The sequence below is a fragment of the Sphingobium sp. B2D3C genome (genome assembly GCF_025961835.1).
Lineage (GTDB): Bacteria > Pseudomonadota > Alphaproteobacteria > Sphingomonadales > Sphingomonadaceae > Sphingobium.
The window spans coordinates 2,104,844-2,161,676 of sequence record NZ_JAOQOK010000001.1 but is presented as its reverse complement, the minus strand read 5'-3'; the positions used below and the strand labels follow the sequence as shown (position 1 = coordinate 2,161,676).

51 protein-coding genes and 1 tRNA gene (2 of these 52 cut by a window edge) are annotated in these 56,833 nt (G+C 67.0%); 23 read left to right on the top strand and 29 right to left on the bottom strand.

All coding sequences use genetic code 11. From position 1 onward, the window contains the following. From M2339_RS10040 to M2339_RS10010, 7 genes are all read right to left on the bottom strand, one after another. A protein-coding gene (locus M2339_RS10040) for a demethoxyubiquinone hydroxylase family protein (protein WP_264576392.1) crosses the window boundary here: on the bottom strand, positions 1–70 show its start. Its footprint begins 482 nt before the window's first position; 70 of the gene's 552 nt are visible here — the first part of the coding sequence; the start codon lies at positions 68–70; its stop codon lies off the left edge, out of view. After that, a complete protein-coding gene (locus M2339_RS10035) occupies positions 67–558 on the bottom strand; it encodes a disulfide bond formation protein B (RefSeq protein ID WP_264586719.1) in 492 nt (163 codons plus the stop codon). Before M2339_RS10035 ends, M2339_RS10040 begins: the two co-directional genes overlap by 4 nt. An 8-nt stretch (positions 559–566) precedes the next feature. Further along, positions 567–1,916 (bottom strand): S41 family peptidase, encoded by a 1,350-nt coding sequence (locus M2339_RS10030; protein ID WP_264569636.1) that lies wholly within the window; start codon positions 1,914–1,916, stop codon positions 567–569. A gap of 108 nt (positions 1,917–2,024) precedes the next feature. After that, positions 2,025–3,242, bottom strand: coding sequence for a murein hydrolase activator EnvC family protein (locus M2339_RS10025; RefSeq protein ID WP_264606322.1), 1,218 nt, complete (start codon positions 3,240–3,242; stop codon positions 2,025–2,027). Positions 3,243–3,308: 66 nt separating this feature from the next. Then, a complete protein-coding gene (locus M2339_RS10020) occupies positions 3,309–3,734 on the bottom strand; it encodes a 23S rRNA (pseudouridine(1915)-N(3))-methyltransferase RlmH (protein WP_264584431.1) in 426 nt (141 codons plus the stop codon). Positions 3,735–3,762: 28 nt separating this feature from the next. Next, entirely contained in the window at positions 3,763–4,164 is a 402-nt protein-coding gene (gene rsfS, locus M2339_RS10015; protein ID WP_181561330.1) for a ribosome silencing factor, read from the bottom strand. 20 nt (positions 4,165–4,184) lie between these two features. Continuing rightward, entirely contained in the window at positions 4,185–4,835 is a 651-nt protein-coding gene (locus M2339_RS10010; RefSeq protein WP_264586721.1) for a nicotinate-nucleotide adenylyltransferase, read from the bottom strand. Positions 4,836–5,056: 221 nt separating this feature from the next. Here M2339_RS10010 and M2339_RS10005 point away from each other — a divergent pair, with 221 nt between their 5' ends. The 5 genes from M2339_RS10005 (at position 5,057) to M2339_RS09985 (ending at position 11,060) form a co-directional block, all read left to right on the top strand. Continuing rightward, on the top strand, positions 5,057–6,454 hold the full coding sequence (locus M2339_RS10005; RefSeq protein WP_264586722.1) for a glycosyl transferase family protein: 1,398 nt from the start codon (positions 5,057–5,059) through the stop codon (positions 6,452–6,454). Further along, positions 6,451–7,542: a hypothetical protein gene (locus tag M2339_RS10000; RefSeq protein WP_264606321.1), complete on the top strand. Its 1,092-nt coding sequence runs from the start codon at positions 6,451–6,453 to the stop codon at positions 7,540–7,542. The genes M2339_RS10005 and M2339_RS10000 overlap by 4 nt, the downstream gene beginning before the upstream one ends. Before the next feature lie 55 nt (positions 7,543–7,597). Further along, positions 7,598–8,512 (top strand): sulfite exporter TauE/SafE family protein, encoded by a 915-nt coding sequence (locus M2339_RS09995; protein ID WP_181558917.1) that lies wholly within the window; start codon positions 7,598–7,600, stop codon positions 8,510–8,512. After that, entirely contained in the window at positions 8,509–9,294 is a 786-nt protein-coding gene (locus M2339_RS09990) for a TIGR02186 family protein (protein WP_413714798.1), read from the top strand. Before M2339_RS09995 ends, M2339_RS09990 begins: the two co-directional genes overlap by 4 nt. A 239-nt stretch (positions 9,295–9,533) precedes the next feature. Next, on the top strand, positions 9,534–11,060 hold the full coding sequence (locus M2339_RS09985) for an ATP-binding protein (protein ID WP_264572205.1): 1,527 nt from the start codon (positions 9,534–9,536) through the stop codon (positions 11,058–11,060). A gap of 249 nt (positions 11,061–11,309) precedes the next feature. On the opposite strand, the gene M2339_RS09980 is transcribed toward M2339_RS09985, so the two are convergent. The 8 genes from M2339_RS09980 to M2339_RS09945 all read right to left on the bottom strand — a co-directional run bounded on the left by M2339_RS09980 (position 11,310) and on the right by M2339_RS09945 (position 20,829). Then, positions 11,310–11,714, bottom strand: a complete 405-nt coding sequence (locus M2339_RS09980; protein WP_264586724.1) for a metallopeptidase family protein — start codon at positions 11,712–11,714, stop codon at positions 11,310–11,312. Then, a complete protein-coding gene (htpX, locus tag M2339_RS09975) occupies positions 11,707–12,585 on the bottom strand; it encodes a zinc metalloprotease HtpX (RefSeq protein WP_413714900.1) in 879 nt (292 codons plus the stop codon). The genes M2339_RS09980 and htpX overlap by 8 nt, the downstream gene beginning before the upstream one ends. 106 nt (positions 12,586–12,691) lie before the next feature. Next, on the bottom strand, positions 12,692–13,444 hold the full coding sequence (locus M2339_RS09970) for an SDR family oxidoreductase (protein ID WP_264586726.1): 753 nt from the start codon (positions 13,442–13,444) through the stop codon (positions 12,692–12,694). A gap of 10 nt (positions 13,445–13,454) precedes the next feature. Then, a complete protein-coding gene (locus M2339_RS09965; RefSeq protein WP_264586727.1) occupies positions 13,455–14,957 on the bottom strand; it encodes an MATE family efflux transporter in 1,503 nt (500 codons plus the stop codon). 18 nt (positions 14,958–14,975) lie between these two features. After that, a complete protein-coding gene (locus M2339_RS09960; RefSeq protein WP_264586728.1) occupies positions 14,976–17,810 on the bottom strand; it encodes a valine--tRNA ligase in 2,835 nt (944 codons plus the stop codon). Between the two features lie 291 nt (positions 17,811–18,101). Further along, positions 18,102–18,692, bottom strand: a complete 591-nt coding sequence (locus tag M2339_RS09955) for a DUF2497 domain-containing protein (RefSeq protein ID WP_264606320.1) — start codon at positions 18,690–18,692, stop codon at positions 18,102–18,104. A 14-nt stretch (positions 18,693–18,706) separates the two neighbouring features. Then, positions 18,707–20,155 (bottom strand): TolC family outer membrane protein, encoded by a 1,449-nt coding sequence (locus M2339_RS09950; RefSeq protein ID WP_264586730.1) that lies wholly within the window; start codon positions 20,153–20,155, stop codon positions 18,707–18,709. A 20-nt stretch (positions 20,156–20,175) separates the two neighbouring features. Next, positions 20,176–20,829 (bottom strand): protein-L-isoaspartate O-methyltransferase family protein, encoded by a 654-nt coding sequence (locus M2339_RS09945; protein ID WP_264586731.1) that lies wholly within the window; start codon positions 20,827–20,829, stop codon positions 20,176–20,178. Between the two features lie 200 nt (positions 20,830–21,029). Here M2339_RS09945 and M2339_RS09940 point away from each other — a divergent pair. Then, positions 21,030–21,103 (top strand) — tRNA-Cys (locus M2339_RS09940). Between the two features lie 31 nt (positions 21,104–21,134). Here the strand turns inward: M2339_RS09940 and M2339_RS09935 are convergent. Genes M2339_RS09935 through M2339_RS09925 form a run of 3 tightly spaced genes read right to left on the bottom strand, consistent with a single transcriptional unit; the run spans position 21,135 to position 26,600 of the window. After that, positions 21,135–24,374 (bottom strand): error-prone DNA polymerase, encoded by a 3,240-nt coding sequence (locus tag M2339_RS09935; RefSeq protein ID WP_264586732.1) that lies wholly within the window; start codon positions 24,372–24,374, stop codon positions 21,135–21,137. Beyond that, positions 24,371–25,945: a Y-family DNA polymerase gene (locus M2339_RS09930; RefSeq protein WP_264586733.1), complete on the bottom strand. Its 1,575-nt coding sequence runs from the start codon at positions 25,943–25,945 to the stop codon at positions 24,371–24,373. Before M2339_RS09930 ends, M2339_RS09935 begins: the two co-directional genes overlap by 4 nt. Next, entirely contained in the window at positions 25,827–26,600 is a 774-nt protein-coding gene (locus tag M2339_RS09925) for an ImuA family protein (protein ID WP_181558926.1), read from the bottom strand. The genes M2339_RS09930 and M2339_RS09925 overlap by 119 nt, the downstream gene beginning before the upstream one ends. 251 nt (positions 26,601–26,851) lie before the next feature. On the opposite strand from M2339_RS09925, the gene M2339_RS09920 reads away from it, so the two are divergent. Genes M2339_RS09920 through M2339_RS09910 form a run of 3 tightly spaced genes read left to right on the top strand, consistent with a single transcriptional unit; the run spans position 26,852 to position 29,283 of the window. Beyond that, positions 26,852–27,340, top strand: a complete 489-nt coding sequence (locus M2339_RS09920) for a nuclear transport factor 2 family protein (protein WP_181558927.1) — start codon at positions 26,852–26,854, stop codon at positions 27,338–27,340. Continuing rightward, positions 27,337–28,320: a hypothetical protein gene (locus M2339_RS09915; protein WP_264586734.1), complete on the top strand. Its 984-nt coding sequence runs from the start codon at positions 27,337–27,339 to the stop codon at positions 28,318–28,320. Before M2339_RS09920 ends, M2339_RS09915 begins: the two co-directional genes overlap by 4 nt. A 3-nt stretch (positions 28,321–28,323) precedes the next feature. Beyond that, the gene (locus M2339_RS09910) at positions 28,324–29,283 is read left to right on the top strand and encodes a hypothetical protein (protein ID WP_264586735.1); all 960 of its coding nucleotides are present in this window, start codon (positions 28,324–28,326) and stop codon (positions 29,281–29,283) included. Between the two features lie 47 nt (positions 29,284–29,330). Here M2339_RS09910 and M2339_RS09905 read toward each other — a convergent pair whose 3' ends face one another. Beyond that, a complete protein-coding gene (locus tag M2339_RS09905; protein ID WP_264586736.1) occupies positions 29,331–30,791 on the bottom strand; it encodes a sulfatase in 1,461 nt (486 codons plus the stop codon). A gap of 103 nt (positions 30,792–30,894) precedes the next feature. Here M2339_RS09905 and M2339_RS09900 point away from each other — a divergent pair, with 103 nt between their 5' ends. Further along, positions 30,895–31,836, top strand: coding sequence for a LysR family transcriptional regulator (locus M2339_RS09900; protein ID WP_264606319.1), 942 nt, complete (start codon positions 30,895–30,897; stop codon positions 31,834–31,836). A gap of 66 nt (positions 31,837–31,902) precedes the next feature. Here M2339_RS09900 and M2339_RS09895 read toward each other — a convergent pair whose 3' ends face one another. Beyond that, on the bottom strand, positions 31,903–32,601 hold the full coding sequence (locus M2339_RS09895; RefSeq protein ID WP_181561336.1) for a pirin family protein: 699 nt from the start codon (positions 32,599–32,601) through the stop codon (positions 31,903–31,905). A 125-nt stretch (positions 32,602–32,726) separates the two neighbouring features. On the opposite strand from M2339_RS09895, the gene M2339_RS09890 reads away from it, so the two are divergent. The 3 genes from M2339_RS09890 (at position 32,727) to M2339_RS09880 (ending at position 35,443) form a co-directional block, all read left to right on the top strand. Further along, complete coding sequence (locus M2339_RS09890) at positions 32,727–33,656, top strand: LysR family transcriptional regulator (protein WP_264569661.1); 930 nt, start codon at positions 32,727–32,729, stop codon at positions 33,654–33,656. Positions 33,657–33,777: 121 nt separating this feature from the next. Next, the gene (locus tag M2339_RS09885) at positions 33,778–34,665 is read left to right on the top strand and encodes a hypothetical protein (protein WP_264574638.1); all 888 of its coding nucleotides are present in this window, start codon (positions 33,778–33,780) and stop codon (positions 34,663–34,665) included. A gap of 157 nt (positions 34,666–34,822) precedes the next feature. Further along, on the top strand, positions 34,823–35,443 hold the full coding sequence (locus tag M2339_RS09880; protein WP_264586738.1) for a nuclear transport factor 2 family protein: 621 nt from the start codon (positions 34,823–34,825) through the stop codon (positions 35,441–35,443). Between the two features lie 36 nt (positions 35,444–35,479). On the opposite strand, the gene M2339_RS09875 is transcribed toward M2339_RS09880, so the two are convergent. The 3 genes from M2339_RS09875 to M2339_RS09865 all read right to left on the bottom strand — a co-directional run bounded on the left by M2339_RS09875 (position 35,480) and on the right by M2339_RS09865 (position 38,386). Then, positions 35,480–35,950, bottom strand: a complete 471-nt coding sequence (locus M2339_RS09875; protein WP_264586739.1) for a nuclear transport factor 2 family protein — start codon at positions 35,948–35,950, stop codon at positions 35,480–35,482. A 30-nt stretch (positions 35,951–35,980) separates the two neighbouring features. Beyond that, a complete protein-coding gene (locus M2339_RS09870) occupies positions 35,981–37,315 on the bottom strand; it encodes an MFS transporter (protein ID WP_264586740.1) in 1,335 nt (444 codons plus the stop codon). Between the two features lie 150 nt (positions 37,316–37,465). Next, a complete protein-coding gene (locus M2339_RS09865; RefSeq protein WP_264586741.1) occupies positions 37,466–38,386 on the bottom strand; it encodes a helix-turn-helix domain-containing protein in 921 nt (306 codons plus the stop codon). 215 nt (positions 38,387–38,601) lie between these two features. Between M2339_RS09865 and M2339_RS09860 the strand changes: the two genes are divergently transcribed. From M2339_RS09860 to M2339_RS09845, 4 genes are read left to right on the top strand one after another with little or no spacing between them, the layout of a single operon-like run. Beyond that, complete coding sequence (locus M2339_RS09860; RefSeq protein ID WP_264586742.1) at positions 38,602–40,095, top strand: aldehyde dehydrogenase family protein; 1,494 nt, start codon at positions 38,602–38,604, stop codon at positions 40,093–40,095. Then, positions 40,088–40,519: a DUF3237 domain-containing protein gene (locus M2339_RS09855; protein WP_264586743.1), complete on the top strand. Its 432-nt coding sequence runs from the start codon at positions 40,088–40,090 to the stop codon at positions 40,517–40,519. The genes M2339_RS09860 and M2339_RS09855 overlap by 8 nt, the downstream gene beginning before the upstream one ends. Positions 40,520–40,521: 2 nt before the next feature. Beyond that, positions 40,522–40,974, top strand: a complete 453-nt coding sequence (locus M2339_RS09850; protein WP_264586744.1) for a DUF3237 domain-containing protein — start codon at positions 40,522–40,524, stop codon at positions 40,972–40,974. 2 nt (positions 40,975–40,976) lie between these two features. After that, on the top strand, positions 40,977–42,578 hold the full coding sequence (locus tag M2339_RS09845; RefSeq protein ID WP_264586745.1) for a GMC family oxidoreductase: 1,602 nt from the start codon (positions 40,977–40,979) through the stop codon (positions 42,576–42,578). A 12-nt stretch (positions 42,579–42,590) separates the two neighbouring features. On the opposite strand, the gene M2339_RS09840 is transcribed toward M2339_RS09845, so the two are convergent. Further along, the gene (locus M2339_RS09840) at positions 42,591–44,264 is read right to left on the bottom strand and encodes an FAD-dependent oxidoreductase (protein WP_264586746.1); all 1,674 of its coding nucleotides are present in this window, start codon (positions 44,262–44,264) and stop codon (positions 42,591–42,593) included. 93 nt (positions 44,265–44,357) lie between these two features. Beyond that, positions 44,358–46,445 (bottom strand): TonB-dependent receptor plug domain-containing protein, encoded by a 2,088-nt coding sequence (locus tag M2339_RS09835; RefSeq protein WP_264586747.1) that lies wholly within the window; start codon positions 46,443–46,445, stop codon positions 44,358–44,360. An 85-nt stretch (positions 46,446–46,530) separates the two neighbouring features. Here M2339_RS09835 and M2339_RS09830 point away from each other — a divergent pair, with 85 nt between their 5' ends. Then, positions 46,531–47,040: a homogentisate 1,2-dioxygenase gene (locus M2339_RS09830; protein ID WP_264586748.1), complete on the top strand. Its 510-nt coding sequence runs from the start codon at positions 46,531–46,533 to the stop codon at positions 47,038–47,040. A gap of 94 nt (positions 47,041–47,134) precedes the next feature. After that, positions 47,135–47,827, top strand: coding sequence for a VIT family protein (locus M2339_RS09825; protein ID WP_264606318.1), 693 nt, complete (start codon positions 47,135–47,137; stop codon positions 47,825–47,827). 18 nt (positions 47,828–47,845) lie between these two features. Here the strand turns inward: M2339_RS09825 and M2339_RS09820 are convergent, their stop codons facing one another. Beyond that, positions 47,846–48,619 carry a FadR/GntR family transcriptional regulator gene (locus tag M2339_RS09820; RefSeq protein WP_264574647.1) on the bottom strand — a complete coding sequence of 258 codons (774 nt, stop codon included), beginning with the start codon at positions 48,617–48,619 and terminating at the stop codon, positions 47,846–47,848. Positions 48,620–48,772: 153 nt separating this feature from the next. On the opposite strand from M2339_RS09820, the gene M2339_RS09815 reads away from it, so the two are divergent. From M2339_RS09815 to M2339_RS09805, 3 genes are read left to right on the top strand one after another with little or no spacing between them, the layout of a single operon-like run. After that, the gene (locus M2339_RS09815; RefSeq protein WP_264586750.1) at positions 48,773–50,110 is read left to right on the top strand and encodes a Rieske 2Fe-2S domain-containing protein; all 1,338 of its coding nucleotides are present in this window, start codon (positions 48,773–48,775) and stop codon (positions 50,108–50,110) included. A gap of 9 nt (positions 50,111–50,119) precedes the next feature. Further along, positions 50,120–51,328 (top strand): pyridoxal-phosphate-dependent aminotransferase family protein, encoded by a 1,209-nt coding sequence (locus M2339_RS09810; RefSeq protein ID WP_264586751.1) that lies wholly within the window; start codon positions 50,120–50,122, stop codon positions 51,326–51,328. Positions 51,329–51,367: 39 nt separating this feature from the next. Beyond that, positions 51,368–52,681, top strand: coding sequence for an MFS transporter (locus tag M2339_RS09805; protein WP_264586752.1), 1,314 nt, complete (start codon positions 51,368–51,370; stop codon positions 52,679–52,681). A 105-nt stretch (positions 52,682–52,786) separates the two neighbouring features. On the opposite strand, the gene M2339_RS09800 is transcribed toward M2339_RS09805, so the two are convergent. Both M2339_RS09800 and M2339_RS09795 read right to left on the bottom strand, forming a co-directional pair. Beyond that, on the bottom strand, positions 52,787–52,960 hold the full coding sequence (locus M2339_RS09800) for a hypothetical protein (RefSeq protein ID WP_264586753.1): 174 nt from the start codon (positions 52,958–52,960) through the stop codon (positions 52,787–52,789). A gap of 202 nt (positions 52,961–53,162) precedes the next feature. Beyond that, complete coding sequence (locus M2339_RS09795) at positions 53,163–54,620, bottom strand: aldehyde dehydrogenase family protein (RefSeq protein ID WP_264586754.1); 1,458 nt, start codon at positions 54,618–54,620, stop codon at positions 53,163–53,165. An 89-nt stretch (positions 54,621–54,709) separates the two neighbouring features. Between M2339_RS09795 and M2339_RS09790 the strand changes: the two genes are divergently transcribed. After that, the gene (locus M2339_RS09790; RefSeq protein WP_264586755.1) at positions 54,710–55,789 is read left to right on the top strand and encodes an aldo/keto reductase; all 1,080 of its coding nucleotides are present in this window, start codon (positions 54,710–54,712) and stop codon (positions 55,787–55,789) included. Between the two features lie 17 nt (positions 55,790–55,806). Here the strand turns inward: M2339_RS09790 and M2339_RS09785 are convergent, their stop codons facing one another. Then, a protein-coding gene (locus tag M2339_RS09785) for an acyl-CoA dehydrogenase family protein (RefSeq protein WP_264586756.1) crosses the window boundary here: on the bottom strand, positions 55,807–56,833 show its 3' portion. The gene runs 104 nt beyond the window's last position; only the last 1,027 of its 1,131 coding nucleotides appear in the window; its start codon lies off the right edge, out of view — the gene reads right to left on this strand; its stop codon occupies positions 55,807–55,809.

Sequence of the window (56,833 nt, the reverse complement as noted above, 5' to 3'; positions counted from 1 at the left end):
CCCGCAGCATCGAGGCGCGGTCCGCACGGCGCTGGCCGGGACGGGGCGAGACGCGCGCGCTGTCGGTCATGACCGGCTCCATTTGAGGACCAGGACCAGGATCAGCAACGCCCCGCCCAGCGAGAGGATCGCGTTGTAGCCGGCGAGCGAAATGCCGAACATCGACCAAGGCGCGACATCGCAGCGCACCAGCGTGGCCGACATGATCGAATCCAGCATCGACTGGCCAGAAGACGTGTCCATGGTCGCCGTGCAACTGGTCAGGCCCTGCCACCAGCCATATTCGACACCGGCGTGAAATGCGCCGATGGCGCCGCTGGTCGCGATGGCCAGCGCCGCGAGCATGGTGAACATCGCGCTCATCGGCGCGGTGCGGCGCAGGGCAATCGCGGCAAGGGCAGCGATAATCGCGCCCAGATGCGGCCAGCGCTGCCACATGCACATTTCGCATGGGAACAGCCCGCCGACATGCTGTGAGAGCAGCGCGCCGCCCAGCAACAGGGTCGGCAGCATCACCGCCACGAACCGGGCGAGCGACAGGGAGGCGTCACGCGACATCGGTCTGCTTACCGCCGTGCCTTCGTCGCCGGGGCTGCCGCCATTTGCGGCGTCCCGTTGAGGCGGCCGAGAGTCTGCAGCGCGTAATGGAGCTGGAAGTCCTCAACGCCCTGCTTCTTGAGATCCTCCGCCGTCGCGGTGAAGCGCGGATCGGGGTTGCTGTCCGCCTCCAGCTCCGAGCGATCCAGCTTGGCCTCGTTGATGAGGTGACGGCGCAGGTCGCTTTCGCGATATTTCGGCCGTTTGGCGTAATCGGGGTCGGAGAGCTGCGGCACCAGAATATCCGGCTCGATGCCGCCTTCCTGCACCGAGCGGCCCGATGGCGTGTAATAGCGCGCCGTGGTGAGCCGCAGCGCCGTATCCTGCGAGAGCGGCAACAGCGTCTGCACGCTGCCCTTGCCGAAGCTGCGCTCACCCATGATGAGCGCGCGCTTCTGGTCCTGCAGGGCGCCGGCCACGATCTCGGAGGCGGAAGCCGAACCCGCATCGATCAGCACGACGACGGGCAGGCCCTGCGCATCATCGCCGGGCCGGGCATAATAAGGCCGGGTGTCGCCGCGCTGGCGGCCGCGCTGCGAGACGATCTCGCCGCGCTCGAGGAAGGCGTCGGAGACGCGCACAGCTTCATCCAGCAGCCCACCGGGGTTGGAGCGCAGGTCCAGTACATAGCCGATCGGCTTGTGGCCGAGCGACTTGTCGATGCCGCGAATGGCGCTCTGCACGTCAGCGCCGGTATCGGCGGAGAAGCTGACGATCTTGATGACGCCGACATCGCCCTTCACCTGCCATTTGACCGGCTTGATATCGATGATCGCGCGCGTCAGTTCCACGTCGAACGGCTCGGTGCGGCCTTCGCGGGCGATGGTGAGCTTCACCTTGGTATTCGGCGCGCCGCGCATCTTCTCGACCGCTTCATCGAGCGTGCCGCCATAAATCAGCTTGCCGTCGATATGCGTGATATAGTCGCCGGCCTTGATGCCCGCGCGCGCGGCGGGGGTATCGTCGGTCGGCGCGATCACCTTCACCACGCCTTCGTCCATCGTGACGGAGAGGCCGAGGCCGCCATAGCTGCCCTCGGTCTGGGTGCGCAAATTCTCGAAAGAGCGGACATCCAGATAGGCGCTATGCGGATCGAGACTGGAGAGCATCCCCTCGATGGCGCCCTTGATCAGCGTCGCATCATCGACCTGCTCGACATAATTGGCGCGCACCCGCTGGAACACGTCCATGAACAGATCGAGCTGTTTGTAAGTCTCACCCTCGGTCTCCGTGACGGCAGAGGTCGACGCGGGAATGAGCGCGATGGCGCCCAGGATCGCGGCGGAACGGAGAAACAGGGTGCGGCGGGCATTGGCCATGGAGACGCTTTCGACAAAAATGCTGTCCTGACCTATAGCAGGAACAACGGTTCTGCCTAGGTCGCACGCCAGCGTAGCGAAGATAGCGTTACGCGCTGCTGAACGGCGTTAGCGGACAAGAGAAGCAATATCGACAGCGCGGTCCTGCTGGCGCAGCTCGATGATGAGGCGGGCCGGGTCGCTGCCGGTCGCGCCGACCGGGTCGCCCTGACGCAACGAGTCTCCCGGCGCCACGCTCAGCCGGTCGAGCCCGGCCAGCAGGCTCGTCCAGCCGCCGCGATGCTCCAGGATGACGATCTTGCCATAGCCGCGAAACGGCCCGGCAAAGGCGACTCGCCCCGCTGCGGGCGCGATGACCGCGGCCCCGGCTGCGGTCGCCATGGTGATGCCCCGCGCGCGCACGCCGCCTGCGCTCAATTCCCCGAAGCCGGTGACGATGTCGCCGATGGCAGGCCGGCGATAGGGCGGGGCCGGGGTCTGGCCTGCGGCGACGCTCGGTCGCTCAGGGGGCGGTGCGGCGCTGTTTTGCGGACGGGCCGGCCGGGGCATCGGGCCGGGCAGGCGCAGCAACGCCTCCTGCACCTGCGCCGCATCGCCGATCCGGTCCATCAGATCGCTGATATCACGGGCCTGCTCGCCCATGGCGAGGGCGCGCTCGGTCTGCAGGCTGGCCTCCGCGCGCAACTGCCGGGAAGTGCCGCGCTGGCGCTGTTCAAGCGTGCTGAGCGCGGCCTGCTGCGTCTTCAGCCCGGCGCGGGTGCGGACGAGGGATTGCGCTGCCGCCTCCGCGCTGCGCTGCAGATCGGCACTGCGCGCAATGGCACCCCGCAGATCCTGCGTGGAGGCAGTGATGGTCGGCAATATCTGCGCGAGCGCGATGCGGCGATGCACCGCCTCGCTGATCGTGCCGGGCGCGACCAGTGCGAGCACAGGCGAGCGCCGGGCCAGTTGCTGCAGGGCGGCGGTCAGTCGCACGATCGGCTGCTGGCGGGTGGCGAGTTGGCGCCGCTGCTCGCGCTGGCGCGTGATGATGATCGCCATGCGCGCCTCGCCCGCGCGCAGATCGGCCTCGCTCTGCTGGATGCGGGCGGCGAGCGCGGCGATCTCGTTGCGGGTCTTGTCGGCTGCGGCGGAGGAGGCGCGGGCACGGGCTTCCAGGGCTTCGCCACGCTTGCGGGCTTCCTCGCCCTGCGCGCGGGCGCGAGCCAGCGCGGCCTGCTGTCGGGCGATCTCCGCCTGAGGGGCCTGCGGCGCCGGATTGCGCTGGGCAGAGAGAGCCAGCGGTGCCGCGATGGCGGTGACGAGCAGGGCAGCAGTGGCCAGCATGACGGGCAGGGACGGCCGCGAGGCCATTGGCCGGGGCAGTCGGGTCCAGCTCGCCGCCACCGCGCCTCATCCCTCCCGGTGATAGGGGTGGTTGGCGAGGATGCTGGTGGCGCGCCAGAGCTGTTCGGCCAGCATCGCCCGCGCCATCATGTGCGGCCAGGTCATCGCCCCGAACGCGATCAGCAGATCGGCGCTGGCCCGGTCTGCGCTCTCGAACCCGTCCGCCGCGCCGATCATGAAGCGGCACTCGCGCACGCCGTCGTCCCGCCAGCGGCCGATCTGCTCGGCAAAGGCCATGGAGGTCAGCTGCTTGCCGGTTTCATCGAGCATCACCATGACCGACTGGGCGGGCAGGGGCGGCGGCGCCTTGCCGCCACGATCCGGCAGTTCGGTGACCTTGGTGGGCAGCGTCACGCGCTTGAGATAGCGCTCGACGAGATCGGCCTCTGGCGAGCGGCCGATGCGTCCCCGTGCGACGATGTGCAGCAGCATTCGGCCCCCGGGGTACGCTTGAAGGAGATCAGGCCTCGCCGGCAGCCAGCGGTGCGTCCGAGAAGCCCCACATGCGCTCGAGATTGTAGAAGCTGCGGACCTCCGGGCGGAAGACATGGACGACCACGTCGCCCGCGTCGATCAGCACCCAGTCGGCGACGGGCAGGCCTTCGATGCGGACATTGCGGCCCATCGTCTGCTTGATCCGCTCGGCCAACTTCTGGGCAATGGCGGCCACCTGCCGGGACGAACGACCCGACGCGATCACGATGTGATCGGCAATGCTGCTCTTGCCGGCAAGCGGAATGCTCACGACTTCCTGCGCCTGATCATCGTCCAGCGATTCCAGAACGATCGCCAGGAGGCGATCCGAGGATGCATCGATGCCGGGTTGGGACAGTCCTCCAGCGGGGGCAGGACGGGCGGGCATGGGTAACGGGTCGGGCAATGTCACTCCTGTGGGATGCGGCGACCGGTCACGCCGTCGATCGGCGCAACATCAGCAAAGCTACGGTGCCAAAGAGGCGCCTTCTGCCGAAGCAGCGTGGCTGATCTGGGATCGGGGCGAAAGCGCAAAAGCACGAGCGCCGGCAGTCTCCATGTCGTCCAGCTTTTGCTCTGACTGGCGGGTCGGACGAAACGCCGCAACCAGGCCATGGCCGGTGAGCCTACAGCCGCCCGACTATAGCCGGGTCGGGCGATAACAGCAATGGCCGTTGTTCGCGCAATATCGCGCCATCCTTTCCACTGGTGGAACTGGGCCAGATTGTCTTCGCCCATTAGCCAGATGAACCGGCGATGCGGGTAGCGGCGCGTCAGCCGGCGCAGCGTGTCGAGCGTGTAGCGGGTGTGCATCTCCCGCTCGATGGCGGTCACGCGGATGCGCGCGCGGCGGGCGGCCGCCTTGCCGCTGGCGACGCGCGCGTTCAGCGGTGCCATGCCGGCGCGCGGCTTGAGCGGATTGCCCGGCGAGACCAGCCACCAAACCTCGTCCAGTCCCAGCGCCTTGTGAGCGAAGAAAGAGATCGCGCGATGGCCGCCATGGGCGGGGTTGAACGATCCGCCCAGCAAGCCGACTGGCACGCGCTTGCCCCGCGTCACGCGGGCGCGCTCCCGCAAATGTGCGGCTGGTCGGGGGCGGGCGCGCAACAGCTCATGGCCTGTCGCTAGAGGCCGGGCGGGATCAGGTCAAACCGGCAATGGCCAGGATGAACCGCGGAAACGTTAACGCCGCGAAAAGCATCATTGCTCCAGGTCCCTCATTATGCTCAATAAATCGCTCGGCAGCGCAGGGGGAATGCGGTGTCGACTCGGGGGGGAAGATGGGTGGGACACTCGCTTTGAGCGAGCTGCTGTGCAGCGAGCTTCTCTTGTTTGCCGCTTTGGGGCTTATCATCGGTGGGCTGGACGATCTGGCCATCGACCTCATCTATCTGGCGCGGCGCGGCTGGCGGTCGCTGACCGTGTACAGCCGGGTGGCGCGGATGACATCCCGGGATTTGCCGCCCGCTGGCTCTGCCGGGCCGATCGCGGTGTTCATTCCCGCCTGGGACGAGTCGGACGTGATCCGTCCCATGCTTACCGGCTGCCTCGACAAATGGGCCGGCGAGGATGTGCAGATTTTCGTCGGCGCCTATCCCAATGATCCGGCGACATTGTGGGCGGTCTGTACGCTGATCACCGAGCGGGGCGGCGGGCGCGTGACCTTGGTGGTCAATGATCGGCCCGGTCCGACCACCAAAGCGGACTGCCTGAACCAGCTCTGGGTGGCCATGCAGCGCTGGGAAGCCGAGCAGGGGCGCCGCGTGCTCACGGTGGTGCTGCACGATGCCGAGGATGTCGTGCATCCCGATGCGCTGCGGGTGATCGGCTATCTCGCGCCACGCTTCGCGCTCGTCCAGCTCCCGGTCCTTCCGCTCAAATCGGCGCGCTCGCAATGGGTTGCGGGCCATTATCTCGATGAATTCGCGGTTGCGCATGGCGCCTCGCTGACGGTGCGGGAGGCGCTGGGCGCAGCCATGCCATCGGCCGGCGTCGGCTGCGGCTTCAGCCGCGACGCGCTTGCCGCCGTGGGGATGGAGCGGGGCGGGCGCCCATTCGACGAAGCCAGCCTCACCGAGGATTATGAGCTCGGCCTGCGCATCGGCGATGCCGGCGGGCGCGGCATCTTGGTGCGAATGCGCGACGCCAAGGGCGAGCTGATCGCCACGCGCGAATATTTCCCGGATAGCTGGGGCGCCGCCGTTCGGCAAAAGGCGCGCTGGACGGTGGGCATCGCCTTGGCCGGCTGGGATCGGCTCGGCTGGTCCGGCCCCTGGCGCGAGCGGTGGATGCGCCTGCGCGATCGACGCGCGGCGCTGGCAGCGATCGTCCTGGTCGCGGCTTATGTCGGGCTGGGGCTGGCCCTGTTCATCCACATCACGCGCAGCCTGATGGGCTTGCCCCCGATGATCTGGCCCGAGCCCTTACCGTGGCTGATGCGCGCGACAGCAGTGCTGCTCGCCTGGCGGCTCATCATGCGCATGCTGTTCGTCTGGCGAGCCTATGGCTGGGCACAAGCGCTCCTCTCCGTGCCCCGCACGATCACTGGCAATATCGTCGCCATTCTCGCCGCTGGGCGGGCCATTTCGATCTATGTGCGGCATCTGCGCGGACGCGCGCTGGTGTGGGACAAGACGCGCCACCGCTTCCCGGACGCGGCCACGGGAGCCTCGGCATGAGCGCCGGGGGCGGGCGGCCGCTGCGGTTCCTGGGCGCGGTTCTGGGCTGCTGGGTCTGCGTGCGCGGCGTGATGCTGGGCTGGCCCGTGATGGCGGGAGGCGAGCCCGGGGCGACGGACGTTGCGGCCTTGCCTGCGGCGCAGGCGCCAAGTGGCGGGGTGCGGGCTGATGATAGCAACGGGCAGCGCAGCGCCGGATTATCCGGCGATGCTCCCGGGTTCGCGGGCCGGTCGGCAAGCGCGGCAGCGCGGCTTCACCATACCGTTCCTTCATATCGCATGCCCGTGGCACTTTGGGCGCAGGCCTCTCCTGCAGAAACGCCAAGGCCAAGATCGGACGCGCCGCGCAATGCGCCGGCTTCGGCAGCGACGCTTTCGCAAGGGACCGTCCTAGGCGAGCCGTCGATCAGCACGCTGCGGGACGCGCGCAAGAGCGGGCGCCTGTCCGGCCAGGCATGGCTGTTCTGGCGCCCCGATGCCGGCGGGTCGCGCGCCTTTGCGCCGCTGCTCGGCGGATCGCAAATGGGCGTCCGGCTCGATTATCGCGTCAGCAGCAGCGAGATGGGCGTGTTCAGCCTCTATGGACGGGCCAGCCGCGCGATCGAACGGCCGTTCGCGGAGGAGGGAGCATTCGGCCTCGCCTGGCGCCCGGCCGGGCTGCCCGCCGCCTTGCCAGTCTCGCTGATGGTGGAGCGACGCCAGCGTCTCGGGACAGGCGGTCGCAACGGGTTCGCCCTGTTGGCGGCCGGCGGCCTGAATCCCACCGAGATCCTGCCGCGCATTGAGGCGGACGGCTATGCACAGGCCGGATTTGTCGGCTTGCCCGGCAGCGATGGCTTTGCGGACGGCAAGGCTGCCCTCTCTTACCGGCTGTTTCCGCCCGGGCGGGGGCTCGCGCTGGCGGTCGGCGGCGCGCTCTCCGGCAGCGTCCAGCCCGGTGCACGGCGTCTGGACATCGGGCCGCAACTCCGTGCCCGGCTGCCATGGGCCCGGCCGGGGCTCAGCCTCTCGGCGGAATGGCGCGTCCGCATCGCCGGCAATGCACGCCCGGCAAGCGGCCCTGCGATCACCCTCGCGACCGATTTTTGAGTATCGGGCGGCAAGCCCCTTTTTGATCGGGCGCTTTGCGACTACCGAGGGCGACATGGACATCTATCTGCCGATCGCCAACCTGTCGGTGAACGCCCTGGTCATCATCGGCCTGGGCGGCCTTGTCGGCCTGCTCTCGGGCATGTTCGGCGTGGGCGGCGGATTTCTCACCACGCCCTTGCTGATCTTCTACGGCATCCCGCCGACCGTCTCCGCCGCATCCTCCGCCACGCAGGTGATGGGCGCGAGCGTCTCCAGCGTGTTCAGCCATCTCGGCCGCAAGACGGTCGATCTCAAGATGAGCGCCGTGCTCGTCGTTGGCGGTGCCATCGGCGCGGCGCTGGGCGCGGTGATCTATCGCGTGCTGGAGCGCATGGGCCAGATCGATACGACCATCGCCGTGCTCTATGTGCTGATGCTCGGCTCGATCGGCATGCTGATGGCGCGGGAATCGATCCACGCGCTGGTGATGGCGCGGCGCGGGCAGCGGCAAGCTGCGCGCAAGCGGCGGCACCACCCGCTGGTGGCCGCGCTGCCGCTGCGCTGGCGTTTCTATGCCTCGGGCCTTTACATCTCCCCGCTGGCGCCGCTGCTGCTTGGCATCTTCTCGGGCATCATGACCATGTTGATGGGCGTGGGCGGCGGCTTCATCCTCGTGCCTGCCATGCTCTACATTCTCGGCATGTCGACGCAGATCGTCATCGGCACCTCGCTGTTCCAGATCCTGTTCGTGACGATGTTCACGACGATGGTCCACGCCACCACCACCCACGCCGTCGACCTCGTCCTCGCCTTCCTGCTGCTCATCGGCAGCGTGACCGGCGCGCAGATCGGCAGCCGCATCTCGATGCGGGCCCGGCCGGAATATCTGCGCGTCGCGCTGGCCTTCATCGCTTTGGTCATCGCCATCCGAATGGCGCTGGGCCTTGGCTGGCGGCCGGACGAGATTTACTCGGTGGTCGTCCAGTGATCGCCCGCATCGCCCCGTGGCTGGCAGCGGTGGCGCTGTTGGGCGCCGCCCCGGCGAGCGCGCAGCGGGCCGCGCCGCAACTGGTGCCTGATGTCTCGCAACGCACGGTCGAGATCCAGTTCAGCTTCACGGGCGCGGAACTGCTGCTGTTCGGCGCGATCCTCTATCCCGGTGGGCGCGTACCGGAGGAGCCGGTCGACATCATCGTCGTGCTCAAGGGCCCGAGCCAGGCGATCACCGTGCGCGAGAAGCGCAAGCTCGCCGGCATGTGGGTCAATGCCGACAGCATCGCCTTCCGCTCGGCGCCCAGCTTCTACGCCGTGGCGTCCTCGCGCCCCATCGACCAGATCGTCGATGAACGCACCGCCGCGATCTACGAGCTGGGGCTGAGCAAGCTGCAGCTCTCGCCCGCGTCCTTCAGCGATACCGAGGAGATCGGCCGGTTCGCCAGCGGTCTCAATGATCTGCGCGCGCGCAGCGGACTGTATCTGGAGGCGCCCAAGGCGGTCGAGATCACCGATGGCGTGCTGTACCGCGCGCGCCTGCCGCTCTCCGCACGGGTGGTCACCGGCACCTACACCGCCGAGACCTTTCTTGTGCAGAACGGCCGCGTGCTCGCCGCCGCGGTGCGCGAGATCGAGGTGCACAAGACCGGCTTCGAGCGCGACATCGGCGTCTTCGCGCAGGAACATGGCGTGGCTTATGGCCTTGTCGCCGTTTTCTCGGCGCTCGCCATGGGCATGTTCGCCGGCTTCGTCGCAGGTCGCGTGAAAATGCGCTGAGCCCAAGCCGCGCCCACGGCGCAGGCATTTGTTTACGCATATTCGATACGCCCTGCATCCTGGCCACAGGTGGGAGCGACGCGGTGAACTATTTTTCTGGCAGGGATCTGGATGGCCAGCCGGTGCCGGTCGATGCCGTGGCGCAGCCCGGCGTGCGGCCGCATTTCTCGGATATCGAGATCGGCGTCATCTCCGCGATATCCGGCGGCTCGGCCAAGATCCTGCTCGACATCGCCGCCATGGAGCAACTCGCCGGGGAGAGCGACCCCAGCATCGCCATGGGCGGGCAGGTCGGCAGCCAGCTCAAGATGCGGGTCGGCGCCTGCTGGATCGTCGCGACGGTGCGCACGCTGGCGCTCGATTCCCGCTCCGCGACGCACATCCTCGCCGATATCGACTTTGTGGGGGAGGGCGATCAGGAGCAACTGACCGGGCGCATCTTCCGCTTCCGCCGTGGCGTCACGCGCTTCCCGGTGCCCGGCACGCCCATCTATCCCGTCTCCAGCCCGGATATGCTGGAGATCTATTCCGCCCACGATCAGGCACGGATCGAGATCGGTACGGTGTACCCCACCGCCAACACCCGCGCCTCGCTGCTGGTCGATGCGCTGCTCGGCAAGCATTTCGCGCTGCTCGGCTCCACCGGCACCGGCAAGTCCACCTCCGCCGCGCTTATCCTGCACCGCATCTGCGACATGGCGCCGCAGGGCCATATCGTGATGATCGATCCGCATGGCGAATATGGCGCCGCCTTCGCCGGCAATGGCGCGGTTTACGATACCAGCAATCTCGAGCTGCCCTATTGGCTGATGAACTTCGAGGAGCATTGCGAAGTGCTCGTCACTTCCAAGGGCCCCGAGCGCGCGCAGGATTGTGACATTCTCGCCAAGTGCCTGCTCGCCGCGCGCGGCCGCAGCCGGCTGGCGGAGGGCATCGGGCGGCTGACGGTCGACTCGCCCGTGCCCTATCTGCTCTCCGATCTCGCGGCGATTCTCGCCAATGAGATGGGCAAGCTCGACAAGAGCACCAATTCACTGCCCTATCTGCGCCTGCGCACCCGGCTGGACGAGATCAAGGCGGACCCGCGCTTCAGCTTCATGTTCTCCGGCATGCTGGTGGCGGATTCCATGCAGAATTTCCTCGCCAAGGTCTTCCGCCTGCCGGCGATGGGCAAGCCGATCTCCATCGTCGATACCTCGGCCATGCCGTCCGAGATCACCCATGTCGTGGTCTCGGTCCTGGCGCGGCTGATCTTCGATTTCGCCATCTGGGCGCGCGACGAGGAGCAGAAGCCCATTCTGCTCGTCTGCGAGGAAGCGCATCGCTACATCCCCTCCAGCAACATCGAGGCCGGGCAGAGCGTCCGCAAAATCCTCGAGCGGATCGCCAAGGAAGGGCGCAAATATGGCGTGTCGCTGGGGCTGATCACGCAGCGCCCGTCCGATCTTGCCGAGGGCGTGCTCTCGCAATGCGGCACGCTGATCGCCATGCGCCTCAACAACGAGCGCGATCAGCAGTTCGTGAAGGCAGCGATGCCGGAAGGCTCGCGCGGCTTCCTCGATTCGATCCCGGCCCTTCGCAACCGCGAGTGCATCGTCTGCGGCGAGGGCGTCACCGTGCCGATCCGCGTCGCCTTCGATGATCTCGAAGCCGCCCGCCGTCCCGCTTCGGCGGACCCGGTCTTCTCCGACCTGTGGCGCCAGACCGGCGGCGAGGAGGAAATTCTGGAACGCACGATCAACCGCTGGCGCAATCAGGGCCGCTGAGCGGGCGGCTGCTAACCCCAAAGCAAACCAGTGCTCCTGCGAAGGCAGGAGCCCAGGGCGTCAATACCCTTCGGCAGATCGATTGGGCAAAACCCCGTTCATCCTGAGTAGCCGCTGAGCCAGTCGAAGCGGCGTATCGAAGGACGCCACCGCTGCGCTGCTTCGATACGGCTCTTCGTTACACGCCTGCGGCGTTACTCAGAGCCTACTCAGCACGAACGGAGGAGGGGCAGGAGGACGACGCCCCATCTAGCTCCCCGACCCGTCCTCGATCGCGTGCATATCCTCGTCAGAAAAGCCGAAATGGTGGCCCACCTCGTGGACGATGACGTGGGCGATCAGCGCATCCAGCGCGACTCCGCTATCCACCCATTCCTCCAACAGCGGGCGGCGGTAGAGGCGGATGATCGGCGGCAGATCGCCGGATGACCAGATGCTCTGCTCGGTCAGGGCATGGCCCTGATAAAGCCCGGTCAGCTCCCAAGGGTCTTCGATGCCCAGCTCATCGAGCACATCCTGCTCGGCGAACTCCTCGATCTGGATCGCAATGCCATCGAGATGCTCTTGAAACAGCGGCGGCATTGCCGCGATGGCCTGACGCGCCAGGCGCTCCAGCACGGCGGCGTCCGGCGCGTGGCGCAGGGCGTCAGTCACGCGCGAGCGGGTCCAGCGCCGAGCGCCCACGACGGACGGCCGCCGGGCGCGCGCTGCTGTCCGACCCCATGGCCTGCAGCGCGGCGATGCGCTTCTCGGTCTTGGGGTGGGTCGAGAACAGCTCCGAGACGCTGGTCGGCACGATGTAGAGCTGCGCGGCCGCAGGGTTCTGCGCCACCGCCTGCGTTGGGCGGCGCTGCGCCGCGCCGGCGATCTTGGCGAGGGCAGACGCCAGCGCATGGGGGTTGCCGCTGATCTCCGCACCGGCCTTGTCCGCGCCATATTCGCGGGTGCGGCTGATCGCCATCTGCACGATCATCGCCGCAAAGGGCGCGACCAGCACGGCGAGGATCGCCGCGAGCGGATTGCCGCCATTGCCATTGCCGCCCCGGAAGAACAGCGCGAAATTGGCGATCATCGAGATGGCGCCGGCAATGGTCGCGACCATGGTCATCACCAGCGTGTCGCGATTGCGGACATGGCCGAGCTCGTGCGCCATCACGGCGGCGACTTCATCGCGATCCAGCATATGCAGCAGGCCGGTGGTGGCGGCAACGGCGGCATTCTGCGGGTTGCGGCCCGTCGCGAAGGCATTGGGGCTGGGATCCTCCACGATATAGACGCGCGGCATCGGCAGGCCGGCATTGCGGGCCAGATCGCGCACCATGCCATAGAAATCCGGCGCGGAAGCCATGTCGACCTCGCGCGCGTTATGCATGCGCAGGACGATCTTGTCGGCATTCCAGTATGTGAACAGGTTCATGCCTGCCGCGACCAGCAGCGCGATCATCGCGCCGCCCGCGCCGCCGAACACATACCCCAAAGCCATGAACAGCGCGGTGAGCGCTGCCAGCAGCATGGCCGTCTTCATCATATTCAACGTCTTCAACTCCCTGAGGAAAAACCCGGAAAAGACCTTGCCAATATGTAGGTGGACGGGTGTTTGCCCGCAATGGGAGCCGAGGTGGATTTGGCGCTCAGCCGTGCTGGAGATCGCAGTCGATCGGCAGCGCCGCGCCGGAGATGGAGCGCCCGGCCGGTGTCGTGAGGAACAGCGCCAGATCGGCGACATGTTCGGGCGGCACGATGCGCTTGAGCGATTGCGAGGCAAGGCCGAGCGCGGTTTCCTCCGCCACGCTGCGCCCGCTGACGGTCGCACGACCCGCGATCACCCGGTCGAACCGCTCGCCGCCGACCGCACCGGGCAGGATCGCGTTGGCGGTCACGTCGAACGGTCCGAGTTCTATCGCCAGCGTCTTGGTGAAGCCAATGAGGCCCCATTTGCTCGTCGCATAGGCAATGCGGTTGGGATAGCCATAGCGCCCGGCGGCGGACGACAGGGTGATGATCGTCCCGGCGCTGGCCTTGAGCAACGGAATGGCCCGCTGGGTGACCTCGAACGTGCCGGTGAGGTTGATGTCCATCACCGCGCGCCAGTCAGCGCCGGGCAGCTCGTCCGCCGGTGCCGTGGGTCCGCCGATGCCGACATTGTTCACCAGCACGTCAAGCCCGCCCAGATGTGCGGAGACAGATTCAAACAAGCCGTCGATCTCGGCGACCTGAGACACATCGCACCGCGCGCCGGCCATGCCGGGGTGCGCGGCAAGGGCCTTGTCTATGGCGTCCCGGTCCACATCGCCGATCAGCACCCGATGCCCCTCGGCATGGAAGCGCCGGGCGATGGCGAGGCCGATGCCGCCCGCACCGCCGGTGACCAGAACGCGCATCATATCGTTGCCCTCACCCTGCGCTGTGAACCGGCGCGCTGCCCGGCACCCCCAGGCTCGCCTCCCGCCAGCGCGCCCAGCGATAATAGGCCCAGCCGAGCATCAAGGAGACGGCCGCGGAGGCATTGAAGCTCCACCACAGCCCATCCGCGCCCAGATAGGGATAGCTGGCGAAGTAGAAGCCGATCCGCACCAGAAACAGCGAGAAGGTGAGGATGAACAGCGGCGCCAGCACCACGCCATTGGCGCGCATCGTGCCGAACATGACCGTCGTCACGCTGAACAGCAGGAAGCTCCAATTGACGATGTTCATCATGTGGCGGCCGATCTCGATGGCGTTGCCGCCGCCTTCCAGGAACAGGGCGAGGATGGGCCGCGTGAACAGCATGACGAGCATGATGAGGCTGCCGGTCATCGCCAGATTGACGCCGACGGCAACGAGCGTGGTGCGTTCCACCCGGTCCCACTTGCCCGCGCCGATATTCTGGGCGGCAATGGCGGAAACCGCGCCGCCGACCGCCATGGCCGGCATCTGGATGTAGTTCCACAATTGCTGGGCGGCGGCGAAGGCTGCGACGGTGGTCGTGCCCTCGCGGTTGACGAAGCCGATGACGACCAGCGTGGAGAGCGAGAAGATCACCATCTGCAGCCCCATCGGCACGCCGCGCCCGGCGACGATCCGCAGCAGCGCCCAGTCGGGCTTGAGATAGCCCCACTCAGCCCCGCGCAACCGCAGCGGCAGGTCGCGCCAGTAGATATAGGCGATCATCGCCGAGAGCCCGCCGTAATTGGCGACGGCGGTGGCGAAGGCCGAGCCGGCGATCCCCATTTCCGGCGCCGGGCCAAGGCCGAGGATGAACACCGGGTTGAGCAGGATATCCAGCAAGACCGTGAGGATCATGAACCACAAGGGCGTCATGGAATCGCCGCTGCCGCGCAGGCCCATCATCAGCATCACGAACATCATCGCACCGGGCAGGCCGAGGAAAACGAAGTGCAGATAGGCGCGGGCGAGGCGGAAGACCTCCGGCGGGGTGGAGAGCATCGCGAGGATGCGGTCCGACCACAGGAAGCCGCCAATGGCGATGACGAACGCCATGCCGAGGCAGAAGCCGATCGCCGAGCCGAAAGCGTGGCGCGCGGCCCGCAGGTCGCCGCGCCCGAAAGCCTGCCCGACGACGACATTGGCCGCCATGCCGAAGCCGAAGATCAGTGAGAACATCAGGAACATGATGATGTTCGCATTGGCGGTGGCCGCGAGCGCCGCTTCGCCCAGGAAATGCGCAACCCAGATCGAGTTGATCGAGCCGTTGAGCGTGTGGAGGATGTTGGAGGCGAGCGTCGGCAGGGTGAAGAGCACCAGCGTGCCGAAAATCGGCCCGCTCGTCAGATCCCGCCCGCCACGGATGTGGCGCGGGCCGGGCACGAGGCCACTATCCTCGACCAGCGCCTCCGTCTCGGGGTCTGCGGCCGGTCGCCGCTCCCCCGAATCGTCCCATGATGGAGTCTCGCTCATCGCTTCGTGCCCACGTCCTTATCCAAGACGCGTCAGAGCAGCCTCCAGACGCTGGAATTCCGCGACTTTCTCGGCATGGTCGGCACGCGCCTTCTCGACCGCTTCGGGCTTGGCCTTCTCGACAAATGCCGGGTTGGCGAGGCGCCCCTCGAGCGACTTGGCCTCCTTCTGCGCGGCATGAAGGGACTTTGTCAACCGAGCGCGTTCGGCCTCGATGTCGATGACGCCTTCGAGCGGGAGGACGACGGTCGCTTCGTCCACGACCACCTGTGCCGCGCCGCCGCTCGCCTCGCCATCGAACTGCCAGGTCTCGATGCGCGCGAGGCGGGAGAGGGCAGGGGTGAGCCGCTCGATACGGCCGCGCGTCTGCGGATTGGCCTCATTCACGATGGCCGTGAGCTTGGCGCCCGGCGGCACGCCCAGTTCGGCGCGGGCGGTGCGGATTTCGCTCACCATGCGGATCAGCCAGTCGATCTCCGCGCTGGCCTGCGCATCCACCTGCGCGGCGGGCGCCGGCCATTGCGCCACGATCAGGTCATAGGGCCGCGCGCCCTGCGCATGCCACAGCTCCTCGGTGATGAACGGCATGAACGGGTGGAGCATGACGAGGATCTGGTCGATCACCCAGCCGGCGACGGCCTTCGTCTCCGCGTCGATATTTCCCTTGATCAGCTCCAGATACCAATCGCAGAACTGATCCCACACGAAATGGTAGATGGCATTGGCGGCGGCATCGAAGCGCAGGTCCGCCAGCGCCTTGTCCAGCTCGGCGACGGTGCTGACGACTTCGCCGATGATCCACTTGTTCACCGCTAGCGTGGCGGCGGGCGCGGCAACGCTCTCGCTCGCGCCGATGCCGTTCGACTGGGCGAAGCGCACCGCGTTCCACAGCTTGGTGGCGAAGTTGCGATAGCCCTCGACACGCTTCTCATCCATCTTCACGTCGCGGCCCTGGCTCTCCATGGCCGCCATGAAGAAGCGCAGCGCGTCGGCGCCATATTGGTCGATAAGCCCGAGCGGATCGACCACATTGCCCTTGGACTTGGACATTTTCTGCCCATCCGCCGCGCGCACCAGACCGTGGAGGTAGAGCCGCTTCCACGGCACCTCCTTCATGAAATGAATGCCCTGCATCGCCATGCGCGCATCCCAGAAGAAAAGGATGTCGAAGCCGGAGATGAGGAGGTCGTTGGGGTAGTGTTTGGCGAGAAGGGACGAAGCCCTCTCCCCTTGAGGGAGAGGGTTGGGAGAGGGGTCGGCGGCGTTAGCCGCCGCGTTCGCGGCGGACCCCTCTCCCTCCGCGCCTGAAGGCGCTCCTCCCTCTCCCTCAAGGGGAGAGGGGGTTCCTTCCGGCCAACCCAGCGTCGCGAACGGCCACAGCGCGGAGGAGAACCACGTGTCGAGCACATCTTCATCGCGGGTCAGTTTGCGATTGCCGGCCTTGGCCTGCGCCTCTTCCTCGGTCTCGGCGACGAAGACATTGCCACCCTCGTCAAACCAAGCCGGAATCCGGTGCCCCCACCACAGCTGCCGGCTCACACACCAAGGCTGGATGTTCTCCATCCAGTTAAAATACGTCTTCTCCCAGCTCTTCGGCACGATCTCGATCGCGCCCGAGCGCACCGCCTCGATGGCGGGCTTGGCCAGCGTCGCGGCGTCGACATACCATTGGTCGGTGAGCCAGGGCTCGATGACCACGCCGGAGCGGTCGCCATAGGGCGTCTGGATCGTGCGGGGTTCGGCGTCGTGTTCGGTCTCGTTGCCCTCCTTGTCGCGGGTGACGTGGGGGATGAGGAGCCCCAGCGCCTTCAGCTGCTCCACCACCAGCTTGCGCGCCTCGAAGCGCTCCAGCCCGATGAAGTCGACGGGGACGAGGCCATCGGCCGTCTGGACGACATTCGCGTGCGCATCGAGCATGTTGAGCATCTGCGCGGGCGCGATGCCGGCGCGCTTGCCGACCTCGAAGTCGTTGAAATCATGGCCCGGCGTGATCTTCACCGCGCCCGAGCCCAGTTCCGGGTCGGCATGGTCGTCGGCAACGATGGGGATGCGACGCCCGGTGATCGGCAGGATGACATGCTTGCCGATGACAGAGGCATAGCGCGCGTCGTCCGGATTCACGGCCACGGCCATGTCGGCCAGCATCGTCTCGGGGCGGGTGGTCGCCACCTCAATATAGTCCTGGCCCTCAACGCCCGGCCCATCGAGGCGCACGCCATCGGCCAGCGGATATTTGAAGTGCCAGAAGCCGCCCTTCACCTCGCGCGTCTCGACCTCAAGGTCGCTGATCGCGGTCTTGAGGCCCGGGTCCCAGTTCACCAGCCTTTTGTCGCGATACAGAAGCCCCTGATTGTAGAGATCGACGAACACCTTCACCACGGCGCGGGTGAAATGCGGGTCCATGGTGAACTGCTCGCGGCTCCAGTCCATCGAGCAGCCCAGGCGCCGAAGCTGGCCGGTGATCGTCCCGCCGCTCTCGTGCTTCCACTCCCACACCTTCTCGACAAAACCCTCGCGGTTGTAATCGGTGCGCTTCTCGCCCTTCGCGTTCATCTGCCGCTCGACGACCATCTGCGTGGCGATGCCGGCATGGTCGGTGCCGACCACCCACAGCGCATCCTTGCCGCGCAGCCGCTCGTAGCGGATCACGATGTCCTGCAGCGTGTTGTCGAGCGCGTGGCCGATGTGCAGGCTGCCGGTGACGTTCGGCGGCGGATTGACGATGGTGAAGGGCTGCGCATCCGGGCGGGCCGGGCGGAACTGGCCGGTCTGCTCCCAATGCGGATACCATTTCGCCTCGATCGCGGCGGGATCGAAGGTCTTTGCAAGCTCGGTGATGGGCGTGTTCGTCATGGCTGGGGCCTTAATCAGTCTTGCCGCGCCGCGCCAGTGGGTGCGCGGGGGGAGAGGAGGGCGGCGTTGCGCCACCTCGCGTACATTGTTCTCCCGCGAAAGCGGGAGTCCAGGGCGGGGAAGGGCGGTGCCATGCGCCCTGGGCTCCTGCCTGCGCAGGAGCACTGGTGGTTCCATCCGGAAGGGAATGCGGTCGTAGGGTGACGCTCAGACGCTTATCCGATGTCGTGCGCCGGAACTGCCGCGCTCAAATCTGCCGAACCGCTGCGATGAAGGGCCGCGGCCCGGCCATCATACTCGGCCGGTGATCCGGTCGATCTCGCGCTTCACCATCGCTTCGACCATGCCGGGCAGGTTCTCGTCCAGCCATTCCTTGAGCATGGGGCGCAGCATCTCGCGCACCAGGCCTTCGACCGTGTTGGGCTGGCTATCTTCCGGGCTGATGAGCAGGCGGGACAGATTGACCAGCGAATCGCGGGCGGCGCGGGCCTTCTCGTCCGAGACGAGCGTGGAGGCCGGCGCGGAAACAGCCGGTGCGCCATCGGCGGACGCCACAGCGGCGCGCGGCTTGGCGGCGGCTTTGCTTTTAGACTCGGCGCTCTTCGGCTCGGCTTTCTGCTCCACAGGGGCCGGGGCGGGCTTGGCGGGGGCGCTCATCATCGGCTCCTCATGCGAGTCGTCGCTCTCGGCCCCGTCGGCATTGTCGCCGGGCAGCGCGTCCGTCAGCTCCAGAATCTGGTCATCCAGGCTGGCGCTCACGTTCGCCATGGCGGCCCGGCGCGGCACGCGCGGTGTCGCGGAAAGGCCGTCCTCCTCGGCGATGATCCGTTTGATGGAAGAGAGAATTTCCTCCATCGACGGCTCGTTCTGCATCGCCCCCATCATGGTTCCTGCGCTCAGTTGGTGTCTGAAGCGTTTACTGTCGCGTTTTGGGCGGCAGAGTCAACCGTGCGGGACGAAATGGGCGCCGGCTTGGCGTCATCGTCCCAGTCGAACCACTTGCCCTTCACGCGCTGGAAGTTGTCGGCCGGGTTAATGACCTGCTCGGGCGCGATGCCGAAGTCCGTCGGGTTGATCCGGCCCATCGCGGCCAGCAGCGAGAAGGCCGCGACATAGGCATTGCGCTCTGCCGTCACGAGCTGGACGCTGGCGATGAAGCTCTCCTGCTCGGCGTTCAGGATATCGAGGATGGTGCGGGTGCCCACGCTGTTTTCGGCGCGCACGCCGCGCAGAGAGAGGCCGCTGGCATCCACCGCCACGCGATTGGAGGCGATCACTTCATTGCTCGCCTGCCAGCTCGAATAGAGCGAGCGGGTCTGCGCGATCACGCTGCGCTCGACGGCGGTCTCGGTTTCCATTGCCTGCTGCTGATAGGCCTGGCTTTGGCGGACCTGCGCCCCGGGCCGGCCGCCCTGATAGAGCGGCATGGAAAGGCGCGCGCCGACGATCACCTGGCCGCTGTCCTGCGCCTCGTTGGCGCCGCCGCGGGAGGCGAGATCGGTATAATGCTGGCCGCTGGCGAAGGCAGAGACCGTCGGCAGCCGCTGGCCTTTCGCAACGCGCACGTCATAGGCTGCGGCTTCGCGGATGTTGCGGGCCGCCAGCAGATCGGGATTCTGGGCCATGGCGACATCGACGGCTTCGTCGGGCGTCGCGGGCAGGCCGGGCAATTGCGGCGGGGTCTGCAGGTCGACCGGCTCGTGGCCGACCAGCTGGATATAGCGCTCGCGCGCTTCGATCAGCGAGGCTTCGGCCGTCTGCATGTCCGCGCGGGCCAGCGAAAGGCGCGACTCGGACTGGGCGACGTCCGTGCGGGTGAGATCGCCGACCTGGAAGCGATTGTTGGTCGCCCGCAGATTGACCTCGAGCACCTGCACATTGTTGCGGCTGAGGCCTACGACGGACTCCGCGCGGATCACGTCCATATAGGCCGCCACTACCTGCGAGAAGATGGAGAGCTCCGTGGCGCGCAGATCATATTGCCCGGCCTCGATCCGCTCGCGGGCGCCAGCCAGCGCATTGCGCACCCTGCCGCCGGAATAGACCGGCACGCTCACGCTCAGCAGCGTGGTGAGCGAGCGGGAGGGCGCCAGCGGATTGAGCGGCCGCTCATGGGCGAACTCGTTATAGGTGGAGGAGACGCCCACATCCGGCAGGCCATTGGCCTTCTGGATGTTGAAATTCTCGTCCGTCGCCCGCTGGCCCGCCCGCGCCGCGGTCAGCGTCGGATTGTCCCGATAGGCCGCAGCCAGCGCTTCCTGCAGCGTCTCGGCCTGGGCTGGGAGGGTGCTGGTGCTCAGCAGAGCGGCGAGCATCGCGAGGGGCTTGGTCCGGCGGATGAGCATAAGCGGTCGAGGCTTCCGGGTCAGAATGTGAAGGTCTTGGGCCGGGCGAAACCGGGCAGGGGCACGGCCTCCCAGTCCACGAAGGCGCGTGCGCCAAAGCCGCCGGTGGTACGCGTGCCGATGCACAGGCGCGTCACGCCGCGCTCCAGCCGGGCGAACACCGCGCGGCCACCGATGCGCAATTGCGCAATGAGCGCCTCGTCCAGCTCCTCGATGGCACCATCGACGAACAGCAGATCATAAGGCGCGCCTTGCGCGAAGCCGGCGGACAGCGGTCCCTGCTGCAGCGTGACGCCGGCGTGACCGGCCAGCGCAGCTTTGGCGTGGGCGAACAGCGCCTCATCGTCCTCGATCGCGACCACAGTGCAGCCAAGCCGCGCCAGCAGCGCCGCCGCATAGCCCGTCGCCGCGCCGACCAGCAGCACCTTCTCGCCCGCACGCGGGGCGGCTTCGACCAGCAGGCGCGCGGTGGCGAGCGGCGGGTTGAGCGCCCGGCCATTGGCCAGCGGCACGGCCCGATCGATATAGGCCGCGCTGCGCCGCTCCTGCGGCACATAAAGTTCGCGCGGTTCGGCGAGGATCGCTTCGAGGATCACAGGATCGTTGACGTCGCTGGTGCGCAACTGGCTTTCCACCATCGCACGGCGCATCGCCTTGAAAGTCTGCTCGGTCATAAGCTCCCTGATGACATGGCTGTATTGTATGAGCAATACAGTAATTGGCTTTGCCAGCCTCTCTAGCTTTTTTGCACCGCACAGTGAAAAGTTTTTTAATGCCCCTACGCAGTCTGCGCACCTGTCCCGTCCGTCATGGCGCAAAGCAAGTTGCGTTGCCGAATGAATTGAGCTAGCCGCGCTCCCTCGACCACCCCCGAGGCCCGATGGCGGAGTGGTGACGCAGCGGACTGCAAATCCGTATACGCCGGTTCGATTCCGGCTCGGGCCTCCAGGACTTCACACACACATGCCCCAAACGGGCCTCAGTGGAAGTCGCGCGATTTTGGCAGAATCCTGACATTGCGGGGATGGCCATTGAGGCGGGGACGCTGTGGGTTGCGGACTTCGTCGCCGCGCGCGGTTTGCGGAGCCATGGGGGGATGATCGGCGAGGTCATCGAGCATTGCCGTGCGATCGATCACCCGCCTTGCCATCAGGTGGACCACGCCTTCCTTGCTCTTCTGGATTTCACCCTCGATCAGCATCAGGCGCGCGGCCATCACGGCGCGGCGCTGCTTGTCGAGATCGCGTGCCCACAGCAGCGCGTTGACGATCCCCGTTTCATCCTCGATCGTGATGAACACGGCATTGCCCTTGCCGGGCCGCTGCCGGGTGAGGACCACGCCGGCGACGCGTGTCCTGCGGCCATCGGGCAGCGCATTGGCGGCCGCGCAGGATCGCACGCCTTCGCGGGTCAGCGCAGCGCGCAGAAACTGCATCGGATGCCCCTTCAATGACAGGCGCGCGGTCTGGTAATCGGCCACCACTTCCTCGGAGAGCGGCATGGCGGGCAGGCGCGGATCGGCTTCGCGGCCGAGTTCCGGCGCATCGGCAAAGGCGAACAGGGGGAGCTGGGTGGGCGGCGTGCGGCGCACCTCCCACAGGGCATCGCGGCGCGACTCCGCCAGCGCGCCAAAAGCATCGGCATCGGCCAGCTTGCGCAAGGCCGGGGGAGGCAGGCTGGCCCGCCGGGCGAGATCTTCGATAGAGACAAACGCGCCCTCCTGCCGGGCCTGTGCGATCGTGTCGGCCCATCCCTGCCGGAAGCCGTCGATGCGTGAAAATCCCAGTCGCAACGCCAGCGCAGCGCCGGCCGGTCCTTCCAGCGTGCTATCCCATTCGCTGGCATTCACGTCGACCGCACGGATCTCCACGCCATGCTCCTGCGCATCGCGCACCAGTTGCGCAGGCGCGTAGAAGCCCATTGGCTGGCTGTTGAGCAGGGCGCAGGTGAACGCGGCCGGATGGCGGCATTTCAGCCATGATGAGACATAGGCCAGCCATCCAAAGGCCTGGGCATGGCTTTCGGGAAAGCCATATTCGCCAAAGCCCTCGATCTGCTGATAGCAGCGTTCGGCAAAGTCCCGCTCATAGCCCCGCGCCACCATGCCTTCGACCAGCAGGCTCTGGTAATTATGCACCGTCCCGTGATGGCGGAACGTCGCCATGGCCCGCCGCAACCCATCGGCCTGGGGCGGCGTGAACTTGGCGGCGACGATGGCCAGCTTCATCGCCTGTTCCTGGAACAGCGGCACGCCCAATGTCTTGCCCAATACCTCGCGCAGCTCGTTGGGATCGTTCGGCGGGGCAGGGCTGGGGAAGACCACGGCCTCCTCCTTGTTGCGACGACGCAAATAGGGATGGACCATGCCGCCCTGGATCGGCCCGGGACGGACGATCGCCACCTGAATGACCAGATCATACAGCTCCTTCGGCCTCATCCTTGGCAGCATGGCGATCTGCGCGCGACTTTCGACCTGAAAGGTGCCGATGCTGTCACCGCGCTGAAGCATCGCGTAGGTCGCCTTGTCCTCGCGCGGCACCGTGGCCAGCGTCAGGTCCGCCAGGCCGTGCGTGCGCAGCAGGTCGAAGCTCTTGCGGATGCAGGTCAGCATCCCGAGCGCCAGCACATCCACCTTCATCAGGCCCAGCGCGTCGATATCGTCCTTGTCCCATTCGATGAAGGTGCGATCGGGCATGGCGCCATTGTGAATGGGCACCAGTTCGTCGAGCCGGCTCTCGGTCAGCACGAATCCGCCGACATGCTGAGAGAGATGGCGGGGATATTCGAGCAGGCGCTCAACCAGCATGCGCAGCCGGCCGACTTCGGGATTGTCAGGATCAAATCCTGCCTCCTCGATCCGCGGGGAGGGCACCCGACTACCGCCGGGCGAGCCCCAGATGGTCGAGGCGATCCGCGCGGTCACGTCCTCGGTCAGGCCCAGCGCCTTGCCCACTTCGCGGATCGCGCTGCGTGGACGGTAATGGATCACCGTGGCGGCAATGCCGGCCCGCTCGCGGCCATAGCGAGCATAGATATACTGCATGATTTCCTCGCGGCGCTCATGCTCGAAATCCACGTCGATATCGGGCGGTTCATGGCGCTCTTCCGAGAGGAAGCGCGAGAACAGCAGCTTCTCCCGCACCGGATCAATCGGGGTGATGCCGAGGAAATAGCAGACCAGAGAATTGGCCGCGCTGCCCCGGCCCTGGCACAGGATCGGCTGCTCGAGGCTGCGGGCGTGGCGCACGATATCGTGCACGGTGAGGAAGTAATAAGCGTAGTTCCGCTTGCGGATCAGCGCATATTCCTCATCCAGCACCTTTTGGTATTTTTCGGGCAGGCCATCGGGGAAATATTCGCGGCCACCCTCCTGCACCAGATGTTCCAGCCAGGCCTGCGGTTGCCAGCCTTCGGGCACCGGTTCGTGCGGATATTCATAGCGCAGGTCATCGAGCGTGAAGGCGATGCGCGAGAGAATGTCGGTGCTGGCCGTCACGGCTTGCGGGCACGTGCGGAACAGGCGGGCCATTTCGGCAGGCGGCTTGAGATGCCGTTCGGCATTGGCGAGCAGGCGTCGACCCGCCGCAGCGATGGTCGTGCCTTCGCGAATGCAGGTCAGGATATCGTGCAGCGGTCGCGCGTCGGGATGATCGTAGAGCGCGTCGCACGTGGCAAGCAGAGGCACGCCGCAAGCCGCGCCGAGAGCCTGGGCTTGCGCCAGTCGTCGCGCATCCGCGCCGCTGCGCTGCATGGTCGCCGCCAGCCACACCGCGCCGGGACGCGCCTCCGTCAGCCGCTCCAACAGGCTCCGGTCACGCCCGGTGGCGATCAGCAACAGGTCGTCGGCATGATCGAGCAGATCCGGCAGATTGAGCGTGCAATCACCTTTTTCCGCGCGGCGGTTACCCAGCGTCAGCAGTCGTGTCAGTCGTCCCCAGCCATGGCGGGTGGCAGGATAGGCGACGATATCCGGCGTCCCATCCGCAAAGACCAGCCGCGCGCCGACGACAAGGCGGAAACCGGTGGCAGGCCCGCCGATCTCCCGCCAGGCCACATGCGCGCGCACGACGCCTGCCACCGTGTTGCGATCCGCAATGCCCAACCCGGCCATGCCCAGATGATGGGCCTGCGCCACCATATGCGCGGGATGCGAAGCGCCGCGCAGGAAGCTGTAATTGGTGGCCGCGACCAGCTCTGCGAAAGGGGGCGGGTCGTTCATGCGAACAGCCCGTGGAGATACCAGTTCGGATCGGGCTTTTCATCATAAAGCCCGTGGCGGAAGATCCAGTAGCGTCGCCCGCGCACGTCCTCGATCCGGTAATAGTCCCGCGTCAGCCCTGCCTTGCCGGGGGCTTCGCCGCCCTTGCGCCGCCACCATTCGGAGGCGATCCGCTCGGGGCCTTCGTAGAGCCGCACCTCGTGCAGCCTGCGTTTCCAGCGGAAGCGATGCGGCGGGCCGTCCGGCACTTGCGCGATCACCTCCACCGGCTGCGGCGGATCGAACAGGAACAGCGGCCGCAAGGGCGGCTCGCCCACCGGCGGCGTGGGCCATGGAAGGGGGGCGCGGGCATGGATCGCCGGCAAGGCCAGCTGCGCCTGTTCGGGAATATGGCTGTCCTGCGGCTCAAGGCGACACAGGCTGGCCGGCCCCAGGCGGGTGCTCAACCGGTCGATCAGATCGGCCAGCGCGCCGGCATCCTGCTCGCTGCCATCCAGAGCCGGCTGGCTGGTGCCGAGCGGCTCGGTGACGGGCAGGAACAAGGTGATGCGGTCATAGCCGAAACCGGGGTCGAGCGGGTCGGCCAGCGTCCCGATGCGTTCGTCGAACAGGCGCAGCACCGGCGCCGGATCGCGCGTGGGCAGACCGGTCTCGATCGCCAGCCGATGGCGCGCGCCATCGCTGCGGAACAATGTCAGGACAAAGCGCCGGCCACCCAGTCCGCGCTCATCGAGTGTCCGGGCCGCCTCGCGCAGCAGGTCGAGAAAACAGGCGGCGATGCTGGCCTGCAAGGCAACCGGCTCGGCAAAACGGCGCTCGAAATGGAGCGGCTGGGGCTGTGCGAGCGGATCGATCGGCGCCTGCTCCTCGCCCAGCAGGCGGCGCAAGGCAGTCACCGCGTCCGCCCCGAATCGCGCGGCGATGCTGGCGGCGGCCCGCGACGCCAGATCGCCGATGGTCTTTAGCCCGGCGCGGCGCAAGGCGAGCGTCGCCTCTTCGTCCAGCCCCAGCGCCAGCACGGGCAGCGCCCGCAGCGCCTCCCGCTCGCTGGTGACGGGCAGGCGGGCATGACGGGCCAGCGCCTGCGCGCCCTGCGCGGTGGAGGCTGTGGCCATGCGCACGCTCATGCCAATCGCGGCGAAGGCATCCTCGGCCTGCGCGGCCAGGCCTGCCTCGCCGCCGAACAGATGGTCGCTTCCCGCAATATCCAGCGTTATCCCATCGGGCGGGGCGAGGGTGACATGCGGCGACCAGGCGATGCAATGCCGGGCCAGCCGCTGCAGCCAGTGACGGTCGGCCTCTTCGTCCATGTCGGCCACGATGAGGTCGGGCTGCAGCGCGCGGGCATCGGCCAGCGTCTGGCCCGGCAAGATGCCGAGCGCGTGGGCCTGCGCATCGACGGCGCACAGCCGCAATGCGCCCTTGATCTTGGCGACGAGAACCAGCGGCCCGTTAGGCTGCCCGCCGGTCCCCGCGCTGTCGATCCCCTGCTGAATCCGCAGCCTTTCTGTGGGCAGGAGCGGAAACCACAGCGCCAGATAGCGCCGCTTCACGGAACAAGCGTCGGTCACGGTCCCACTCCAGCCGCCAGGAAAGGCCGCAAGGGCCGGAACGTTGGCGCAGCAAGGTCACATCGAAGGTCGGCAGTCCGGGCGCATTGCCCGGCAGCGCGAGCGAAGGTGCGGCGGCCACCTGCCAGCGGGTCTGACCCGCGCTGGGCACGGGCGGCGCGTCAGGGCGCAGCAGCAGCAGCGTCACGCCGGATTTCTCTGCCGCCAGAGTCAGGCGGCGGCTGGCGGTCAGGTCCAGTGCGGGCATCGGCCCCCAGCCTTCCACCACGACCGCGCTCAGGCCAGAGCAGCGCAAGGCATCCACGGCGGCACGCAGCAGGTCCATGCCGTCCCTGACGGTGCCGATCAGCCCCAGGCCGGGGGCGCCGCCCAGTTCGGCCCAGCCATGGCCCTGCGCTACGCCGCCTTTTCGGCTCGCCTGTCGCTCGCGGAGCCACAGCACCTTGCCGTCGGCCTCGCTCAGACCTGTCGCCAGCGAGACGACGAAACCCGCCGCTGCCGCGACATCGTCCACCTCTGCCGCATAGACTTCATGTACTCGCCCGCGCGCCAGCCCGCCGCCCAGCAGCGTATCGATCGCGGCGATGCCGAACGCCTTTCGGGAGGGGGCATCCGGCATCGCGTGATCGCACAAAAGGGCAGGGGCGAGTCTCATATGTTCCTATTATGTTCCTATTCTGAGCAGGGTCAAGGGATCGTTCCGGCAGCTTGTCCCATCGCGACCCAAGCCATTGGAGTGGAACGATCATTGGCCCGCCAGCCTCCGTCAGAAGGTCACAAGGGCGGTTTCGCTCACCGGGCATTTCGCTTGACAAGGCGGCCCTGCAGGACGGAATAAACTACAACGACGTATCACGATTTATCCGCTGCATGCGGATGTGCGTCATGAGGGGGAGGTCACAGGGGATGCGGTTCAGCTCAGCCGTCGGCAAAGCGCTCATGCTTGCTCTGCTCGGATCGCTCGCCCAAACGGCTGTGGCGGCCGAGAATTGCCCGTCGCCGGGCATGACCAAGGCCGATTTCGAGCGCTATTTCCTCTGTTTCAATGCGCGCGATTATGCCTGCTTCACCAGCTATTACGACGCCGATGTCGTCCTGGTGAAAGGCGGGAAGTGGCCCGATCTCAAGGGGCGCGATGCCATCATCGCCTTTTATCGCGACGTCGATGCCCGTGGGCTGAAGGAGCATGTCACCCCGCACGCCATCGAGGTGCAGCCACAGGGCGCGACGGTCGATCTGGAAGCGCATTTTCAGGCCACCAGCGACTGGCCCGACTTTGGCTCACGGCCCTTGAAGGCGGGCGATGACTGGCGGTTGCGCGGCGTGCTGCTCTACGAGATTCCATGCGGCAAGATCACCCGCATCCGGCCCCGCCCGCGTCCCGTGCAGCCATGATCGCGCGTCCCATCCGGGGGCTGGCCGCGATGGCCGCGCTCCTGCTCGCCGCCCCGGCGATGGCTGCCGGACCTGCCGCACCGGCGGCCTGTGACCGCACCTGCCTCACCGAGATCATGGACCAGTATCTGGCCGCCATGATCGCGCGCGCGCCCGCTAGGGCGCCGATGGCGACGCGCTATCGCGCGACCGAAGATGCGCAGGAGGTCCGTCTCGGCGCGGGCCTGTGGCAGACGGCGACCGGCCTTGGCACCTATCGCATCGACCTCGCCGATCCGGTGAGCGGCACCGTCGGCTATATCGGCGAGGTGCTGGAAGGGGAGGGCAAGGTCACCATCGCGCTGCGCCTCAAGGTGGCGGATCGCAAGATCACCGAGGTGGAGACGATTCTCGGGCGCGGGCGGGTGCCCGGCACATCCATCGTGCCGGCGCCGCGCGCGTCGTTCGGCAATATCGTTCCGCCCGCCGAGCGGCTGACCCGCCAGCAGATGATCGAGACGGCCAATGCCAATTTCGACGCGCTGCTCGCGGCCGACGGCTCCCTCTATGCGGAGGATTGCCAGCGGATCGAGAACCGCATGGCGATGAGCGGCAATGCGGAACTCAACTATCCCATCGGCACGATCCCCGGCGTGCCCAAGCCGCATTTCGGCAGCATGGGCTGCGGCCAGCAGATCAGCTTGCACCTGTTCGACCAGCTCGACGCGGTCGAGCCGCGCCGCTTCCTCCTGCTCGATGAGGAGAAGCAGCTCGTCTTCGGCGTCTATGTCATGCGCTGGTACAAGAACGGCCGGTGCAACGAGGTCCCCGGCTATGGCACGATCTGCCATGACAAGCCGCGCCAGCCGGTCTCATTGCTCAATGCGGAGATCCTCGGCGTGCGCGGCGGCAAGATTCACGAGGTCGAGGCGATCTTCAAATTCGCGCCTTATGAGGCCGACAGCGGCTGGCTGGGCGATCTGCGCGACGGAAAGGACTGACGGATGATCCGCTTTGCATGGCGTGCCACCGCCCTCGCGCTGCTGCTCTCCACTGGCTTGCCGACCCTGGCACGGGAGGCCGCGCCTGCGTGCGACCGCGCCTGCCTCTATGCGCATGTGGACCGCTATCTTGCCGCCGTCGAGCAGGGGACCCCCGCCGGTCTCGATCTCGCACCGGACTTTCGCGCCACTGAGAATGGCGTGCCGGTGGCGCCGGGCGAGGGGCTCTGGCAGACGACGGATGGCTATAGCAGCTACCAGGCGCGCGCCGCCGATGTGGCCGCCGGGCAAGTCGCGGTGCTGGGAGAAGTGAAGGAGGGCGGCAAGACTGTCGGTTATGCCACCCGCCTCAAGATCGTCGCCGGGCGGATCGCGGAAGCCGAGACGGTGATCGGCCGGTCGTTCGCGCCACAGCATCCCTCCATGCCGACCGAGGTCAGAGCGGGTCTGCGCACCATCGTGCCCAAGGGCGAGCGCCTCACCCGCGCCGAGATGATCGCACTGGCCGACCGGAACTTCGACAATATGCTGCGCAACAAAGGCGATCATTTCGCGCCGGATTGCCAGCGGATCGAAAACCGGATGCCGATGAGCGGCAACCCGCAACTGGCCTATCCCATCACGCCCATCCCCGGCAAACCGCTGCCGCATTTCGGCAGCATGAGCTGTCAGGCGCAGGTGGAGGCGCATCTGTTCGACACGCTTGATAAGGTCGATCCGCGTCGCACTCTGGTGGTGGATGAGGAACAGCAGGTGCTGTTCGGCGTGTTTTCCCTGCGCTTCTATGGCCGGACCGAATGCAACGACATTCCGGGCTATGGTCGCACCTGCCCCGCCAAGCTGAGGGGGCCGATGTCGCTGCTCAGCGGCGAGATGCTGGGCATGCGGGGCGGCAAGGTGCGCGAGGTCGAGCTGATCTTCACGCGCCTGCCTTATGAGGCCGGACAGGGCTGGGCACCCTGAGCGGACAGGGCGGCGGGACACATCGTCCCGCCACTCAGCAGCCTCTGTCAGCGCGGCTTGACGCTGTTCTCCATCTTGGCGCCGAAGTGATCGGCCAGGTCCTTGCCGGTGAAGCCATGGGTCGATGAATCCGGGTCGAGCGGCAGCATCTGGCTGTCCCATGCGTCATAGGCCGCCTTCACCTGCGCCATTTTCTCCGGCATCCGGTCCTTCAGGTTGGCCCGCTCCATCGGATCGTCGACCACGTTGAAGAGGAAGCTGTTCTGGAGGATTTTCAGATACTTCCAGTCGCCCATGCGGCAGGCCTGCTGGTCCAGATTCTTGTAGCGCCAGCACAAGGTCCGCTCGCTCTTGCTGGAGGGGTCGGCGAGATAAGGCAGCAGATTGATGCCGTCGCTGGGATAGGCCGGGTCCGGCGCGCCGCCGGCGGCGGCGAGCAGGGTCGGCAGCCAGTCCATGGACATCATCACCTGATCGCTGGTCACCCCGGCGGGCACATAGGCCGGCCAGCGTACGATCGCGGGGATGCGAAGGCCACCTTCCAGCAACTCGGTCTTGCGCCCCGTGAACGGCCAGGTGTCGGCGAAGCGCTCGCCGCCATTATCGCTGGTGAAGATGACGATGGTATCGTCCGCGATGCCAAGGTCGTCCAGCCGCTGCAGAATGCGCCCGACCTGCATATCCAGCCGCGTCACCATCTGCGCATAAATGCGCTGCGAGCCGCCGTCATAATGCATCAGCGCCGTCGGCTTGCCATCGGCATCCAGCCTGATGGCCTCGGCCTCGTCGCCCGGCCCCTCCCAGGGCCAGTGCGGCGCGTTGACGTGCAGGGAGATGAAAAAGGGCTTGTCACCCTGGGCTGCGGTGCTGATCGTCTCCAGCGCACGCTCGGCCAGAAGATCGGTGAGATAGCCTTTCTCGAACACCTCGCGGTCATCGTCCCACAGGTCGTGGCGCCCGGCATATTTATGCGTGAAATAGTCCACGCCGCCACCCCGGAAGCCCCAGAAATGGTCATAGCCGCTCTTGAGCGGGCCATATTTGGGCAGGGCGCCCAGATGCCATTTGCCGATCAGCGTCGTCCCATAACCCACCGCCCGCAGCAGCGACGGGAGAGTGGGATGCTCGGGCGGCAGGCCGACAGGGCGCTGAGCGAGCGGCTCCTCAAGGCCGATGGGCAGGCGGTTCTGATAACGCCCGGTGATAAGGCCCGTGCGCGTCGCCGAGCAGACGGCGGAATTGGCATAGCCTTGCAGGAAGCGCATCCCGTCGACCGCGAGGCTGTCGATCGCCGGGGTTTCATAGTCCCGCCGGCCGTAGCAGGAGAGGTCGGCATAGCCCATGTCGTCGGCCATGATGAACAGGATGTTCGGCTGCTTGCGCCGATTGCCCGATGCCTGTTTGGGCCGCGCGGCCCGCGCCGTCGAACCGGCGCCCACCATGCCGGCGCCGATCACGCCCAAAGATTGGCCGAGCACGCTGCGGCGAGTCACATCAAGGTCGGTCAACTTGGGTCTCCGTCTGACTTTCGCTCATGTGGCAGCGATTGAACGGGCGAGGCAACAGATGTACGGGCAATGGCATTTATAACGCACAGGTTATGGCTGAATGATGAGTGCCCTGCAAAGCCTGCCATTTACCCTGCGCCAGCTGGTGATCTTCGAGACGCTTGCCGAGACACGCAGTTTTGCCGGCAGCGCCGAATTGCTGGGCATTTCCCAAGCGTCGGTCAGCAGCCAGTTCAAGGCGCTGGAAGCGCAGCTCGGGGTCGCGCTGATGGCCCGCAGCGCGGGGCGGCGGCCAGAACTCACGCCCGAGGGCGAGCGGTTTCTCGCCGACTTGAGGATCTTTTCCAGCGCGGCCGATCAACTGGCGGCACACCGCCTGCGCAGGCCCGGCCCGCGCGAGATCGTGCGCTTTCGCATCCTGCTGGGGCAAGGCCTCGCCGATCATTATGTGCGGCCAAGGCTGGACAGGTTTCTGGCGGCCCATCCTCACATCGTTCTGGAGTTCGACACCCGCATTCCGAGCCACGAATCGACACTCGCGGCCAGCAGTGGAACTTATGACTTCGTGCTGATCCACCAGCCTGCCGATGAGCCCGTGGCGGACGCGATGCGGTCGCTGGGGCGGGTGTCGGGCGGCATCTTCGGCAACCGCAAACTGGCCGCAGGCCGCGAAGTGCCGCTTTCACCGGAAGAGGTGGCGCGCTTGCCCTTCGCCTTGCCGTCCGGGCGGGATGACGGGGCGGAGCAGCGCTTGCGCCGCAAGCTGGCATCCTTTGGCGTGCAGCCCACCAACATCGTGGCGCGGGTGCAATTTTTCGATGTGATCATCGCCATGGTGGCGCGCGGTCAGGCGGTCGCCAACCTCCCTGCCGCGATGATCCCGCCGGATATGCGGGGCAGGATCGTGCGGCTCTTTCCCCTGCATGACTGGCGCCTCGTCTTCCATCGGCGGGATGCCGAGGCGCAGGCGGACCGGGATGCGGTCGAGCGGCTGTTGCTGGAGAGCGTCGTCAAGAACCGCGCCTATGGCCTGATGCCGGATTGAGGCGCGGCGTCGCGGACAAGCGAACGGCGCGCTGCCGGTGGGTTCGGCAGCGCGGCGTTCCTGCAGTCAGATCACGTCGACGAGGACGATTTCGCTGTCCTCGATGGCCGTGATGCGCAGCACCTCCACATCGCTGATCGCGGCGCCGTCACGGGCATTCACCCGCACGTCCTCGATCTGCACGGCGCCGGTGGCGGGGACCAGATAGGCCTTGCGGTCCTTGCCGAGCGGATAGTCCGCCGTCTCGCCGGCACGCAGGGTCGCGCCCAGCACCCGGCCATCGGTGCGGATCGGCAGGGCGTCCTCATCCTCGGCATGGCCGGAGGCCAGGGTGACGAACTTGCCCGAGCGCTCGCCCTTGGGGAAAGGCTTGGCGCCCCATTGCGGCGGCTCGCCCTCGCGGGTGGGGATGATCCAGATCTGGAAGATCCGTGTGGTTACATCCTCGAGATTATATTCCGAGTGGCGGATGCCAGTGCCGGCGCTCATCACCTGCACGTCGCCCGCTTCCGTGCGGCCGACATTGCCGAGGCTGTCCTGATGGGTGATCGCGCCCTCGCGGACATAGGTAATGATCTCCATGTCGCGGTGCGGATGGGGCGGGAAACCCGTCTGCGGCGCGATGGCATCGTCGTTCCACACCCGCAGGCTGCCGAAGTGGACCCGCGCAGGATCATGATAGCCCGCAAAGGAGAAGTGGTGATGGGCATCCAGCCAGCCGTGGTTGGCGGCGCCGAGGCTGTCGAAGGGGCGAAGGTCGATCATCGTGTGTCTCCTTGTCAGAGGGAAGGTCGCGGACGTTCTGTCCGGCGTTGGAGACCGATTTAGGGCTTGTGAGCTTTGCTGTTCAGTGGGATAAAATAGGCCATTATGTTCGAGAAAGTTGAATAGTGAGCGCGCCCGGCACGCCAACGCTCGATCAGTTGCGCATCTTCCTCGCGGTGGTGGACAGCGGCAGTTTTGCGGCGGCAGGGCGGCGGCTCAACCGCGCCGTGTCCGTCATCAGCTATGGCATCGCCAATCTGGAGGCGCAGCTCGGCCTGACGCTGTTCGAGCGGGAAGGGACGCGCAAGCCGGAGCTGACCGTTGCCGGCCGGGCGCTGCTCGCCGATGCCCGTGCCGTCGCCCATGGCGTGGACGGGCTGCGCGCCCGCGTCAAAGGCCTGCTCGATGGGCTGGAGGCGGAAGTGGATCTGGCCGTCGACGTCATGCTGCCGGCCGAGCGGCTGGGCGCGGTGCTGCGGGCCTTCGCGCGCGAATATCCCACCGTCCAGCTCCGCCTGCATGTCGAGGCGCTTGGTGCTGTCCTCGCGATGGTGCGGGAGGGGCGGGCGATGATCGGCATTTCCGGCCCGCTCGCCATTGGCGCCGATGGGGTGGAATGTGTCGCGGCCGGCTCGGTGCCGCTGGTGCCGGTCGCCGCGCCCGATCATCCGCTGGGGCAAATGGCGCAGATCCCGCCGGGCGCCGGGCGCGATTATACCCAGCTCGTGCTCACCGACCGCTCCCGCGCCACCGACGGGCAGGATTATTCGGTGCTGAGCCCCAAGACCTGGCGGCTGGCCGATCTCGGCGCCAAGCACGCCCTGCTGTGCGAGGGTGTCGGCTGGGGCAATATGCCGCTGCCGATGGTGGAGAGCGATCTCGTCGCCGGCACGCTGGTGCGCCTCGCCATGCCCGATCATCCGGGCGGAACCTACCGCTTCGCCGGCATCTGGCGCCGGGATACGCCGCCCGGCCCGGCGGCTGAATGGCTGATCGCGCAGTTTGTCGAACAGGGCCGGGCCGATGCGGCACTCGCCGGGATGATCGATCTCTGAACCCGGCCGGATCGGGATGCGCGCACCGGCAAGTTCCTGCGCAAACAATCGGCTAGGGGCTGCGAGCGTCACCGGACGAGCGGGATAAACCCGGCGGCGTTACAGGAGAGGATGTCTGCGTATGGACAGAGCCGCTTTGCTGGCATTGCTGGATGAGACCGTCGCGTCCCTGGGCGCCAATGATCCCCAGCGCTTGGCCCTCGCGCCCCGTTTGCGCTATACCGAGAACAGCGTCGAATTCCCCTTTGGCGACGGCGCCTGGAAGACCGTGACCGGCATCGGCGAGTATCGCTGGGATGTGGTGGACGTGCGCACCAGTAATGCCGCGCGCTTCGGCGTGCTGGAGGAAAGCGGCGACAAGGCGCTGTTCGTGCTGCGGATCGCGGCGCTGGAAACCGGCGCGCTCGCCGAGATCGAGCTGCTGGTGGCGCGCGCGACGGACAGCGGCGTCCCCTTCCTCAACACCGATCCCGCGCCGCGTCCGGAACTGACCGAGCCGGTCCCGCCCGCCTCCCGCACCGAACGGGCACGGATGCTCTCGCTGGCCGATGGCTATTTCTCCACGCTCGAGCAGAATGACGGCACGCTGCACACCCGCTTCACCGCGGATTGCGAGCGGCGCGAAAATGGCGTGCAGACCACGCACAATCCCCAGCCCGATCTGGCGCCGGTCGCCAAGATGGGCTGCGAGGAGCAGTTCCTGCTCGGCTATTACCGGTTCGACAACTGGATACGCGCGCGGCGCTATCCGCTGGTGGACGAGGAGCAGGGCGTGGTCCTCTGCGGCGGCTTCATCGATCATGACGGGCAGACGCGCGACTATCAGCTCACCAATGGCGAGACGCGCACCGGCTTTTTCCTGCGGCCCCACAGCTTCGCCTATCTGGAAGCCTTCAAGATCCGCGACGATGCCATTTCCGCCGTCGAAGCGGTGTTCCACTTCGTGCCCTACCGGATGCGCTCGCCCTGGGCCCAGGACGAGCGCGATCCGCGGCTGGCGAAGGCCTAAGCGGATGCCACCCCATCACACCCACCGTTGTCACCCCGGACTTGATCCGGGGTCCCGCTGCTTTCGGGCTTCGGCCAGCAGTAAAGCGGGACCCCGGGTCAAGCCCGGGGTGACGACGTGGAACCCATAATATCCCCCGACCCCAAGGAGCACCCCCATGTCCGATGATGTCTCAGCCCTGCGCGAGGAACTGGCGCGTTTGCGGTCCGATCTGACGGCGCTCGCCGCCCGTGCCGACAAGGCGGATCATTATGTCGAAATCTGCAATCTCCAGTGCGCTTATGGCTATTATGTCGACAAGGGCCGCTGGGACGATGCGGCCAGGCTGTTTGCCGAGGATGGCACGCTCGAGCTGGCCGGGCGCGGCGTCTATGTCGGGCGGGAGCGGGTGCGGGAATATCTCCACCACCTGCCGCCTTATGGTCCTGGCGTGCTGTACAATCACATGCAGCTCCAGCCGGTCGTCCACATCGATTGTGCCGCCGGCACTGCGAAGGCGCGCTGGCGCACGTTCATGATGGTCGGCGGCGTCGGGCGCGAGGCGCGCTGGGGCGAGGCGACCTATGAGAACAGCTACAAGATTGAGAACGGCACGTGGCGGATCGCGCAGCTGCATGGCTATATGAACATCTACACCGAATATGACGAGGGCTGGCATCGCGGCGGCGTCCAGCTGCTGCGCTCGATCGACGGGCTGCAGCCCGATCTGCCGCCGACGATGGAGTATGAATCCTACCCTGAGCCGGTGATCGCGCCTTACCACTATAAGGAGGTGTAGGGCGGCCCAGGCCACCCGCGCGCTGCCGCTCGCCGCTCAGTCGGTGGGCGGCGTGCGCTTGCTATTGGGATCGAATTTGAGCATCTCCACGCTCTTGAGCGCCGGATCCCAATGCTCGGCAATCATGCCATTCTCGATGCGGAACAGGTCGAACCAGCTCGTCACATAAGGCTGCCCCTCGGCATCCTTCTCGGGCCGCTCGAACACGCACATCACCATGTCCCGCTCGGCGATTATGTTGACCAGCGGCAGCATGATCCGCTCCTCGATCTCGCGGACCGGGCGCGAGCCCTTGATGAAGTCGACCAGCGGTTGCCGGCCGGAAGCGACATTGGGGTTATGCTGGATATAGCCCTCGGCAATGAAATCGGCGGCCCGGTCGGCATGGCCCGCCTGCAGCACGGTGCGATACATGTCCCAGACGAGGCGCTTGTTGGCCGCGAGCTGCGGATCGGCGCTCTCCAGCAAGGCAAGCTGGGCGTCGCGATCGGTAATGGCCTGACTCATGCGGGTCTCCGTTGCAAAATGAGGGCGCGGTCAATGCGCCGGGACGGTCGCCTGCGCCGCGCGGTGGTTGGTCCGCGCCGCGAGATACAGCATCAGCCCGCCGAGCAGGAAGAAGATGGCGAACAGGCCGATAGCATAGCGCAGGCCCAGGGCCGAGGCCGCCGCGCAGGCTGAGCCCTGAACCTGTCCGGCAGCCCCGGCGCACTGGGTGGCGAACTGACTGCCCCCATAGATGAAGCTCGACGCCATGTCGCTGACCACGCCGACGGATGGCGGTCCCAGCCCCTGACCGAACAGATGGACCATCAACAGGAACACGGCCGATCCGGTCGCCCGGCTGAAGCTGTCCAGCGAGCCGTGCAGCGTCGCGATCGCCGGCCCCATCGCGGTGTAGAAGGAGAAGGAGCCGACCAGCATGAGCGGAATGGCGATGAACAGCATGTTGCTGCTCAGCCCTGCCAGGAAGATCGGTACGCCGATCACGGTGCCGAGCGCCGGGAAGCCAAGCAGCCAGCGCCCATCGCGCCGGGCCATATGCTCACTGCCATAGCCGCCGAGCAGCGTGCCGAAAAAGGCGGCAATGCCGGAGACGACGCCGAAGACGAGACCCGCCTGCGCCGCATCCAGCCCGAAATTGCGGGAGAAGAAAGCGGGAAGGAATGTGTTCACCCCAAAGGCGCCAAGGCTGATGAAGGCGAGGCCTGCGAGCACATAACGGATGCTCTTGTTGCCCAGCAGAAGCCGCACCACCTGCCATGTGCCGAGCTTGCCCGATCCGGCAGCAGCAGGCGGCACGCTGCGCTCTGGTTCATGCAGGCAGAAGAAGCAGAGCAAAGCGATCAGCCCGCCCATCACGCCGAAGAAAACGAACGTGTCACGCCAGCCGAAATGTTCGGCAATGGCGCCGCCCGCGAATGATCCGACCAGAGCCGCCACCGGCACGCCGAGCATGTAGAGCGACAGGGCCGAGGCGCGCTTTTCCGGCGGGACCATGTCGGAGATCATCGAGTGGGGTGGGGCCTCGGTCGCCGCATTGCCGGCCGCCATGCCGCAGCGGCACAGGAAAAGCTGGAAGAAGCTGACCGTCGCGCCCGCCAGTGCCGTGAAGACGGAGGCGAGCATGAGGAAGCTCGCGGTCACGCGGGCGCGGTTGTAGCGTTCTGCCAGGCGCGCAATGGGAACGCTCGCAAAGGCGTTCACCACCGCGAAGGCTGTGCCGCCGAGCAGGCCGATCTGAAGATCGCTGAGCAGGAACTCGGCTTTGATCTTCTCCGCAATGAGCGCGATCATCACCCGGTCGAGGAAACCGAAGGCGTTGATCGAGGCGAGCAGGATCAGGGCGACGGTGAGCTGTCTTCTGGTCACGTTTATCTGTTCCCGGGTGGCAGGCCTGCGGTCGGCAGGCATCGAGCGGCAGGTCTATCTGGATAGACGCTCAGCGCGACATGCCGATTGGATGGGAGCGCATCGACCTGACTGGTCGTGCTCGCGATCGCGATCCCCCTTCCGGGCCGTTCAGTGCAGCGAGAAGAGATTGCGATAATCGCGCGGCGTAAGGCCGAAGCGCTGCTTGAAAGCCCGGCTGAAATGCTGGGAATCGCTAAAGCCCCAAAGGTGGGCGATCTCGGTGATCGAGCGGCGGGCGAGGGCCGGGTCGACCATCTCCTCGCGGCAGCGCTCCAGCCGCCGGTCCCAGATGGCGCGGGCAATGGTATAGGCTTCACCCTCGAACAGCTTGTGGATCGAGCGGCTCGACATGCTGAAATCCCGCGCGATGCGCGCGATGCTCAAGTCCGCATCGGCCAGATGCCGGTCGACATATTCCAGGATCGCCCGTCGCCGGCTTTCGCGCGGGTCGGGCATGGTCAGCACGTCATCGGCATGGATGGTCATGTTGACCAGATGGGCGATCTGGTCGCCGAGCAGCTCGCGGTCCTGCATCCGCAGCGTGTTGCCGGTCATGACCGAGGCGCTCACGCTGGCATGAAGGATCTGGGCCGGCCCGCGCAGGAAGCTACGGGGCTTGCGCCAGCGGTCCAGGCTCCAGCGGGGCGCGGTGAGCAGGCTGCACGGCACCGTCACCGCCAACTGGCGGCACTGGTCCGGCGCGTCGATGGTGTAGGGCACGTCCTTGCGCAGCGCGCACCACTGGCCGGCTTGCACATCATTGTAGAGTCCGCCCTGGCTGATCCGGGCAGTGCCTTCTTCCTGGAACAGCAGCTTCATGGTCGGTGGCGATCGTCGATCGGCCATGTCGGGCAGAACAAGCCGGTGACTGCCCAGCGAAACGATGCAGAAACGGAGCGCGCCGAAATCGCCGCCGCGCAGCGACGCCTCGCGATCGTCCGCAAATTCGATGTGGGGCGCCTGCGTGACGGCGCACCATTGCCGGCTGCGCTCGACGCGGCTCGATGCCTTAGTGGTGAAGATGTGCATCCCCGTGGCTCCTCTCGCATCCTGGCCGGGGTCTTTTGCCCTCGGTCCGGCTTTTGCGCACGCTAGACCCCAGACCGGAGCCTGTCCAGCAGACCGCCGCACTGTTGATTTTGTCTCCAGTGCGGCGCTGGTCAGAAAGATGCGTCGCGAGACAAGTTTGCCCGCAGGCGCGCTGATAGCAGGGGCCTCAGCCGCATCATGGACATGTATTTGAGATGACGTTGAAAGTGCCATTGCCCCTTGCCGCCGAGGCGCGTCATTTCATTGGCGGCGCGTGGACGCCCCCTGCGGCGGGCGACCGGCTGCCGGTGGAAAACCCCGCGACCGGCGCGGTCTTTGCCGAGGTCGGTGCGGGGACTGCGGCGGATATCGACCAGGCCGTGCAGGCGGCCGAATCGGCGATGGTCGCGGCCCGGCGCACGCGCTGGACACCCGCCCAGCGGCAGGATGCCCTGTTGGCACTGGCGCAGGCGGTGGAGCGCCATGCCGAGGATTTCGCGCTGCTCGAAACGCTCGATACCGGTAAGCCGATCAGCAACAGCCGGCGGGTCGACGTGCCCGGCACGGCCGCGACCTTGCGCTATTTCGCGGGCTGGGCGACCAAGCTCACCGGGGAGAGCATGGAGCTTTCCCAACCCGGCGAGACGACGGCGTATACGCTGCGCGAGCCGGTCGGCGTGGTCGGCCACATCATTCCCTGGAATTATCCGTTGATGGGCGCCGCGTTCAAGCTCGGCCCCGCGATTGCGGCGGGCTGTGCGGTGGTGCTCAAGCCGGCGGAGCAATCCTCGCTCTCCGCGCTCAAGCTGGCGGAACTGGCCGTGGCCTGCGGCGTGCCGCCGGGCTTCTTCAATGTCGTGACCGGCCTTGGTCCGGTCGTGGGTGCGGCGCTGGTCGATCATCCCGGCGTCGCGAAGATCAGCTTCACCGGATCGACGGCGACCGGCACGCAGATCGCGGCCGACTGCGCGCGGCAGATGAAGCGGGTGACGGTGGAGCTGGGCGGCAAATCGCCGGTCATCGTCTTTGCCGACGCCGATCTCGATGCCGCCGCGCGCGCCATCGCCATGAACATCTTCTTCAACAGCGGGCAGACCTGTTCGGCCGGCTCGCGCCTGTTCGTGCATCGGTCCGTGGCCGATACGCTGGTGGAGAAGATCGCCCGCATCGGCGCGGGCATGACGATCGGCGATCCGCTCGATCCCGCGACCCAGCTCGGCCCTGTCATCACGCAGGCACAACGCGCGCGGATCATGGGCTTTGTCGAGGGCGCCCTCACACAGGGCGCCAGCCGCGCGGGCGGCGACATCGCCCTGCCGGAGCAAGGCTATTATGTCGCGCCGACGGTGCTCGGCTCCGTGCAGGCGGGCATGGCGGCGGTGGATGAGGAGATTTTCGGCCCCGTGCTGTGCGCGATCCCGTTCGATACCGACGATCTCGATGAAATCGCCGCACTAGCCAATGCGAGCCGCTATGGCCTCTCCGCCTATGTCTGGACGCGCAGCCTCTCGCGGGCGCATGGCATGGTCAGTCGCCTCCGGGCCGGGACCGTGCGGGTCAACAGCAGCGCTGGCGACATCGCGATGCCCGCGGGCGGCGTCAGGCAATCCGGCTTCGGCCGCGAAAATGGGAGAGCCGGGGTGGAAGCCTATACCGAACTCAAATCCGTGACGATCGCGCACGATCATCAGGTCCACGGTCATGGCTGAGGGAAGCAGCGCGCCGGTGCCCGGCTTCGCGCCCGCCTTCCGCATGACGCCCATGCGCGCCTTCCCGGTCACGGTCGGCGAGATCGCGACCGGCGGCCAGCGCAGCTATGTGTCCATCGGCGGCGGCACCTTCGTAGGCGAGGGGCTTGAGGGCCGGCTGGTCGGCGGCAGCGAGATGCATCTGCTGCGCGCTGATGGCGTCACGGTGGTCGAAGCCTCTTATTATGTCGCCTTCAGCGATGGCAGTTTCGCCCGCTGCTTCGGCAATGGCTATCGCACCCGCGCGCCGGATTTCGAGGGACTGCGGCTCGCTTTGCTGTTCGAGGCCGCCGAGGATGGCGGCGTCGCCCATCTGGCACGGCTGGCGTTCGTTGCCGAGCAGGCCGAGGGCAGCCCTGTCCTCAACATCGAGAGGATCGTCTGACCATGCGGCTGGAATTCGCTCTGGAAATGCGCATCGGCCTTGGTCCGCGCATGCATATCGAGGTGGCGCAGGGCTACACGCGCGGTGCGGTGCTGATCGGCGAGGGCAGCTTCTCCGGCCCCGGCCTTTCGGGCCGGATCGTCAAGGGCAGCGGCGGCGACTTTCCCCTCGTGCGCCCCGATGGCGGTGGGCGGTTCGAATCGCAATATCTGCTGGAGACGGACGACGGCGCCCATATCCTCAAGCGCAGCACCGGCGTGCGCAGCGCCCCGCCGGAGGTGGTCAAGGCCTTGCTGGCGGGCGAGCAGGTCGATCCGCAAAGCTATTATATGCGCATGACTCCGCGCTTCGAGGCGCCCGCCGGCCCCTATGACTGGCTGAACCGCACGATTTTCGTCGGCGTCGGCCAGCGCAATCCGGAAGGCTCCATATTCCGGTTCTGGAAAGTCATCTGAGCGTGGACCGGTTCGATTACATCGTCGTCGGCGCCGGCTCGGCAGGCTGCGTGCTCGCCGCCCGCCTGTCCGAAGATCCGCGCAACCGCGTGCTGCTGCTGGAAGCCGGCGGCAGCGACCGGCGGCTGGATGTGCGCCTGCCGCTGGCGGTCTCCAAGCTGTGGCCCAATCCGGCGCTCACCTGGGGCTTCATGTCGGAGCCGGAGGCGGAGCTGGACGGCCGCCGCCTGCCGGTCGCGCGCGGGCGGATGCTCGGCGGCACGTCCTCGCTCAACGGCATGATGGCGATCCGGGGGCACAAGGCCGATTATGATGGCTGGCGCGATACCGGCCTCGCCGACTGGGGCTGGGACGATGTGCTGCCCTGGTTCCGCAAGCTGGAGCGGCACTGGCGCGGCGATACGCCCGAACATGGCGGCAGCGGGCCGCTGAGCGTCGAGCCGCATCCGGCGCCCAGCCCGCTGATGGCCAATGTGCTGGAGGCGGCCCGGTCGCTCGGCTACCCGATCACGGAGGATTTCAACGGCCCGCGAACCGACGGTTTCGGCATGCCGGATTTCACGACGCGCAACGGTCGCCGCGCCAATACGTCGGAGGCCTATCTGCGTCCGGCGCTGCGCCGGCCCAATCTGGAGGTGCGCACCGGTGCCGTGGCGACGCGTGTGCTGCTGCGTGATGGCCGGGCAATCGGCATCGAGGTTTCACGCAACGGGCGACTGGAAGAGATCCTCGCCGAGCGCGAAGTGCTGCTGGCCGGCGGCGCGATCAACGCGCCGCAACTGCTGCTGCTCTCGGGCATTGGGCCGGGCGCCCATCTGCAGGAGATGGGCCTGGATGTCGCCGTGGAAAGCGGCGAGGTCGGCGCCAATCTGCAGGATCATCCCGGCGCCGGCATGGAGTTCGATCTCGATCCTGCGCTCGCCTTCGACCGGGAATTGCGCTTCGACCGGCTGACCGGCTCGTTCCTGCGCTGGGTGGCAGGGCGCAAGAGCATCATGGGGGCGCCCCCGCTCGCCGCTTCCGCCAATGTCGCCACCGGCGCGGACCCGGATGTGATCGACATGCACTTCCTGCTGATCCCGCTCTCCATGTTCTCGCGGGTCTGGTTCCCCGGCGTGGCCCGGCCGTTCGGGCCGCGCATGGGGGCGATGTGGTCGCTCAACTACCCCAAGAGCCGGGGCTGGCTGAAGCTCGGTTCGCCCGATCCGCTGGCCCATCCGCGCATCGCCTTCAACCTGATGAGCGACCCGGAGGATCAGCGCGCCATGCTCGGCGGCTATCGCGGACTGGAGGCGCTCATCCGTCAGCCGGCGCTCGCCAAGGTGGTGGGGCAGATGCGGCGGCCGGAGCGACCCTTGCTGTCGGATGAGGAAGTCATGGCCTATATCCGCGAGACAGCGGCGACGGCCTATCACCCGAGCGGCACCTGCCGCATGGGCAGCGATGCGCAGGCCGTCGTCGACGGGCGCCTGCGGGTGAATGGCGTCGACGGGCTGCGAGTGGTCGACGCCTCCATCTTCCCGCGCCTGCCCGGCGGCAATACCAACCTCCCGGTCATCATGGTCGCCGAGCGCGCTGCGGACTTCATCAGACGCGGGGAATAGCCGCGCGGGTGATCACTCCGCCGGCTCCATCTCCAGCGGCTGCTCATCGCCAATGTAAAGCAGCGCGCCCTGATCGAGCAGGCGCTGCTGCACGGCGCGCACGTCCACCTGACGCGGGGTAACGCCCGCGCGCACCGCAAGGCTTGCCGCCGCACCCGCCGCCTCGCCCATGGACATGCAGGTCGCCTGATCGCGCACCGCGCCCAGCGCCGCGAAGGTGGCGGAGACGCAGCGCCCCGCTACCAGCAGGCCCTCAATGCCCTTGGGCAGCAGGATGCGATGGGGAATGTCGTATGGCGCCTTGAACGGCGAGGCCACGCCATCGCCCCACAGGCCGGTCACCGAATGCAGGTCCGGCCCGCGCGGCCCGCCCTTGGCGATCACGTCGGGAAAGCGCCGCCCTGCCAGCACATCATCCTCGGTGAGGATATAATCGCCGACGATCCGCCGGCCCTCGCGCGCGCCGCCGGTGGGGGATTCCATGACGATATAGGCCTCCTCGAAGCCGGGGATGCGCTCGCGCAAGAAGTTGAGGTACACGCGGTTGAGTTTGCGCCGATAAATCAGCGACTTGCTCACTTCCTCCTCATTGGTGTGGTCGTACCAGACCTCGTACACGCCGGACATCATCTGCCCGTCGCGCATCTTGCCGTGGCGGAAGATGCCGATGCTGCCAAAGCGCGGCGGCGGATAGACCGGCTCTGTCGCGCCATAGAGCAAGGGCACCTTGCCGGCCTTGATATACTCCACCCATTCGCGGTCCAGCCCGGCGGGGAGGGGGACATATTTGCCATCCACCTTGGGTGCCGTCGCCTTGCCGGGGATCGGGCCGCCCGCTGCGGGAGAGAGGCGCAACTTGGGGATGCCGCCGGCCGCGCGGATGCGGTCCACCTCGTCCCAGTCGGTCGGCTGGGCCATGGGCTCGGCGTAGAGCGTCTCGCCCTTGAGCGACTTGTAGGTATTCACCGGCCGCCCGCCACCCATCAGCGCGGAGCGCTCGCGGTCCAGCTCGGCGCGCTCTTCTTCGCTCAGCAGCGGCTGGTTGCGCAGATAGTCGATCAGCCGGTCGACATCGATGCCGCCGATCTGCATGTCCATCGATCCGCCATGATGGCGCCCGTCTTCCTCGCGGCCATGGTGGAAGGGCGCGCCGGCCCAGGCGGCCACGTCTGCATCGGCGGAGGCGTCGATCACCACATCGGCCAGCACCACCTGCCCGCCGGACTTGTTGCCGATGGCGACGCCCGTCACCCGCCCGTCCTCCACCAGCGTGTCGAACACCACGGTGTTGAACAGCACCTCGACGCCGGCCTCTTCCATCATTTCATCGAGCAGGCTGGTCATCATCACGGAGTCGGTCGGGTGCCGCGCAATCGGGCTACCCTCCGGCGCGCCGCCGATGGCCTGGATGCGGTGCAGGATCTCCAGCGAGATGCCCTTCACCACCGGCGTGCCGATGCCCTTCTCGATGATATAGCCATTGATGCCGATCCCGCCGATGCCGCCCCCGGTCATCATCCCGCCCAGATAGCCGACCCGCTCGATGAGCATCACCCGCGCACCATTGCGCGCCGCGCTCAGCGCCGCGACGCATCCGGCCGGCCCGCCGCCGACGACAACGACGTCCATCGCCTTCGCCGGCGCCAGCGCGGCCATAAACCGCTCGTTCTTCCTCTGGACGGCCATGCGCTCTCCTCCGCTCCTATTGTGAGGCGAGAGCATATCCGCAGAAAGATCATATAGAAAGACAGTAATATCGATTGTGGAGGGACAGAGGCGTCAGTAGCGCGCGCTCAGGGTGAGGAACAGCGAGCGGCCCGGTTCGGGGAAGCCATCGGTCAGCACATAATCCCGGTCGAAGAGGTTGCGACCGCCAACGCTGAGCGTGGCCTGCGGCGTCAGCGCATATTCGATGCTCAGCCCGGCCAGCGCATAGCCGCCCGTCTTGTAATAGATGGGCGCGAGGCCGTTGGCGGAGGCCGGGGTGACGGTCGTGCGGCGCGAAGCAAAATCGAGGTTGGGCGTGACGCGCAGGGCAGGGACGGGCCGCCAGCCCAGATAAGCAAAGCCCTTGTGGCCCGGCACATCGGTCAGCTGGAACGGGCGGATCAGGCTGCCCGCCGGCGCCATGCCGACCGTGAAGTCCCGCTGGATGTAGGAATAATTGCCGCCCAGCTCGATCTGGTCGCTCAGCCTCACATCCACTGCGATCTCGCCGCCATAATAACGCGCCGATCCGTAATTCTCGCGGCGATTGAGGTTGGCCGGCGTGCGGACCGAGACCAGCGCGTCGCTCACCCAGCTGTGGAAGAGCGCTGCGCTGACATGGAGCGGCCCCAGCTGACGCGCGCCGCCGACCTCCAGCGTGGTCGCCCGTTCCGGGTTTAGGCCGGGATTGGGCTCGGCGGTGCCGAACTGGCTGCTGAACCGCTCGAACAAAGTCGGAAAGCGGGCACGGGACGAGAGCGAGAGATGCGCCGCGCTGCCATGCTCGCCGCGCCAGTCCAGCCGCCCTTGCGCGTTCAGCGCATCGACGTTGCGCAGCGGAAAGCTGTAGAGCCGGTTGGCGCCGGTCTGCCCCTGCGGCACGCCATAGTCCTCCGCGCGGTCGAGATCGCGCCAGTCATAGGAGGCGCCCAGCGTCAGGGTGAGCGTCGGCAGCAAGGCGAAGCGGTTCTCCACCGCGATGCTCCAGTTGCGCTCGGCACTGATCTGCACCGGCTCGGCGATGCTGCCGGGCAGGCCCGGCCGGCTGGTCTGGGATTCGCTGTGCTCGTCATGCCGATAATGGAAGGCAAGGGTCAGGCGGTTGACGGGCAGCAGGTCCACGCCAAGTTCCGCCGATCCGCCATAGGCCGTGTCCGCATAAGGGCTGTCGAAGGACCGACCCAGTGTCTGGCTGGTCTGGCTGCGGCTGTCCCAGGATCGCAGTAGATTGTCGAAGCGGCTGTAATAGGCCCGCGTCTTGAGCGTCGCCTGATTGCTGAGCGCGGTGGTGGAAAAGAAAGCCAGCGTGTCGATGGTCCAATAGGGCCAACTCCAGTTGCGAAGCGAGACATTGCTCGTATCGCCCACATGCAGCGGCGCATTCTTGCTGCCTTCCTGCCGTGTGTAGCTCAGCACATATTCGTCGGTGGCGTTGGGAGTGACGCCCAGCTTGGCATTCACGCGCCAATCTGATGTGCGGGAGAAGTCGCGCGCGCCGCCGTCCTCGTTCGCGCTGACCGGGTGGAAGCCACCGGCAAGCGTCCAGTGATCGGTGAAATTGCGGGCATAACTCGCCTGCGCGTACCAATGGTCCTGCCGCGTGCCGAGCAGGGCGAAGACGCTGTAGCCGGCATAATCCGCATCGCGGTCGAGATTGAGTGTAGCGCGCGCCTCGGCCTCCAAGGCCTTGGTGGGCTTGCGCGTGACGAGATTGATCGCACCGCCCATGGCACCGGGACCATCCAGCACGGAGGCATAGGCCTTCGCGACCTGCACCTCGGCGACGTCCGGCGTGAGGAAGCGGCCGAAGTCCAGCCGGTTGTCGGCCGGGAGATAGACGCGGATCCCGTCAATCGAGAGCGGCACCTGAAAGCGGTCGAAGCCGCGCACGAACACCAGCCGTTCGTTGCGCGAGCCGCCGCTATTGCCTGCCGCGACGCCCGGCAGGAGGTTGATCGCATCGTCGAGCTGCACGCGGTTGAAGCGGACCATGGCCTGCTGGCCGAGCGTGTCCGTGCCGAGCAGCCGGTCAGGTCCGGCGGGCGCCGTCACGATGATCTGGCCGAGGCCGAAACTGCCGGCCTCGCTCTCCGGCGCCTGTGCGCGGCCCGTGCCGGACGTGACCAGAATTGCGGCGCCCAGCACCAGTGTCGCTCTCATCAATGGGTCCCCTTTTCTTGTTCGTGATTCGATGTATATGCGCAAATACATCGAAAGAACCGACCGTCCAGAGGAGAAGCGGACAATGCGTATGATGATGGCTCTCGCAATGGCGCTGGCACCGGTGCCCGTCGCCGCTCAGATGCCCGCTGCGGATGCGCCCGCCTGCGCGGACGATGCGGCTCTGCCGCCTGAATTTGCTGCCTGGCGCAGCGCCGAGCGGGTTGCCAGCGCGACGGAAGCAGCCGTTCAGCTCAAGCCCGGCCAGGCCGTCGATCTCACCTTGTCGCCTGCCTCATCCGTTGCGTTCGCTGCCGCGCCCGAGCGTGCGGCCAAGCCCGGCACCTACGCCGGGATGCTGGCGTTCGACGCCCCGCGCGACGGCGTCTACCGTGTCGCCTTGGGCGCAGCGGCGTGGGTGGACATGGTGACCGACGGCGCGCGCGTGCCCTCGCTCACGCATGGGCACGGGCCGGCTTGCTCGGGCATCCGCAAGATCGTCGATTTCCGCCTCAAGGCCGGGCGCCACATCCTGCAGATCAGCGGCAGCGAGGCGCCTGTCACCAGGGCGATGATCGTGCCGGCCACCGGATAAGATCGCGCCAGCCCTCCGCCCAAGGGCAGATTTCCCCAATCGCCGCGCAGGCCCGGTTCTGATAAACTCGCGCCGAACTGTGAGGGGATCATCCATGAGGTCGCATCGGGAATATCATCTTGTTTCTCGCATTGGCTGGCTCCGCGCGGCGGTGCTGGGCGCCAATGACGGCATCGTGTCCACGGCCAGCCTCATCCTCGGCGTGGCGGCCTCGGGTGCGGATCGGTCGGCGCTGATCGTCGCGGGTGCTGCCGGTCTGGTGGCCGGGGCGATGTCGATGGCGGCCGGCGAATATGTCTCGGTCAGCTCTCAGTCCGACACCGAGCGCTCCGACCTCGCGCGCGAAACGCAGGAGCTGGCCACCGCGCCCGAGGCCGAGCTGCAGGAACTCACCGACATCTACGTCGCGCGCGGCGTCGATCCGGCGACGGCGCGGCGCGCGGCCGAGCAGATGATGGCCCATGATGCGCTCGGCGCTCATGCGCGTGACGAGCTGCACATTACCGAGACGACAGCGGCCCGCCCGGTGGTGGCCGCCTTCACCTCCGCCGCCACCTTCACGGCCGGCGCGGCGCTGCCGCTGGTGCTGGCCGCCGTGCTGCCGATGGACCGCATGGTGGTGGGCGAGGCGGCAGGGTCGATCCTGTTTCTCGGCCTGCTCGGCGCCATTGGCGCGCGCGCTGGCGGGGCCAAGCCCTGGCGGCCGGTGGCGCGGGTGGTCTTCTGGGGCGCGCTTGCCATGGCCCTGACAGCCGGGATCGGGCGGCTGGTCGGGACGAGCGTCTGACCGGAGAGCGTGGGCCGCCTAGCTGGCAGGTGTCGCGATCCCCGCCTGGTCGCTCAGCTCCTTGAGCCGGTAGAGCATCGACTTGCGCCGATCGAGCAGATGGAGGCGCATCGCCGTGAAGGCGCCCTCACTGTCGCGCGCGGCGATCCGGTCGAAAATGCCCTGCAGCGACTTGTAGCCGATGCGGCTGTTGCGCGGTGAGGCTTCCAGCGCCGTGAACAGGTTGAGCAGCGCATGCTCCAGCGCATGCATGAGCGTCACCAGCGTGCGCGCGCCCGAGGCCTCCACGATGAAGCGGTGGAAGGCGAGGATGCGATCGACGGACTCCCGCCGCGGCAGGTCCGGCTCCATGATCCGCTCCAGCAGCAGCCGCAGCGCCTCGATCTGGTCGTCGGTGATCTTCTCGGCGGCAAGCTCTGCCGCGCGGCATTCGATGCCGATGCGGGCATCGAAAATCTCCTCGGCCGTCACTTGCACGAGCATGAACTGCACCGCCAGGGCGGTGGCGAACTGGTCCGGCTTGCCCTCGGCAATCGTCGCGCCGCCGCCCGCGCCGGTCTTGATCGTGACGACCCCCAGCGCTTCGAGCCGGCCCAGCGCCTCGCGGATCGGCACGCGGCTGGTCTGGAAGGTCTCGGTCAACTGCGCCTCGGTGCCGAGGAACTGGCCGGGTTTGAACTGGCCGGCGAACAGCGCATCGATCACCTGCGAGACGATGCGCGAGGCGAGCGACTGGCTGCGCACGGAACTGAAAACGGTGTCGGATTCGGCCAAGGGAACAGGCTTTCTCATGTTGGCATCGCCCGCGCGGGGCGGGCGATCGGTCATTCTATATGATGATTTCAATCCTGCCCCGCCCGGCATTGCTTGACAAGCCACGCCGCATCGGATGAAAAAGAATAACTATATTATAGTTTGATTCATTCAAGTGTGGGGGAGGGCGGAATGTCGCCGGAAGACAATGCCTTGCTGACCCAGACCGGTCCCGGCACCCCCATGGGCGCGTTGATGCGGGAATATTGGATCCCCGCTTTCATGCCGGACGAAGTCAAGGCTGGCGGCGCGCCGCTGCGGCTACGGCTGCTCGGGGAGAACTTCCTCGCCTTCCGCTCGCCCGATGGATCGCTGGGCGTGGTCGATCATCGCTGCGCCCATCGCTGCGCGTCGCTGTTCTATGGCCGCAATGAGGAGGGCGGCATCCGCTGCGTCTATCATGGCTGGAAGTTCGATCGGACCGGCCAGTGCATCGAGATGCCGAGCGAGCCGCCGGAGACGGACTATAAGGACAAGGTGAAAATCCGCGCGCTGCCCGTGGTCGAGCGCTACGGCGTCGCCTGGGTCTATATGGGCACCCGCGCCGAGCCGCCGGCGCTGCCGCATTTCGACTGGGACGAGGTGGAGGCGGGCCAGCCGCTCACCGTCACCTTCATGATGCGCGAGTGCAACTGGCTGCAGGCGCTGGAGGGGGACATCGACACCTGCCATGTCGGCTTCCTGCATCTGGGCGCGGCCACGCCGGACCAGTTCGAGGAAGGCTCGATCAATTATTACCGGCAGATGCGCGAGAATCTTGCGCCGAAATATGAGGCGCTGGAGACCGATTACGGGACCATGTATTGCGCCTACCGCCCCGCCGGGGACAATCTCTATCACCGCATCGGCCAGTTCGCGCTGCCCTTCTGGACCATGGCGCCCTCCGAACCGCTCGACCATATCCGCGCCCGCGCCTGGGTGCCGCTGGATGATCATCATGCCATGCTCGTCACCATCGGCGGCCCGCGCACCGGCGCGACGACGCTCACCAAGGCGGGCAAGCCGATCCCCGGCACCACCTCGCCCATCAATTTCCTGCCCAACACCACCGACTGGCTCGGCCGCTTCCGCATCGATGCCAATCCGCGCAACGATCATCTGATCTCGCGTGAGGCGCAGTCGACGCAGAGCTATAGCGGCATCGAGGCGATCCCGGTGCAGGATCAGGCCGTCACCGAGAGCATGGGGCCGGTGGTGGACCGCACCATGGAGCATCTGGGCACCAGCGATCGGATGATCGTGCTCACCCGCCGGCGGCTCAAATGGGCCGCGACGGCGTTGCTGGACGACGGGGTGGTGCCGCCGGGCGTCGATAATCCGGCCTGCTACCATAATGTCCGCGCCGGCTATGCGCTGCTCCCGCCCGAGCAGGACTGGCTCGATTTCTACAATGCGCGCCGCGCGGTGTGGAGCAGGGGGACCGCCGAGCCGGTGGACCGCAAGCGCCGCCTCGCGCCCGCGCCAGCCTGAGGACCGTTCATGTCTGCCACGTCTTCCCATCGCCCCGGCGCGCACTTCCTGCAACTGCCCGGTCCCACGACCACGCCGCAACGGGTGATGGAGGCAATTGCGCGCCCAACCATCAACCATCGCGGGCCTGATTTTCGCGATCTCACGGTCGAGGTGCTGGGCGGGATAAAGGGCATTTTCAAGACCGCCGGCCCGGTCATCATCTACCCTTCGTCGGGCACCGGCGCGTGGGAGGCGGCGCTGGTCAACGCGCTCTCGCCGGGCGATGCGGTGCTGATGTACGAGACCGGCTGGTTCGCGACCCTCTGGTGCCGGCTCGCCCGCAAGATCGGCCTGGAGCCCGAGCTGATCCCCGGCGACTGGCGCACCCCGGTCGATGCCGCGGCCATTGGCGAGCGGCTGCGCGCGGACAAGGCGCATCGCATCAAGGCGGTCTGCGTGGTCCATAACGAGACCTCCACCGGCGTGACCTCAGACATCGCCGCCGTGCGCCGCGCCATCGATGAAGCGGGGCATCCCGCGCTGCTGATGGCCGATCTGGTCTCGTCGCTGGCGTCGGTGGATTATCAGCATGATGTCTGGGGCGTGGATGTGGCGGTCGGCGGCTCGCAAAAGGGGCTGATGCTGCCGCCGGGCCTCTCCTTCAATGCCCTGTCGCAAAAGGCGATCGCGGCGTCGAAATCGGCCGGGATGAGGCGCTCTTATTGGGACTGGGGCGAGATGCTGGAGGCCAATGCCCGGGGCTTCTTCCCCTACACCCCGGCCATCAATCTGCTGCAGGGGCTGCGCGAGGCCATTGCCATGATGCAGGAGGAGGGGCTGGACGCCGTCTTCGCGCGTCACCAGCGGGCGGCGCAGGCGACGCGTGCTGCAGTCGCCCAATGGGGCTTCGAGACGCAATGCCGCGATGCCGCCGCCCATTCGCCGGTGCTCACCGCCGTGCGGATGCCGGACGGTATCTCCGCCGATGCGGTGCGCGAGGCGGCGCTGGAGCGCTGCAACATGAGCCTCGGCAATGGCCTCGGCCAACTCGATGACCGGGTGTTCCGGATCGGCCATCTCGGTGACTTCAGCGACGCGCTGGTGCTCGGCACCATCGCCGCGACGGAAGCTGCGCTGGCCTTCGCCGGCGTGCCTTATCGGGCCGGCGGCACGGAGGCGGCCATCGCCGTGCTGACCGGGCAGGCGCAGCGCGGCGCGCCCGGCCTGGCCGCCTGATCGGGCGAGGACGGCAAGAGGCAGGACGGGAGCGAGAGCATGGCAGGTCGAGCGAGCCTCACAGACAAGATCGCTATCATCCGCGCGACCTGGCGCTATCCGGGTTGGGGCGTGGTCGCCAAGGCGTTCTTCATCTTCCTCATCGCCTTCGGCGCGCCGCTGACCATGCCGTTCGTCTATCCCGAGGTCATGAAGGAGTTCGGCTGGACGCTCACCCAGGCGACGCTCATCTACACCTATAAGAGCCTCACCGGCGCGATCATGGCGATCTTCATCATCGGTCCGCTGGTGGAGCGGATCGGCCTCAAGCTGGTGCTGGTCGGCGCCATGGCGGCCGAAGCCATCGGGCTGGCGGGCTTCCTGTTCGTCCACTCGCTGTGGAGCTATTATGTCGTCGGCTTCATGATCGGCATCGGCCAGGGCGCCGTGATCATTTCGCTGCGGCTGCTTGTTTCGCGCTGGTTCATGCGCAATGTCGGGCTGGCGACGGGCGTCGCGGTCATCGGCACCAGCTTTGGCGGGGTGCTGTTCCCGCTGATGACCAGCCAGCTCATTCCGCTTTATGGCTGGCGCGTCGCCTTTGCCTGTCTGAGCATCGGCATCTTCTGCATTTCCATCCCGCTCGCGCTGTCGGTGCGGTTCAACCCCAGCGAGGCGGATGTGCTGCCCGAGGCGGTACGGACGAGCGAGCAGGTCAGCAGCGCCCGGCTGCGCGCGGCCGATCTCGGCATCAGCTTCCGCACCATGCTGCGCCAGCACGCCTTCTGGCTGATCGCGCTGGCGACGTTCCTCTCGGCGCTGATCGATCAGGCGCTCTTCCAGCACAGCATCTATTATCTCACCAACGAGATCGGCCTCTCGCGCACCGTCGCTGCCTCGGCCTGGTCGCTCACCTTCCTCATCGGCATCGGCGCCAAGTTCGTCGCGGGCATGACGTTCGATCGCTTTTCGGTGAAGGGCGTCGCCGGATGGAACCTGCTGCTCGGCCTCGCCATCCTGCTGGCGCTGCCGGTGCAGGGGCTGTTCACCGCGCTCGTCTTCACCACCGTGCTGGGCGTCGCGCATGGCGGGCTGACCGTGGATGGCCCGGTCGTCGCCAAGCATGTCTATGGCCCCGGCCTCATGAACCGCCTGCTGCCGGTGCTCGCCGGCTTCAACACCATGGGATCGGCCTTCGGGCCGGTCGTGCTGGCGAACCTGTACGATCGCACCGGCACCTATCTGGTCGGCTTTGGTGTGTTCATCGGCCTGACGATCGTCGCCGCACTGCTGATGGCGCGCGTCACCCCGGCCTATCTGCTGCGGATCAGGGCGCTGCAGGATAGCGGGTCAGAACGCGCAACCGGTAGCTAATGGCCGCCTGAACACATTCCAACCGCTGACTATGCGCTGTCACCCAATGTTGAGCGGCGCGTTTGCTCCCTATCCTGCGTCATTCCCGCGAAAGCGGGAATCCAGTCAAGCTCGCGAGTTCAACCCCAGGGTGACGGCAAGATCCTGCCAATCGGGGTTGGCCTGCTCGATCAAATCGAGCTTCCAGGTTCTGTGCCATTTCTTGATCTGCTTTTCGATGAGGTTGGAGGTGACGCCCAGAGAGAGCGTACCGTTGCGATGCGGCGCCAGCAGATACACTTAGGGATCGATTTCGCGTCATTTCAACGTTGCTACTGGATTCCCACGTTCGCGGGAATGACGAGGTCAGGCAACAATCATGTCCGGACGATCACATGATGAGACAAGGCCGATCCCGGACAAGTACCGGACCATCCCCCTGCGCCAGTCATTGATCCGCTTGGCTGAGCGGGAGCGGAGCACCTCCGTGCCCGCGGCTTCTTCACCCAAGTGGAATCGTGACAGCCTGCATTTCCATATAGGATTGCATGCCCAATACGCCCTGTTCCCGCCCATAGCCTGAATGCTTGGCGCCACCGAACGGCACGTCGCGGCCATTGCCGCCGTGCCGGTTCACCCAGACCATCCCGGCCTCAAGCTGCCGGGCAATCGCGCCGCCGCCGTCCGTGTCCGCCGTCCACACCGATGCGCCGAGGCCGAATTCGGTGGCGTTGGCGCGGCGGATGACATCCTCGATCTCGTCGAAAGCCAGCACCGGCAGCACCGGGCCGAACTGCTCTTCGCGCACCAGCGGCGCTGCGTCATCCAGTCCGGCGACCACCGTCGGCATGACGAAATAGCCCGGGCCCGGCAACCGCTCGCCACCGGTGAGGATCTGCGCGCCCGGAGTCGCCCGCACGCCGTCGAGCAGCGCCAGCACCTTCTCGAACTGCATCCGGTTCTGGATCGGCCCCATCTGGCTTTGCGGATCGGTGCCCGGCCCCACGCGGATGGCGGCGGCGCGGCGGGCCAGCGCCTCGACCATCGCCGGGTACAGCGCGCGATGCACGAACACCCGCTTGATCGCCATGCAGACCTGCCCGCAGTTGGCAAAGGCGCTGCGGGCAATGCCCTCGGCGGTGGCTTCCACGTCCGCATCGGGCAGGACAATGGCGGGATCGTTGCCGCCCAGTTCCAGCGTGATGCGCTTGAAGGTGCCTGCCGCGCTCGCCATCACATGCCGGCCGGTCGCCACCGAGCCGGTGAAGCTGATCTTGTCCACATCCGGATGCGTTGTCAGCCAAACGCCCAGATCATTGCCGCCGCTCAGGATGTTGACCGTGCCCGGCGGCACGATGTCGGCAATCGCCTGGCCGATGGCGAGCGTGGAGAGCGGCGTGAGCGGAGAGGGCTTCAGCACGATGCAATTGCCGGTGTAGAGCGCCTGCGCGATCTTCACGGTGGCCAGCATCACCGGCACGTTCCACGGCGTGATGCCGCCCACCACGCCGAGCGGCAGGTAGCGGATTTCCACCCGCTCGCGCGCATCTTCGCGCAGCACGCCGCCGGCGACATCGAAGGCACTCAAGGCCTCGATATGATCGGCCGCACGGCGCACCTCGCCAATGGCGTCGCGCAAGGGCTTGCCCTGTTCGGCGGTGAGCAGCGCGCCCAGCGGATCGGCGACCTCGCGCAGGCGCGCGGCGATCCGGTGGATGACGGCGCGCCGCTCGGTCACATCGCGGGCGGACCAACCGGGGAAGGCCCGGCGCGCGGCGGCGACGGCCCGGTCGAGATCGTCCCGCTGCGCGTCCGGTGCCTGCGCAAAGGCAGTGCCCGTCGCGGGATCGATCACCGGCATGAACGCCTCTCCCGCCACGATCTCCCCGTCGATCAGCATGCCGGCGGCAAGCTGGGGCGAGTCAAGCATGGGCTTTTGCGCGGTCAGACGATCGTTCATGTTGCTTTTGGCCTCCGCTTGGCTCACATCCGGCGATACGCCATAAAGATAATATAGTAGTATAGTTTGAGCAATCGGGAAGGGGTGGAATGTTTGACGATTTTGTGACCTTGGGACGGTCCGGCCTGCGGGTGAGCCGTTACGCGCTCGGCACCTTCAACTTCGGTGGCGCCCAGCCCTGGAGTCTGGACGCCACCGCTGCCGGGCGCCTCATTGCGCAATATCGCGACCTCGGCGGCAACTTCCTCGATTGCGCGAACAGCTATGGCGGTGGCGAGGCCGAGACGATCCTGGGCGATTATCTCGCAGGCGAGCCCGGCCTGCGCGACCGGTTGGTGATCGCCACCAAATTTGGCTCGAATGTCCGCGAGGGCGATCCCAATGCTGGTGGGGGCGGGCGCAAGTCCATCCTGCAAAGCGTCGAAGCCTCGCTGCGCAAGCTCAAGACCGACCGGGTCGATCTGCTCTGGATGCACATCGTCGATCCGCTGACGCCGATGGATGAGACGATGCGTGCGCTCGATGATCTGGTGCGGGCGGGCAAGGTGCTGCATGTCGGCCTCTCCAACATTCCGGCGTGGAAAGTAGCCGAGGCGCACTGGCTGGCGCAGTGGCGCAATCTGGTGCCGGTGATTGGCCTGCAGCTGCAATATTCGCTGATGGAGCGGAATATCGAGGTCGAGCATGTGCCGCTCGCCCGGGCCTATGGCATGGGCATCGCGGCATGGTCGCCGCTCAAGAGCGGCGCGCTGAGCGGCCGCTACCGGCGCGACGATGCCAGCAATCATGATGCCGAAGGGCGCGGTTCGTTCCTTGCCCGCATTCTGGATGAGAAGGCCGAGCGCGTGCTGGACGTGGTGCTGCAGGTCGCGGAGCGCCACGGCGCCAGCCCAGCACAGATCGCGCTGGCCTGGCTGCAAGCGCAACCCTGGGTCGCGACGATCCTGCTGGGCGCCAACGATGCCGACCAGCTTGTCGAGAATGCCGCGGCGAGCCGCATCACCCTGTCGGCCGAGGATCTGGCGGCGCTCGATGCCGCCGGACCTCCCGCGCTGAGCTATCCCGCCGACTTTGCGCGGCGTGCCACGGGCTCGATCAGTGGCGGCACCCGCATCAACGGCATCGCGCCACCCACTGGCGGCGGCTCGCCGAGCCAGAGCCGCCGCTAAGGGTTTAAGCTGAGCGCTTAAAGGGCCAGCGCCGCGTAGCGCTCGAGATGAGCGTTGCGGTCGCCATGCGAAAGCTCGAACAGCCCCAGCCGGGCGAACAGATGCGCGGCCGGATATTCCTGCACCAGCCCCATGCCGCCATGGAGTTGCACGCACTGCTCGCCGATGAAGCGGGCCGACTCGCCGACCTTCACTTTCGCCGCCGAGACCGCGCGGGCGCGTGCCGCTTGGTCGTCCGCCTCGCAGGCGGCTACGGCGGCGGCCGCGATCGGCGCGGCGAGCTCCTGCGCGATGGCCATGTCGACCAAGCGATGCTGGAGCACCTGAAAGGCATCCAGCGGGCGACCGAATTGCCGGCGGGTGTGGGTATGCTCGCGAGCGAGGGCATTCGCCGCCCGCAAGGCGCCGACGGCGTCCGTGCAGGCGAGGGCGGTGGCTTCATCGAGCGCGCGGGCCAGTGCCGTCTCGCCGCCCGGCATCCGCGCGGCGGTGGGGATGATGACGTCGTCCAGCAAGAGGTCGGCGGCACCGGTCCAGTCGAAGCAGCGGGTCGGGCGAACGGCCAGATCCGCCGCCGGGACGAGAAACAGCGCCACACCCCCGGCCGTGTTCGCCGAGACGATGAACAGGTCTGCGGTATCCCCGCCCGCCACGGCAACCTTGTGGCCCGAGAGGCGCCAGCCATGCGGATCGGGCGTGGCGTGGGCAGTGATCGGCCGGCCGTAGCCGCCATCGGCTTCCTCATGCGCCAGCACGACGCGGACTGCGCCGCTGCAGATGGCGGGCAGCCATGCCGCCTGCTGGTCCTCGCTGCCGGCCGCCGCCAGCAGTCGCGCACCGATCATCACCGCCGCATAGGGCTCCAGCACCATCGCGCCGCCCATCGTCTCGACGGCCATGGCCAAGTCACCGAGCGAACCGGGGAAGCCGCCATGCCCCTCCGGCAGGGTGAGGGCGAGCAGGCCAAGCTCGGCATAAGCCGCCCAGGCCGCCCGCGATTCCCGCGCGGCGCTCTCATACGCATCGCGGCGTTGCTCGAAGCTG

Coding starts and splice junctions, on each gene's coding strand:
- M2339_RS09820 (WP_264574647.1), bottom strand. CDS start 48,619: ATGAGAAAGCCTGTTCCCTTGGCCGAATCCGACACCGTTTTCAGTTCC.
- M2339_RS09950 (WP_264586730.1), bottom strand. CDS start 20,155: ATGCTCATCCGCCGGACCAAGCCCCTCGCGATGCTCGCCGCTCTGCTG.
- M2339_RS10000 (WP_264606321.1), top strand. CDS start 6,451: ATGAGCGCCGGGGGCGGGCGGCCGCTGCGGTTCCTGGGCGCGGTTCTG.
- M2339_RS09995 (WP_181558917.1), top strand. CDS start 7,598: ATGGACATCTATCTGCCGATCGCCAACCTGTCGGTGAACGCCCTGGTC.
- M2339_RS10020 (WP_264584431.1), bottom strand. CDS start 3,734: ATGCTGCTGCACATCGTCGCACGGGGACGCATCGGCCGCTCGCCAGAG.
- M2339_RS09860 (WP_264586742.1), top strand. CDS start 38,602: ATGACGTTGAAAGTGCCATTGCCCCTTGCCGCCGAGGCGCGTCATTTC.
- M2339_RS09855 (WP_264586743.1), top strand. CDS start 40,088: ATGGCTGAGGGAAGCAGCGCGCCGGTGCCCGGCTTCGCGCCCGCCTTC.
- M2339_RS09805 (WP_264586752.1), top strand. CDS start 51,368: ATGGCAGGTCGAGCGAGCCTCACAGACAAGATCGCTATCATCCGCGCG.
- M2339_RS10030 (WP_264569636.1), bottom strand. CDS start 1,916: ATGGCCAATGCCCGCCGCACCCTGTTTCTCCGTTCCGCCGCGATCCTG.
- rsfS (WP_181561330.1), bottom strand. CDS start 4,164: ATGCCCGCCCGTCCTGCCCCCGCTGGAGGACTGTCCCAACCCGGCATC.
- M2339_RS09865 (WP_264586741.1), bottom strand. CDS start 38,386: ATGCACATCTTCACCACTAAGGCATCGAGCCGCGTCGAGCGCAGCCGG.
- M2339_RS09790 (WP_264586755.1), top strand. CDS start 54,710: ATGTTTGACGATTTTGTGACCTTGGGACGGTCCGGCCTGCGGGTGAGC.
- M2339_RS09910 (WP_264586735.1), top strand. CDS start 28,324: ATGATCCGCTTTGCATGGCGTGCCACCGCCCTCGCGCTGCTGCTCTCC.
- M2339_RS09825 (WP_264606318.1), top strand. CDS start 47,135: ATGAGGTCGCATCGGGAATATCATCTTGTTTCTCGCATTGGCTGGCTC.
- M2339_RS09885 (WP_264574638.1), top strand. CDS start 33,778: ATGGACAGAGCCGCTTTGCTGGCATTGCTGGATGAGACCGTCGCGTCC.
- M2339_RS09875 (WP_264586739.1), bottom strand. CDS start 35,950: ATGAGTCAGGCCATTACCGATCGCGACGCCCAGCTTGCCTTGCTGGAG.
- M2339_RS09835 (WP_264586747.1), bottom strand. CDS start 46,445: ATGAGAGCGACACTGGTGCTGGGCGCCGCAATTCTGGTCACGTCCGGC.
- M2339_RS09850 (WP_264586744.1), top strand. CDS start 40,522: ATGCGGCTGGAATTCGCTCTGGAAATGCGCATCGGCCTTGGTCCGCGC.
- M2339_RS09955 (WP_264606320.1), bottom strand. CDS start 18,692: ATGGGGGCGATGCAGAACGAGCCGTCGATGGAGGAAATTCTCTCTTCC.
- htpX (WP_413714900.1), bottom strand. CDS start 12,585: ATGAAGACGGCCATGCTGCTGGCAGCGCTCACCGCGCTGTTCATGGCT.
- M2339_RS09810 (WP_264586751.1), top strand. CDS start 50,120: ATGTCTGCCACGTCTTCCCATCGCCCCGGCGCGCACTTCCTGCAACTG.
- M2339_RS09945 (WP_264586731.1), bottom strand. CDS start 20,829: ATGACCGAGCAGACTTTCAAGGCGATGCGCCGTGCGATGGTGGAAAGC.
- M2339_RS09970 (WP_264586726.1), bottom strand. CDS start 13,444: ATGATGCGCGTTCTGGTCACCGGCGGTGCGGGCGGCATCGGCCTCGCC.
- M2339_RS09915 (WP_264586734.1), top strand. CDS start 27,337: ATGATCGCGCGTCCCATCCGGGGGCTGGCCGCGATGGCCGCGCTCCTG.
- M2339_RS09925 (WP_181558926.1), bottom strand. CDS start 26,600: ATGAGACTCGCCCCTGCCCTTTTGTGCGATCACGCGATGCCGGATGCC.
- M2339_RS09985 (WP_264572205.1), top strand. CDS start 9,534: ATGGAGCAACTCGCCGGGGAGAGCGACCCCAGCATCGCCATGGGCGGG.
- M2339_RS09965 (WP_264586727.1), bottom strand. CDS start 14,957: ATGAGCGAGACTCCATCATGGGACGATTCGGGGGAGCGGCGACCGGCC.
- M2339_RS09830 (WP_264586748.1), top strand. CDS start 46,531: ATGCGTATGATGATGGCTCTCGCAATGGCGCTGGCACCGGTGCCCGTC.
- M2339_RS09880 (WP_264586738.1), top strand. CDS start 34,823: ATGTCCGATGATGTCTCAGCCCTGCGCGAGGAACTGGCGCGTTTGCGG.
- M2339_RS10005 (WP_264586722.1), top strand. CDS start 5,057: ATGGGTGGGACACTCGCTTTGAGCGAGCTGCTGTGCAGCGAGCTTCTC.
- M2339_RS09815 (WP_264586750.1), top strand. CDS start 48,773: ATGTCGCCGGAAGACAATGCCTTGCTGACCCAGACCGGTCCCGGCACC.
- M2339_RS10035 (WP_264586719.1), bottom strand. CDS start 558: ATGTCGCGTGACGCCTCCCTGTCGCTCGCCCGGTTCGTGGCGGTGATG.
- M2339_RS10025 (WP_264606322.1), bottom strand. CDS start 3,242: ATGCTGGCCACTGCTGCCCTGCTCGTCACCGCCATCGCGGCACCGCTG.
- M2339_RS09840 (WP_264586746.1), bottom strand. CDS start 44,264: ATGGCCGTCCAGAGGAAGAACGAGCGGTTTATGGCCGCGCTGGCGCCG.
- M2339_RS09935 (WP_264586732.1), bottom strand. CDS start 24,374: ATGAACGACCCGCCCCCTTTCGCAGAGCTGGTCGCGGCCACCAATTAC.
- M2339_RS09895 (WP_181561336.1), bottom strand. CDS start 32,601: ATGATCGACCTTCGCCCCTTCGACAGCCTCGGCGCCGCCAACCACGGC.
- M2339_RS09960 (WP_264586728.1), bottom strand. CDS start 17,810: ATGACGAACACGCCCATCACCGAGCTTGCAAAGACCTTCGATCCCGCC.
- M2339_RS09920 (WP_181558927.1), top strand. CDS start 26,852: ATGCGGTTCAGCTCAGCCGTCGGCAAAGCGCTCATGCTTGCTCTGCTC.
- M2339_RS09795 (WP_264586754.1), bottom strand. CDS start 54,620: ATGAACGATCGTCTGACCGCGCAAAAGCCCATGCTTGACTCGCCCCAG.
- M2339_RS09900 (WP_264606319.1), top strand. CDS start 30,895: ATGAGTGCCCTGCAAAGCCTGCCATTTACCCTGCGCCAGCTGGTGATC.